Origin of the sequence: Agromyces tardus, assembly GCF_003710805.1 — a bacterium.
GTDB classification, from domain to species: Bacteria; Actinomycetota; Actinomycetes; order Actinomycetales; family Microbacteriaceae; genus Agromyces; species Agromyces tardus.
Map to the genome: position 1 here is coordinate 1 of NZ_RHHB01000012.1, position 56,376 is coordinate 56,376.

Sequence of the window (56,376 nt, forward strand, 5' to 3'; positions counted from 1 at the left end):
CCGCCCGCCCCGCACCATCCATGCGCCCCGCGGCGTCCGCCCGGCCCGCGGCATCCGCCCGGCCCGCGGCGTCCGCCCGGCCCGCGGCACCCGGCGCCTCGACCGCGAGCAGCACCGTGTTGCCCGCGTGGTCGATCGCGCGCAGCGAGGCGATGTCGACCGTGCGGCCCTCGCCCCATGTGGCGTCGAAGCGGGCGAGCACGCCGGGGAGTTCCTCGGGCCGCGCAGCGCGGGTTACGATGCCCGAGCGCGCGTCGGCGGCATCTGCCAGCGCGTGCGCCTCGGCGATGGCTGCGGCATCCGTCATGGATCGGACCCTACCGCGCTCGACCGCGCGCAGTCCCTCGGCCACCCGCTCACGCGGGAGTGAGGTTTCTGCGCCGGAGGTCGTTCGCCGGCGTGCCTCGGACGCACAAACGGCACTCCGGCGGACCCGGCGGCCCGCCCAGGCGGCCTGCCGCCCGGGGGCGGCGGGAGAGCAGGGGGCGCGGGCGCGTCAGCGGCAGAGCAGGGCGCGCGAGCGCGCGAAGGGCTCAGCGGGCGAGCCGGTCCTCCATGCCCCACGCCTGGCCGTAGCCGCCGTCGGCCTCGGCGCGGGCCATGAGCTCGAGGAACGGCTCGGCGTCGAACGCCTCGGGACCGAGCACGCCGCTGCCGTGCCAGACGCCCGTCGCGAGCAGTTCGAGCGCGATCACGGGGTTGAGCGCGGTCTGCCACACGACGCACTGGGACTCGTACTCGCGCATCGTCCACTCGTTGTCGCTCACGTGGTAGAGGTACACCTCGCGCGGCGCTCCGTCGGTGCCGGTGCCCGTGACCCACAGGCCGGCGCACGTCTTGCCGGTCATCCGCGGGCCGATCGTGGCGGGGTCGGGCAGCGCCGCCGCCACGACATCGCGGGGAGCGACCTCGACCGGGCCGTTCTCGCTGCGCACGCGCACCGGCGTGGTCGAGTCGAGGCCGAGCAGGTGCAGGGTGCGCAGCACGGTGATGAACTCCTCGCCAAGCCCGTACTTGAAGGTGACGCGCTTCGCGTCGACCCAGCGCGGCATGAGGAGCACCTCCTCGTGCTCGACGTTGACGCACTCGACGGGGCCGATGCCCTCGGGGAAGTCGAAGACCTCGGGCTCGGAGAACGGCGGGGTCGTGTACCAGCCCGCGTCCTTCTCCCAGATCACGGGCGGATTCAGGCACTCCTCGATCGTCGTCCAGATCGAGAACGACGGGGCGAAGATCTCGTTCCCGGCCTCGTCGCGCACGACGAGGTTCGCGCCGTCGCGCGTGCCGAGCTCGTCGATCTCGCTGAAGAGGTGGTCGGCCGCGTAGCGCGCGAACACGTCGCTGAGGCCCGGTTCCACACCCATGCCCACGAGCGCCAGGCGTCCTGCCTGCTCCCAGTCGGCGGCCTGCGCGAACTGGTCGTCGCCGAGCTTCACGCCGGTCTCGGCGTAGGGGTCGGTGGGATGCGGCTCCGACAGGCTCATCGCCATGTCGAGGTAGTCGGCGCCCGCGGCGAGCGCTCCCGCGAAGATCGACTGCACGAACTTCGGCTCGACCGCGTTCATGACGTGGGTGGCCCGGTGGGCACGGGCGACGGATGCCACGACCTCGGGGTCGCTCGCATCGATCTGCGCCGTGGCGAACTTCGCCGCCACCTCGGCGCCGTGGCGTGCAGCGATCCAGTCGACGGTGCGGCGGGCACGGGACTCGTCGTAGTCGCTCACGACGACGGCGTCGTGGAAGCTGCGGCGGGCGAGGATCTTGGCGATTGCATCTCCGACGCCACCGGCGCCGACAAGGAGGATACGCATGGCTCGACCGTAGCGGCCGGCAGCGTAATTGTCCAATTGGACAGTTAGGAGGACTTCGGCCCGCCGGGGAACCCTCCGCTCGGGACCTGGCCGCCCGTGACCTCACCGCCCGAGAACATCCCGCTGTGGAACTGCCCGCCGCCCGCGTGTTCGGTGAGCCGCACCTGCCGATTGACGTCCTTGTAGAGCAGGTAGCGGAACGGCCCCGGCCCACCCGCGTAGCAGGCCTGCGGGCAGAACGCCCGGAGCCACAGGAAGTCGCCCGCCTCGACCTCGACCCAGTCGCCGTTCAGCCGGTAGACGCCCTTGCCCTCGAGCACGAAGATCCCGTGCTCCATGACGTGCGTCTCGGCGAACGGGATGGAGCCGCCGGGCCGGAACGTCACGATGTTCACGTGCATGTCGTGCGCGAGGTCGTCGGGGTCGACGAACCGCGAGGTCGCCCACGCCCCGTTCGTGCCCGGCATCCCCTCGGGCTCGACCTCCGCGTCGCTCGTGACGAACGACGTGGCCGTGTGGCCGTCGAGCGGCTCGTAGGCCTTGCGCACCCACTGGAAGCTCGTGAGCTCGGTGCCCTCGTTCGCGATCGACCAGCGCTCGCCCGCCGCGAGGTAGGCGTAGCCGCCGGCCGCGAGCACGTGCCGCTCGCCCTCCCGCTCGAGCGTGAGGGTGAGCTCGCCGGAGGTCACGAAGACGACGCCCTCGACGCCGGGCTCCTGCTCGGGCCGGTCGGCGCCGCCGCCGGGCGCGATCTCGACGATGAGCTGCGAGAACGTCGTGGCGAACCCCGCGATCGGCCGCGCCACGATCCACGAGCGGGTCCTCGTGAACCCCGGCAGGTTGCTCGTGACGATGTCGCGCAGCACGCCCTTCGGGATGACCGTGTACGCCTCGGTCACGATCGCGCGGTCGGTGAGGAGCTCGGTCTGGGCGGGCAGCCCGCCCTGCGGGGTGAAGTAGCTCATGGTGCCTCCTGGCGGTGCGCGAGTCCGACGCGGCATCCGTTCATGCCGTCGCCCTCCTCGGGTGGGCGAGCGCGACGAGCTCGTGCCCGTCGAGCCCGGTGTCGGCGGTGACCTCGGCCGGTGCGATCGCGCCGCAGCGCACGCCGCGCAGCACGAACCCGGCGAGCGCGCGCACGGTCGCGGGCTCGTCGAGCACGGCCCCCGAGGCGCCGGCGCCGGAACGGTGGTCGCGCAGCCGAGCGGATGCCTCGGCGTACCCCTCGCGGTAGAACGCGTAGGTCGCGAGGAACCGCGTGGGCAGCTGGTTGGCGTGCAGGTCCCAGCCCTGCGGGAATCCCCGCTCGAGCGAGCGGCGCACGAGCCGTGCGTGCAGCCGCCACGCCTCCTCGGCGCGATCGCCGATCGGCAGGATGTTCGTCGATCCGTCCGAGAGCCGGATGCCCGTGCCCGCGACAGCGACCTGCATCACCTGCTTCGCGAAGTCCGCGGCCGGGTGATCCATCGACTGGTGCGCGGGCGCGATCCCGAGGGCGGCGCTGTAGTCGTAGGTGCCGTAGTGCAGGCCGCTGATGCGGCCGGGCGCGGCGAGGGGCAGTCGGGCGACGGGCGAGACCCCGTCGGCGCCGAGGATGAGCTGGGGCGTCTCGGCCTGCACCTCGAAGCGCAGGCGACCGGCGGGCAGGCCGTGCGCGCGCTCGAGGGCAGCCATCACGTACGCCATCGCCTGCACCTGCGCGACCGTCGACACCTTCGGCAGCGTGAGCGCGAGGCCGTCGGGCAGTCCGCCCCGCTCGACGAGGGTCGTGACGAACAGGTCGAGCGTCCGGATGCCGCGGGCCCGCGTCGCGGCCTCGAACGACTTGCAGCGGATGCCGATGAACGGCGGGCCGAACCCGGCGGCCACGGCCGCGATCGCCCGCTTGGCGGCGCGCACGGCATCGGCATCCTCGACGTCGTCGCCGCGGTCGCCGTAGCCGTCCTCGAAGTCGATGCGCAGGTCCTCGATGGGCTCGCGCTCCAGCTTCTCGCGCACGCGGGGCGCGACGGCCGCCGCGGTGCCCTCGTCGAGGCCGACGGATGCCGCGAGCGCCTCGAGTCCGCCGGCGGCATCGACCGCGGCGAGCGCGTCGCGCCCCCACACGGCGGGCAGTTCGGGCGTGAACCGGTCGGCCGGCACGTAGACCGTGTGCACGGGCTGGCGCGACCCGTCGTCGCCCGGGTACGCGGTCGCGAGCAGCTCGTCGGTCGCGGCGAGCCGGTCGTCGATGGCGGCCAGGTCCGCCGCGGCGAGGGACGTGGCCATGCTCACTCCAGCAGCTCGTAGGCCGGCAGGGTGAGGAAGTCGACGTACTCCTCGGCGAGGCAGAGGTCGGCGATGAGCCGGGCGGCAGGCTCGTAGTGGGCGGCGAACCGCACCGGGTCGACCTCTTCGCGCAACTCCTCGACCTCCTCGTCGAGGAGTCGCCGCACGAGCTCGGGCGTCACGGCGCGCCCGGTGTCGGCGAGCACGGCGCGGTGCTGCAGCTGCTGCCACACCTGCGACCGCGAGATCTCGGCCGTCGCGGCATCCTCCATGAGGTTGTGCAGCGCGACCGCCCCGTTGCCCGAGAGCCACACCGCCGTGTACGCCACGGCGATCGAGAGGTTGTTCCGCAGGCCCGCCTCGGTGACCTCGCCGCCCGCGGAGGCGACGTCGAGCAGCTCGGCCGCGGTGACCGCGACCTCGGGCCGCTGCCGGTCGATCTGGTTGGGCCGGTCGCCGAGCACCCCGTCGAACACCTCGCGGCAGATCGGCACGAGGTCGGGGTGCGCGACCCACGAGCCGTCGAACCCGTCGTTCGCCTCGCGGGTCTTGTCGGCGCGCACCTTCTCGAAGGCGGCGGCCGTGACCTCGGGGTCGGCGCGATTCGGCACGAACGCGGCCATGCCGCCCATCGCCGCAGCCCCGCGCCGATGGCACGTCTGCACGAGCAGCTCGGTGTAGGCGCGCATGAACGGCGCCGTCATCGACACCGACGCTCGGTCGGGCACGACGAACTCGGGCCCGGCGTCGCGGAACACCTTGATGATGCTGAACAGGTAGTCCCACCGGCCGGCGTTCAGGCCCGAGGCGTGCTCGCGAAGCTCGTAGAGGATCTCGTGCATCTCGAACGCGGCAGGGATCGTCTCGATGAGCACGGTGGCGCGGATGCTGCCGGCCGGCAGGCCGAGGTGCTCCTCGGCGAAGGCGAACACGTCGTTCCAGAGCCGCGCCTCGAGGTGGCCCTCGAGCTTCGGCAGGTAGTAGTACGGGCCGTGCCCGTTCGCGATGAGCTGCCGGGCGGTGTGGAAGCAGTGCAGCCCGAAGTCGACGAGCGATCCCGCCCCCCGCTCGCCGTCGACGAGCACGTGCTTCTCGGGCAGGTGCCAGCCGCGGGGGCGGGTGACCACCGTGGGGCGGCGGAGGTCGTCGCGGAGCGCGTACTCCCTGCCCTCGGGCGACGTGAACGCGAGCGTGCCGAGCGCGGCGTCGCGCAGGTTGCGGATGCTGCCGACGACGTTCGCCCACGTGGGACTGGAGGCGTCCTCGAGGTCGGCGAGCCACACGCGCGCCCCGGAGTTGAGCGCGTTGATCGCCATCTTCGCGGGATTCGCCGGGCCCGTGATCTCGACACGGCGGTCGGACAGGGCATCGGGCGGCGGCGGCACGTGCCAGTCGCCCTCGCGGATGTCGCGCGTCTCGGGCAGGAAGTCGAGTCGCTCCCCCGCGGCGATGCGAGCACGGCGCGCCCGTCGGGCGGCGAGCAGCTCGCGACGGCGCGGATCGAATCGGCGATGCAGTTCCTCGACGAACGCGAGCGCGTGCGGCGTGAGGATCTCCTCGCCGCCCGTGACGTCGGTGTCGCGGGCGATCTCGATGGTCATGCGCTGTCCTCCATTCCGGGGAAGCTGGGCCCAGACGCTGTGCCCATCATCGCGCACAAGCCCGCGCGGTGTAAGCCGCACGCCGGGCGCCGTGGAGATGCCGCAGGAGCCCCGGCGTAGACTCGCCGAGAGGGGTGGGCATGGATCACATCGACGTGACGGTCAACGGGCGACAGCGTCCGCTGACCGGAATCTCGGCGCACACGACGGCGCTCGACTGGCTGCGCGAGACGGGTCTCACGGGCGCGAAGGAGGGCTGCGCCGAAGGCGAGTGCGGGGCGTGCGCGGTGCTGCTCGCGACATCCGACGGCGCCGACGGCACGACGTGGACGGCCGTCAACGCGTGCCTCCTGCCGGCGGCCGCGCTCGACGGCCAGGAGGTCGTGACGAGCGAGGGACTCGGTTCGGCCGATGCGCTGCACCCCGTGCAGGAGCGCCTCGCCGAGGCGGGCGGCTCGCAGTGCGGGTACTGCACGCCGGGCTTCGCGTGCAGCATGGCCGCCGAGTTCTACCGGGCCGACCGCGTGCCCGCCGATGCCGACGGGCAGGAGCACGACCACGACCACGACCACGACCACGGTCCCAACGGCTTCGACCTGCACGCGCTGAGCGGCAACCTCTGCCGGTGCACCGGCTACCGACCGATCAGGGACGCCGCGTACGCGCTCGGCGAGCCGGAGCCCGCCGACCCGCTCGCGGCCCGCCGAGGCCGGCCCGCACCCGCGGCCCGGGCGACCCGGCTCGACGGCGACGGCGAGCGCTTCGTGCGCCCGGCCTCCCTGCACGAAGCGCTCCGGATGCTGCGCGACGAGCCCGAGGCCGTCGTGGTCGCCGGCTCGACGGACTGGGGGGTCGACCTGAACCTGCGCGGCCGCCGCGCTGCGCTCACGCTCGCGGTCGAACGGCTGCCCGAGCTCCGCAGCTTCGCCGTCGGCGACGACGCCGTCGAGATCGGCGCCGCACTCACGATCGCCGAGGTCGGGCGCCGGCTCGGCGGTCGCGTGCCGCTGCTCGCCGAGGCGTTCCCGCAGTTCGCGTCGCCGCTCATCCGCAACCGCGCCACGATCGGCGGCAACCTCGGCACGGCGTCGCCGATCGGCGACACCTCGCCCGCGCTCCTGGCGCTCGACGCCCGCGTGGTGCTCGTGTCGGCCGGCGGCGAGCGCGAGGTCGACCTCGCGGAGTACTTCACGGGCTACCGGCAGACGCTGCGCCGGCCCGACGAGCTCATCCGCGCGGTGCGCATCCCGCTGCCCCTCGCGCCGCTCGCCGCCTTCCACAAGATCGCGAAGCGACGCTTCGACGACATCTCGAGCGTCGCCGTGGCCTTCGCCCTCGACCTCGACGATGCGGGAGCGGTCACCGCGGCGCGCATCGGACTCGGGGGCGTCGCGGCGACGCCCATCCGCGCCCGCGCGACCGAGGACGCGCTCGTCGGGCGCACCTGGAGCATCGAGACCGTCCGCGACGCGGCATCCGTGCTGGGCGGCGAGGGCACGCCGATGTCGGATCACCGGGCGAGCGCGGAGTACCGCGCCGTCATGCTCGACCGGGCGCTGCTGAAGCTGTTCCGCTCGGCGCCCCGCGAGGAGGTGCCCGCATGAGCGAGCTCGCCGGCCGACCGGCCGACCCGGCGGTCGGCACCCCCGTCGCCCACGCCGACGCCCCGCTCCACGCGACGGGAGCCGCGGTCTACACCGACGACCTCGCCGCCCGCCGCAGCGACGTGCTCACCGCCTGGCCCGTGCAGTCGCAGCACGCCCACGCGCTCGTGACCCTCGACGTCGACGGCGCGCTCGCGGTGCCGGGCGTCGTGCGGGTGCTGACGGCCGACGACGTACCGGGCGTCAACGATGCGGGCGTGAAGGACGACGAACCGCTCTTCCCGAGCGAGGCGATGTTCCACGGGCACGCGCTCGCCTGGGTGCTCGCCGAGACGGCCGAGGCGGCCCGACTCGGCGCCGCAGCCGTGCAGGTCGCGTACGAGCCCCTGCCCGCGATCGTCACCGTGGCCGAGGCGATCGAGGCGGGTTCGTTCCAAGGGGTCCCCCGCACGATCCGTCGCGGCGACCCCGAGCGGGTGCTCGGCACCGCGCCGCACGTGTTCGAAGGGGTCTCCGAGGTGGGGGGCCAGGAGCACTTCTACCTCGAGACGCACGCCTCGCTCGCGCTCGTCGACTCCGAGGGGCAGGTGTTCGTCGAGTGCAGCACGCAGCATCCCTCGGAGACGCAGGAGATCGTCGCGCACGTGCTGGGGCTGCCGAGCAACCGGGTCACGGTGCAGACGCTCCGGATGGGCGGCGGGTTCGGCGGCAAGGAGATGCAGCCGCACGGCTTCGCCGCGATCGCCGCCCTCGGCGCCACGCTGACCGGGCGGCCCGTGCGCCTGCGCCTCAACCGCACGCAGGACCTCACGATGACGGGCAAGCGGCATCCGTTCCACATCGAATGGTCGGCGGGATTCGACGACGACGGGCGCATCCTCGCGCTCGCGACGACGCTCACCTCCGACGGCGGCTGGAGCCTCGACCTCTCCGAGCCGGTGATGGGCCGCGCGCTGTGCCACGTCGACAACGCGTACTGGATCCCGCACTTCGTGGCCCAGGGCCGCATCGCGAAGACGAACAAGGTGTCGCAGACCGCGTTCCGCGGGTTCGGCGGCCCGCAGGGGATGTTCGTGATCGAGGACATCCTGGGCCGCGTCGCGCCCGCACTCGGCATCGACGCCGCCACGCTGCGACGGCGCAACTTCTACGAGCCGGGGCAGACCACGCCGTACGGCCAGACCGTGCGCCACGCCGAACGGCTCCACGAGATCTGGGCCCGGGTCCGCGACGAGAGCGCCTTCGACGAGCGGCGCGCCCTGATCGCCGCGTTCAACGCCGAGCACCCCGACACGAAGCGCGCCCTCGCGATCACGCCCGTGAAGTTCGGCATCTCCTTCACCCTCACCGCCTACAACCAGGCCGGCGCGCTCGTGCACGTCTACAAGGACGGCTCGGTGCTCGTCAACCACGGCGGCACCGAGATGGGGCAGGGCCTGCACACCAAGATGCTGCAGGTCGCCGCCACCGCGCTCGGCGTTCCGCTGGAGTCGGTGCGCCTCGCGCCCACGCGCACCGACAAGGTGCCGAACACCTCGGCCACCGCGGCCTCGTCGGGCGCCGACCTCAACGGCGGCGCCGTGAAGCACGCCTGCGAGCAGATCCGCGACCGCATGGCCGCCGTCGCGGGCCGCCTCCTCGGCGTCGACGAGCGCGACGTGCGGTTCTCCCGTGGCCGCGTCTCGGGCCTCGGCGCCTCGGGTCCGTCGGTGACGTTCGCCGAGCTGGCGCAGGCCGCCTACGACCAGCGCGTGCAGCTCTGGGCGGCGGGCTTCTATCGCACCGAGGGACTGCACTGGGACGCCGACCGGATGCAGGGCGAGCCCTTCAAGTACTTCGCCTACGGTGCGGCGGCCACCGAGGTCGAGGTCGACGGGTTCACGGGGGCGAGCCGCATCCGCCGCGTCGACATCGTGCACGACGTCGGCGATTCGCTCTCACCGATCGTCGACCTCGGCCAGGTCGAGGGCGGCTTCGTGCAGGGCGCCGGATGGCTCACCCTCGAGGAGCTTCGCTGGGACGAGACCGACGGCCCGGGTCGCGGGCGCCTCCTCACGCAGTCGGCGAGCACCTACAAGCTCCCGAGCTTCTCGGAGATGCCCGAGGTGTTCAACGTGGGCTTCTACGAACGCGCCACGGAGGACGGCGTCGTGTACGGCTCGAAGGCCGTGGGCGAGCCGCCGCTCATGCTCGCCCTCAGCGTGCGCGAGGCGCTTCGCGAGGCGGTCGCGGCGTTCGGCGCGGCAGGCCACAGCGTCGAGCTCGCCTCGCCCGCGACGCCCGAGGCGGTGTTCTGGGCGATCGAGGACGCGCGCCGGGCCGCCGAGACCACGGGCACGACGGATGCCGCCGACGGCTCGCGCCGCGCGCAGCCGGCCCCCGCGGCGGCGGCGCCGATCGACGCCGCTCGCACGCTCACCCCGTTCGACCGCTGACCCGGGAGGCGCACGTGGACTGGTTGGCGGCCGCGCAGCGGCTCCGCGCCGAGCGCACGCCCTCGGTGATCGTCACGGTCGCGATGGTGCGCGGCCATGCACCGCGCAACGGCGGCGCGAAGATGGTCGTCTCCGGCGACGGCGTGTTCGGCACCGTCGGCGGCGGCAACCTCGAGGAGACGGCGATCCATCGGGCCCGGGCGATGCTCGCCGCGGGGGCGGCCGAGCCCGAGCTGCTCACCCTGAAGCTGAGCGACCGGTCGACGACTGCCGAGTACGGCGTGCAGTGCTGCGGAGGAGAGGTCACCATGCTGCTGGAACCCGTTCGCGTCATCCCCTCCGTCGCGATCTTCGGCGTCGGCCACGTGGGGCTCGAGCTCGCGCGCATCCTCGCCCGGCACGAGCTGGAGCTCGACCTCGTCGACTCGCGCGCGGCGATGCTCTCGCTGGAGCGGCTCGGCGTGCCCGGCGAATCCGGGCCCCTCGCCGACGCCGTCGCGACGATCCGGGTGCACCACGTGCCCGTGCCGGAGGCGGTCCTCGCAGAGTTGCCCGCCGGTGCGCACGTGCTCGTCATGACCCACGACCACGTCGAGGACCTCGCGATCGTCGAGACCGCATTGCGCACGCCCGGGCTCGGCTTCATCGGCCTCATCGGCTCGTCATCGAAGTGGGCGAGGTTCCGCACGCAGCTGCGCGAGGCGGGTCACGACGACGCCGCGCTCGACCGGGTGACGACGCCGATCGGCATCGCGGGCATCCGCTCGAAGGACCCCGCGGCGATCGCGGTGAGCGTGGCCGCCAGCGTGCTGCAGCAGCTCGAGACCGCCTCGGCCGGTGCCACGGGCGCAGCGGATGCCGCCGGCTGACGCCGGGCGACCCCCGCTCGCCCCCCGACCCGCCGCGACGGGTCGAGCCGCGCCTGCGGCGCTGTCGCGGCGGGATCAGCCGAGCGACAGCGCCGTCCACGACACCGGCGGCAGGGTGATCGTGAGCTCGCCGCCCTCGATGCGGACGGAGTCGTTCCGTCGCGGCGCGACCCGCTCGGGCTCGGCGAGCGTGTTCTTCGCGTACACGTCGTCGTCGGCGAGCGTGTGCGCCTCGAGCACCGACGCGTCGCCGAGCGCGGCGATGTCGACGGTGAGGGTCACTGCCTCGTCCTGGCTGCGGTTCACGAGGAAGACCGCGCTGCGGCCGGCGTCGGCGTCGTGCGTGGCGACCGCGTCGACGAGCGGCACCTCGCCGTACTCGGCCGTGCGGTAGGTGGGCGCGTCGAGCTTGAGCTCGAGCGCCTCGCCCTGTGCGAGTCGCGAGGTGATCGAGAACGGGAAGAACGTGGTCTGGCGCCACGCGGGGCCGCCCGGCTCGGTCATGATCGGCGCGATCACGTTCACGAGTTGCGCGAGCGACGCGCTCGTGACGCGGTCGGCGTGCCGGATGAGGGAGATCATGAGGTTGCCGAACACGACGGCGTCGGCGACCGAGTACACGTCCTCGAGCAGGCGCGGCGCGACGGGCCAGTTGTCGAGGCCCTCGATCCGGTCGACGTTCTGGAAGCGGGAGAGGTACCAGACGTTCCACTCGTCGAACGAGATGTTGATCGTCTTCTCGCTGCCGACGACGGCCTTCACGTGGTCTGCCGTGGCGACGACCGTCTCGATGAAGCCGTCCATGTCGACGGCCGAGGCGAGGAAGCTGCCGAGGTCGCCGTCCTTCTCCTCGTAGTACGCGTGGCACGAGATGTAGTCGACGTCGTCGTAGGTGTGCGTGAGCACGACGCGCTCCCACTCGCCGAACGTGGGCATGTGCGCGCTCGACGACCCGCACACCACCAGTTCGATCGACGGGTCGAGCTGGCGCATGGCCTTCGCGGCCTGCGAGGCGATCTTGCCGTAGTCGTCGGCGGAGCGGTGGCCGAGCTGCCACGGCCCGTCCATCTCGTTGCCGAGGCACCACATCTTCACGCCGAACGCGTCGGTGCGGCCGTTGTCGATGCGGCGCTGCGAGAGCGCGGTGCCGCCCGGGAGGTTCGCGTACTCGAGCAGGTCGAGCGCCTCGAGCGTGCCGCGCGTGCCGAGGTTCACCGCGAGCATGAGGTCGCTGCCGACCTTGTCGAGCCACGTGGCGAACTCGTGCAGGCCCACCTCGTTGGTCTCGGTGGAGTGCCAGGCGAGGTCGAGGCGGCGGGGCCGCTCGTCGCGCGGCCCGACGCTGTCCTCCCAGCGGAATCCCGAGACGAAGTTGCCGCCCGGGTAGCGGATGGTCGAGACGCCGAGCTCCTTCACGAGCTCGACGACGTCGGCGCGGAAGCCGTCGGCATCGGCCGTCGGGTGCGTCGGCTCGTAGATGCCGTCGTAGACGTGGCGGCCGAGGTGCTCGACGAAGCCGCCGAAGACGTTGCGGTCGACGCGCCCGACGGTGAAGTGCGGGTCGATGGTCAGGCGTGCGGTGGGCATGTGCTGCTTTCTGTGTGGGTGCGGTGGTTCGGCGGGGATGTCGCGGCTGCGGCATCCGCTGGCCTTGATCGGTTCGGCCGGGAATCGACGGGCTACTTGATGCTGCCGATCGAGAGACCGCCCTGCCAGTAGCGCTGCAGGAACAGGAACGACAGGATGAGCGGCAGCACGGAGACGAACGCGCCCGTGGTGATGAGGTTCCACACCTGCTCGCCGCCCGCGCCCGCGTTCGAGAGCGCGGTCCAGCGGTTGAGGCCGACGGTGACGGGCAGCAGGTCGGGGTCGGTGAGCACGGCGAGCGGGAGGAAGAAGTTGTTCCACGTGCCGACCACCGAGAGCAGCAGCACCGTGACGATCGCGGGCCGCAGCAGCGGCAGCGCCACCTGGAAGAACGTGCGGAGCTCGCCCGCGCCGTCGATGCGAGCCGCCTCGAGCATCTCGTCGGGCACCGCGTCCTGCGTGTAGACGCGCATGAGGTAGACGCCGAAGGGGCTCAGCAGGCTCGGCAGGATGACGGCCCACGGCGTGTTGATGATGCCGTACTGGCTCAGCAGCATGAACGTGGGGATGACGAGCGCCGTGAGCGGCACCATGACCGAGCCGAGGATCACCGTGAACACGGCGCCGCGACCCCGGAACCGGTACTTCGCGAAGCCGTAGCCGGCGAGGATCGCGAGGATCGTGGCGCCGATGCCGCCCGCGAACGCGTAGAGGAACGAGTTCGCGAGCCACCGCCAGTAGATGCCGCCCTGGTAGGTGACGAGCTGCACGAGGTTGTCGACGAACGCGAACTGGTCGGCGAACCAGAAGGCGGGGCTGCTGAACAGGCCGGAGGTGCTCTTCGTCGCGGCCACGGTGAGCCACCAGATGGGGATCACGAAGTAGATCGCGAGGATCACGAGGAAGACGTGCGAGCCGATGCGCCGGCCGCCGAGCCGCCGGCCGCGCTCGCGGACGCTGCGGTCCACGTGCGAGGGCACGCCCGTCGCGGTGGTCAGGGGTTCGTCGCGCACGTCGGTGTCGCGCGCGTCGGTGCGGGGGGCGAAGACGCTCATCACTTGAGTCCGCTCTGCTTGCGCGTCAGGAACAGGAACACGTACGAGCCGGCGAACACGAGGATGCCCAGCGAGAAGGCGATCGCCGACGCGTAGTTGAACTGGCTGTACGAGAAGGCCAGGGAGTAGGCGTACATGTTCGGCGTGTACGCGGCGTCGATGGCGCCCTGCGCGATGTTGCGCAGCACGACCGGTTCGGTGAAGAACTGCAGCGTGCCGATGAGCGCGAAGGTGATCACCATGACCATCGACGACGAGATCATGGGCACCTTGATGCGCATCGCGGTCTGCCAGCCGTTCGCGCCGTCGATGCGCGCCGCCTCGTAGACCGAGGGGTCGATCGAGCGCAGCGCCGCATAGATGACGACCATGTAGTAGCCCGACCACTGCCAGGTCACGATGTTGACGAGGCTGCCGAAGATCGAGCCCGACGCGAGGAAGTCGGGCGCGGGGAGCCCGACGAGGTCGAAGAGCGTGGCGCTCGGGCCGAAGCCCGGGCTGTAGAGGAAGCTCCACATCAGCGCGCCGATCACGACCGGGATGGCGTACGGGGCGAAGATCAGCAGCCGCGAGGCCTTCGCGAGGCGCGTGGCGAGGGTGTCGAGCACGAGGGCCGCCGCGAGCGCGACGATGAGCTGCGCGGGGATCATCACGACGGCGAAGGCGGCCACGCGCAGGAGGCCCTCGAGGAAGAGCGGGTCGGTGAACGCCTTGGCGTAGTTGTCGACGCCGGTGAACCGGGTGCCCGTGGCGAGCGTCGACGTGAACAGGCTCATGCCGAAGGCGTAGCAGAGCGGGAAGATGAGGAAGAGCGCGAAGACGACGAGGAACGGCGTCACGAACAGCCATCCCCAGCGCTGGCGCCGGGCCTCGAGCCGCGAGCCGCCCTGCCGCCGGCCTCCCCGAGCGGATGCCGCGGGCACCGCCGGTGCGGGCGCCGTCAGGGCCGTGTGCGTGGTCATGGGTATCGCTTTCTGGTGGAGGAGCGGTCGGATGCGGGTGCCGCGTCCCGGCACGGGGCCGGGACGCGGCATCCGCTCACTTCAGGGTGAAGCCCTGCTCGCCGGCGTACTGCTCGAGGGAGGTCTGCAGGTCGTCGAGCGCCGCGTCGGAGGTCTTCTCGCCCTGCACCATCGCGTACAGCTCCTCGGTCAGCTGGTCGTACGCGTAGTTCTGGAAGGGGCTGAACGTGAAGCCGGTGTAGCCGGCCGCCGCGTCGAGGAAGACGTCCTTGTTGATCTGCTGGCCGCCGAAGAACGGGTACTCGAGGTCGCGGAAGTAGTCGGAGTCGAGGATCGGCTTCCACAGCGGGAAGAGCGCCGCCTCCTCGATGCCGATCTTCCACGCCTCCTCGGTGCCGAAGACCTCCTTGGCCACGGTCGCGGCGGCCTCGGGGTCCTTGGCCTGGCTCGTCACCGCGAAGGTCGAGCCGCCCCAGTTGATCTGCACGGGGTTCGCGGGGTCCCACTGCGGAACCGGTGCGGCCTTCCACTCGGCGTCGGAGTCGGCGTCGGAGAGGCCGCCGAGGTAACCGGGACCCCACGCCGCGGCGACGTAGATCGCGTAGCTGCCGTCGACGAGCTTCGTGTTGTAGTCGGCGGTGAAGGCGTCATCGGTGGCGACGAGGCCGCGCTTGACGAGATCGTCCCAGTAGGCGAGCACCTTCTTCGAGCCGTCGTCGTTCACGTCGATGCCGATCGAGGTCGGGTCGGCGTTGTCGTACTCGAAGGGCACCGAGCCGGCCTGCGCGAAGAGCGCCTGGTTGTAGGCGCGGCCGTTCGTGGGGAAGTCGGCGAGGACGCCGGGTGCACCGGCATCCTTCAGCGCCTGCGCCGCGGCCTCGAACTCGTCCCACGTGGTGGGCACCGCGATGCCGTACTGGTCGAGGATGTCCTTGCGGTAGAGCATGCCCATGGGGCCGCCGTCGACCGGGATCGCGTAGACCGCGTCGCCGCTCGAGACGTCCTTCCAGGCGCCCTCGGTGTAGTCGGCCTTCACGTCGTTCGCGCCGAACTTCGTGAGGTCGACGAGTGCGTCCCGGATCGAGAAGCTCGAGAGCACCTCGGACTCGAGCATGATGACGTCGGGTGCGCCGGAGCCCGATTCGATGGCCGTCGAGAACTTGGTGTACTCGTCGTTGCCCTGGCCGGCGTTCGTCCAGCAGATCTGCACGTCGTCGTGGTTCTCGTTGAACAGGTCGACGACCTGCTCGAAGGCGGGGTACCAGGCCCAGACGCTCACCTGGGTCGCGTCGGGCTGGAGGATCTCGTTGGTGCAGGATGCCTCGGCCGGGCCGGACGAGCAGCCGGTCAGCGCGGCCGCCGCGACGGCGACGACGCCGGATGCGGCAAGGAGCTTCGACTTCATAGCTGTGTGTTTCCTCTCGCGGTGTTGGACACCGTTGTCTCTGGCGGGGGGCTCGAGCGACGCCGCGAGGGGGCTCCACGGCGAGTTCCGAGTTTGTACAACGTTGTAAAGTAAACGTTGTAGAGACATGGTTGCGCGGGTCGCGCGAGTTGTCAAGCGCGAGTCGGAATGCGTCTGCCGACGGGCCGCGCGAGCGGGCGCGCCGCGGCGCGCCGCACGGCTCGGCGGCTGCGGGTCGGGCGTTGTGAGCGTGCGGGCGACTCAGCGCGTCGGCACGGCGGCAGGGGCGAGCCGGTCGGCCGGCGCCGACTCGCGTTCCACGATGCGGAAGTCTGCGAGCAGCAGGCGCGGCGGCCCCGCGGCATCCGGATCGGCGATGCGCTCCATGAGCGTCGAGACGGCCGTGCGGGCGATCCACGCCTGGCCCGGATCCACGGTCGTGAGCGATGGGATGGAGTAGCCCGCCTCGTCGAGGTCGTCGAAGCCGACGACGGCGACGTCCTCGGGCACGCGTCGGCCCGATTCCTGCAGCACGCGCATCGCGCCGAGCGCGAGGGTGTCGTTGAGGCCGAAGACCGCGTCGAACTCGGCCCCGCGGTCGAGCAGCTCCCGCATGCAGCGGGCGCCGTTCGAGCGGTGCCACAGCGTCGTGTGGCCGATGATCGATTCGTCGTACGCCACCCCGGCGGCATCGAGCGCCTCACGGTATCCGCGCAGGCGCAGCCCGGCCGAGCCGATCACCTCGCCCTCGTGGGCGCCGATGATCGCGATGCGCCGGCGCCCGCTCGCGAGGAGGTACTCGGTGGCCGCCCGCGCCGCCTCGACGTTCCGCATCGTGACGTGGTCGGCCGGGCCGTCGAAGATGCGCTCGCCGAGCACGACGAGCGGGTACGGGACCTCGAGCCGATCGACGTCGTCCTGGCCCATCCCGAGGGGGCTGAAGATGAGCCCGTCGGTCATCTTGAGCCGGGGGCTTCGCAGCAGCTCGAGCTCGCGATCGCGATCGCCGCCGGTCTGCTCCACGAGCACGACGACGCCGGCCTCCTCGGCCGCCTCGATCACGGCCGCCGCGAGCTCCGCGAAGTAGCTCAGCCCGAGCTCGGGCACCGCGAGCGCGATCGCGCCCGTGCGTCCCGACCGCAGGCTGCGCGCCGTGAGGTTCGGGGTGTAGCCGAGCTCGGCGATCGCCTGCTCGACACGCGCCCGGGTGGCGGGGCGGATGTGCGGGTACTCGTGGATGACGTTCGACACGGTCTTGATGGAGACGCCCGCGAGCCTCGCCACGTCGTGCAGCGTCGCAGCCATGGGCCCTCCTCGATCGGTTGGCGCCGAGTCTACAACGTTGTACTCCTCGCGCCGGCCCCCGACGCGGTCCCGGCGCGTCACGCCGTGGGGACGCTCCCCCGCGGCACCGCCGGCGGCGTCACGTGGGCCTGCGCACGCGCGGCGTTCTCCTCCGAGATGCGCGTCGCCCTCGCGAGCCGCTCGCGCTCGAGCTTCTGTGCGAAGACCGTCCAGACGAGCAGGGCGACACCCACGCCGATCAGGGCGCCGGCGATCGTGTCGGTGATCCAGTGCGCTCCGAGGTAGGTGCGGCTCACGGCCATGAGCAGCGTGTAGACCGCGCCGAGGACCCAGACCCACAGCCTCGGCACGATGATGCCGAGCGCGACCGCGATGGTGGCCGCGTTCGCGACATGGCCCGAGGGGAACGACCCGAAGTCCGCGGTGACCAGGATGTCCAGCGGCCGGGCCCGCCCGAAGAGGTTCTTGAGCAGTTGCACCAGGCCGGCGCTCGCGATCGAGGCCACGACGAAGTAGAACGCCGCCCACGGTCGTCGGATCGCGAACAGGATGATCGTGATCGTGACCGGCACGACGAACACGCCGAGGATGCCGCCGCCCAGGGCGTCCATGCCGAATGCGAAGAAGTCGCCGATCGGGCCCCGCAGCGAGAAGACGTCCTCGGCCCACTCTTCGTCGAGCTCGAACGGGAGGCCGTTCGAGCGCAGGGCGATCACGAGTCCGAGGACCGCCGCGATGACGACGGCCGTTGCGCCCGCGACGAACGGGACGTACCTGCCGACGTGCTCGACGCGGGCCTCGCGCTCGACGGGATCCGCGATCTCGACCGGGGCGCCGGTAATGTCACCGCGCGGCGCCTCGGCCGCGTGGTCGGGCGCGGTCGCGGTGCGTGCGGCCCCGGACTCGCCGGCGCGGCCGGTCTCGACGTCGGCGGTGACCTGCTCGGGTTCGGGTTCCGATGCGCTCATGCGTCCACGCTAATCGCCGAACCCTGAGAGCGGGCGAGCGGATGCCGCGAGGCGGCGCCTTCGCGCAGGCGCGCCGCCGCGGCATCCGCTCGACCGACGCGCTAGTCGCTGAGCGCCGGCACGCTCCTCGGACGCACGAGCGTCCACAGCGCGATGATCGCGACGATCGCGGCGAGCACCATCATGAACGCCATCGGCGTCGCACTGCCGACGCCCATCAGGCCGATGAGCGGCGAGAGCGCGCCCGCGAGGCCGAAGTTGAGGGCGCCCAGCAGCGATGCCGCCGTGCCGGCCTCCGCGCCGTGCGGCGCGAGCGCGAGCACCTGCACCGCGGGGAACGTGAAGCCGCACGCCGCGATGTAGATCCACAGCGGGATCGCCGTGCCCCAGAAGCCCGCGCCCGAGCTGTCGAGCACGATGATCGCGATCGCCATGGCGAGGTGCACGACGGTCGTGATCGCGATGATCCACTGCGGCGGCACCGGTCCGCGCATGAGCCGGGAGCTCGCCTGCACGCCGATGATGATGCCGATCGAGTTGACCGCGAAGAGAAGGCCGTACTGCTGCGGCGTGAACTCGTACAGCTGCTGGAACAGGAACGACGAGGTCGAGAGGTAGGCGAACAGTCCTGTGAACGTCATGCCGCCGATGAGCGCGGTGCCGACGTAGACCCGGTCGCGGAAGAGGGCGCGGTAGCGGTCGCGCATCGACGAGTGCCCCGCCACGTGGCGCCGCGACTCCGGCAGCGTCTCGACGATGAGGAAGGCGACCGCGAGCACGACCACGAGGCCGTACACGGCGAGCACGACGAAGACCCCGCGCCAGTCCATGACCTGCAGGAGCTGCGAGCCGATCACGGGGGCGAGCACGGGCGCGAGGCCGTTGACGAGCGCGAGGCGCGAGAGCATGCGCACGAGCGGCTTGCCGCCGAAGAGGTCGCGCACCATCGCCATCGCGACGACGCCGCCCGCCGCGGCGCCGAAGCCCTGCAGGAGCCGGAACGCCACGAGCCAGGCGATGTCGGGGGCGAAGGCCGCGCCGACGGATGCCGCGATGTGCAGCACCGTCGAGAGGATGAGCGGCATCCGGCGGCCCACCTTGTCGCTCCAGGGGCCGACGACGAGCTGGCCCAGGCCGAAGCCGAGCATGGTTCCCGTGAGGGTGATCTGGATGGCGGTGGCGCTCACGCCGAACTCCGCCTCGAGGACCGGGAAGGCGGGGAGGTAGAGGTCCACCGTGAACGGGCCGAGGGCGGTGAGCGCTCCGAGCACGAGCACGTAGACGAGCCGCTGGCGGCGGCTCAGCAGGTCGCCGGGGTGTGCGGGCTCGTGGATGTCGTAGGGGCGGACGATGGGGATGGAGGCAGTGGACAAAGGCGTTCCCGTGGCGTGCTCGAGTGCGGTTCGGTGGGGTGCAGTTGTCGGCGCACGCCCTCGGGCGCCGGGCAAAAGGAAACGGCGCCCAGTGGGCGCCGCCGGGGAGCGATCTCGGCCCGCGATGGCCTCGAATCGATTCGACTGCGTCCAGTCTAGCGCGTGACCCCACCCGGAAATCAAGTCCGAACGACGTTCGGGTTTCGAATGGGGCGGGTCGGCCGGCCGGCAGGCTCGTCGGTCAGGCGGCCTCCGCGCCGAGCGGATCCGCGAGCAGCGGCGCGAACGCCGCCTCGGCCGCGCCGATGAGGAGGCGGTCCTCGCCGAGCGCCGCGACCCGGATCTCCAGGTCCTCGGTGGCCGCCGCGACCGCCTGCGACCGCACGATTGCCTCGAGGTCGGCCGGGTCGCTCTCGGCGACCGTCGCGAGGAACCCGCCGAGCACGACGAGCGACGGGTTCAGCACGTTCACGGCGTTCACGAGCGCCGTGCCGAGGATGCGACGCTGACGCGCGAGCTCCTCGGCGACCTCGGCCGACGGCGCGTCCGCGAGGGCCGCGGCGAGCGCCGGCTCGTCGCCACTGGCGAGCCCCGCGACCGCGAGGAGCCGAGCGCGGCTCACCTCGTCCTCGAGCACGCCGCCCTCGGCACGGCGATCGCCGCTCGCGCCGATGCCCGGGCGGTTCTGGCCGAACTCCCCCGCGTAGCCGGCCGTGCCGCCCACCAGGAGGCCGTGCACGACGAGCCCACCGCCGATGCCGCTCGCGCCGCCGTTGAGGTAGACGAGGTCGTCGACGCCCCGGCCCGCGCCGAAGAGGTGCTCGGCATGCGCGCCGAGGCTCGCGTCGTTGCCGACGGCCGCCTGCAGGCCGGTCGCCTCCTCGACGAGCGCGCGCAACGGCACCTCCGACCATTCGAGGTGGGGAGCCCAGCGCACGAGCCCGTCGGAGGCACGCACGAGGCCGGGCACCGCGAGCCCCACGCCGATGAACCGCGCGTCGGACAGCGACCCCGCCGCCCAGCGGTCGAGCGTCTCGGCGACGAGTCGCGCGACCTCCTCCGGGCTCGGCAGGTGGTCGACCTCGATGCGCTCGCGCACCGGGATGCGCCCGTCGATGCCGACCGCGGCGATCTCGACGGCGTCGACCTCGGGGTTCACGGCGACAGCGAGCACGCGCGGGTCGGCCGCCACGACGGGCGACGGCCGCCCGACGCGCTTGGTGGGGTCGGGCGCCTGCTCGAGGACGAGCCCGAGCTCGACGAGCTCGCCCACGAGGGTCGCGACGGTCGAGCGGTTGAGTCCCGTGAGCGCGGTGAGGCGCGCGCGGGAGAGCGGTCCTTCGAGGTGCACGAGGCGCAGCACTTTCGAGAGGTTTCGACGATGCACGCCGTCGAAGGTCCCGCCGAGGTCAGTCACGCGTCCACCTTAGGGGCGTGGCAGCGGCTGTGTCGCGGCGACGCGCCGAATATGTTGCGCTTGACGGCATATCGGATGCCACGTATATTCGACACGTCCAGATCACTTTCGACGTTGGAGTCGAAACTTTCGAGAGGTTCAACGATGAACAGACGCAGCATCACGCGGCTCGTCACGCTGGGTGCGGTGGCCGCACTGGCCGTCGGCACCGTCACCGGGTGCAGTGCCGGAGGCGGTGGCTCGGAGGACGGCTCCGTCGAGCTGAGCTTCTGGCACAACTCCACGACCGGCGCCGGCAAGGCCTACTGGGAGCAGACCGCGAAGGACTTCGAGGCCGAGCACCCCGGCGTCGACATCAAGATCCAGGCCATCCAGAACGAGGACATGGACGGCAAGCTCCAGACCGCCCTGAACTCGGGCGACGCGCCCGACATCTTCATGGCCCGCGGCGGTGGCAAGCTCGCGGCCGTCGTCGAGGCCGGACAGGTGCAGGACCTCACCGATGCGCTGTCGGACGAGACGAAGTCCGCCCTCGGTGAGGCATCGCTCGCCGCGCTTTCCGTCGACGGCAAGGTCTACGGCGTGCCCTCCTCCGTGCTGCCCGGCGGCATCTACTACAGCAAGGACCTGTTCGCCCAGGCCGGCATCACCGAGACGCCCACGACGTTCGACGAACTGGGCGAGGATGTGGACAAGCTCAAGGCCGCGGGCATCGCCCCGATCGCCCTCGGCGCCAAGGATGCCTGGCCCGCAGCGCACTGGTACTACTTCTTCGTCCTCCGCGAGTGCTCGCAGGACGTCGTGGCCGGCCTCGCGACCGACCCGAGCTTCGCCGACGAGTGCTTCCTGCGCGCCGGCGAGGACCTCGCGGACTTCGCCGCGACCGAGCCCTACAACGAGGGCTTCCTCACCACCTCGGCCCAGCAGGGCGCCGGTTCCTCCGCGGGCCTGGTCGCCAACCACAAGGCGGCCATGGAGCTCATGGGCGCGTGGGACCCGGGCGTGATCGCCTCGCTCACCCCCGACGAGAAGCCGCTCGCCGACCTCGGCTGGTTCCCCTTCCCCGCCGTCGACGGCGGTGACGGCGGTGACGGCGCGATGATGGGCGGCGTCGACGGCTACAGCTGCTACGTCGACGCGCCGAAGGAGTGCGCCGAGTTCCTCGAGTTCGCCTCGCAGAAGGCGCAGCAGGAGGCCTACGCCGACGCGTTCGTCACCCTCCCCGCCAACCAGGAGTCCCAGGGCGTCGTGACCGACCCCGCCCTGCAGGAGGTCCTCGCCTCGTACAACGACGCACCGTACGTCTCGGTCTGGCTCGACACGCTGCTCGGCCAGAACGTCGGCAACGCCCTGAACGTCGGGGTCGTCGACCTGCTCGCCGGCAAGGGCGACGCCCAGGGCATCGTCGACGCGGTCGACGACGCCATCAAGAAGGGCTGAGAGGCCCTCGCACCATGAGCGTTCGCACCAGCTCCCCCGCTGCACTGAGGCGAGCCCCGGCGGACGACGTACGGGCCGGGGACGACGTGTCGTCCCCGGCCCCGCGTCGGGCCGGCGACGCCGCGGCCTCGACCCCGCGTCCCGTCCGGCGCGACTGGCGGAAGATCGTCGAGATCGCCGTGCTCGTCGGCCCGGCCCTCGTCGTCTTCCTCGGCTTCGTCATCTTCCCGGTCGTCATGGCCGGGTACTACGGGTTCTTCCGCTGGAAGGGCTACGGCCCGCCCACCGACTTCATCGGCCTCCAGAACTACGCCACGATCTTCCAGGACCCGACCTTCCACGAGGCGCTGTGGCACAACCTCGTCATCGTCGTGATGTCGCTCGTGCTGCAGGGGCCGCTCGCACTGCTGCTGGCGCTGCTGCTGAACCGGCCGATGCGCGGGCAGTCGGCGATCCGGGTGCTCATCTTCGTGCCCTACGTCATCGCCGAGGTCGTCGTCGGCACCGGGTGGAGCCTCATGCTCCAGACGGACGGCGCGCTCAACGGACTGCTCGAGAAGATCGGCCTCGGCGCCCTCGCCCAGGACTGGCTCTCGAACCCCGATCTCGCGATCTGGACCCTGCTCGGCATCATCACCTGGAAGTACGTCGGCTTCGCCGTCATCCTCTTCCTCGCCGGCCTCCAGGGCATCCCGCAGGAGCTCACCGAGGCCGCCCAGATCGACGGCGCCTCCTACTGGCAGATCCAGCGCCGGATCACCCTGCCGCTGCTCGGCCCGACCCTGCGCATCTGGGCCTTCCTGTCGATCATCGGATCGCTGCAGCTCTTCGACCTCGTCTACATCATCTGGGGCCAGTACATCTCCTCGACCGCCGGCACCTCGACCATGGCGACGTACATGGTCGCCAACGGACGCAATGCCGGCAACTACGGCTACGGCAACGCCGTGGCGGTCGTGCTGTTCCTCATCTCACTCGTCGTCGCCCTCGTCTACCAGCGCTTCGTGCTGCGCCGGGACACGGCGGGCGCCCTCACCGAACGGAGCGAGCGATGACCGCCTCGACCATCGCGATCCCCCGGGCCAGACGGCCGCGCAACGGTGCGCTCCCGTGGGGCAGCCCCGCCATCTACTTCGGCGCGCTCGTCGTCGTCGCGCTCATGCTGGCGCCGATCCTGTACATCATCGTCGGCGGCTTCCGCACCAACGCGCAGATCACCGCCGACCCGTCGGGGATGCCCTCGCCCTGGGTGGGGAAGAACTACGCCGACGTGCTCGGCAGCACGACGTTCTGGGGCGAGGTGGCGAACTCCACGGTGGCCGCCGTCGTCACCACGATCGGGGTCGTCGCGCTCGGCCTCATGGCCAGCTACGTGCTCGCGCGCTACCAGTTCCCGGCGCGCGGGCTGCTCTACGCGGTGTTCGCCGCGGGCCTCATGTTCCCCATGACGGTGGCCATCACGCCGCTCTACATCGTGGTGCGCAACCTCGGCCTCATGAACTCCCTGACCGGCATCATCCTGCCCCAGATCGCCTTCGCGCTGCCGACGACGATCATCATCCTGGTGCCGTTCCTGCGGGCCATCCCCGACGAGATCGAGGAGGCCGCCGCGATCGACGGATGCTCGCGCCTCGCCTTCTTCTGGCGCATGGTGGTGCCGCTGGCGCTGCCCGGCGTGATCACCGTGGGCATCCTCGCGTTCATCGCGAGCTGGAACAGCTACATCCTGCCGCTGTTCATCCTGAACGACGAGGCCGCCTTCACCCTGCCCCTCGGCGTGCAGGCCTTCGCCTCGCAGTACTCGGTCGACACCGCCAAGGTGCTCGCCTTCACCTCGCTGTCGATGATTCCCGCCCTCATCTTCTTCAGCATCTTCGAGCGCCGCATCGTCGGCGGCCTCACCGGGGCGGTGAAGGGATGAGCGAGCCGATGACCACGATCCACCCCGAGGTGACGGATGCCGCGCCGCCGGCGCCATGGCACGACGCATCCGTGCCCGTGGCCGACCGAGTCGAGTCGCTCGTCGCCGCGATGACCCTCGACGAGAAGCTCGCGCAGCTCTACGGCGTGTGGGTCGGCGCGTCCGACGACGGGGGCGGCGACGTCGCCCCGCACCAGCACGACCTCAACGACGTCGTCGACCTCGACGCGCTGCTCCCCTCGGGGCTCGGGCAGCTCACGCGCCCCTTCGGCACCGCGCCCATCGACGCCGCCGTCGGCGCGGTCTCGCTCGCCCGCACGCAGCAGCGCATCGTCGCCGCGAACCGCTTCGGCATCCCCGCCCTCGCGCACGAGGAGTGCCTCGCGGGCTTCGCGGCCTGGGGCGCCACCGCCTACCCGGTGCCGCTGTCGTGGGGCGCGTCGTTCGACCCCGAGCTCGTCGAGCGGATGTCGCGCCGCATCGGCGACGACCTGCGCAGCGTGGGCGTGCACCAGGGCCTCGCGCCCGTGCTCGACGTCGTGCGCGACGCCCGATGGGGCCGCGTCGAGGAGACCATCGGCGAGGACCCGTACCTCGTCGCGACCGTGGGCACCGCGTACGTGCGCGGCCTCGAGTCCGCGGGCGTCGTGGCGACGCTCAAGCACTTCGTGGGCTACTCCGCCTCGCGGGCGGGGCGCAACCTCGCGCCCGTCTCGGTCGGCACGCGCGAGCTCGCCGACGTGCTCCTGCCGCCGTTCGAGATGGCCGTGCGCGAGGGGGGCGCGCGCAGCGTCATGAACGCGTACACCGACCTCGACGGCGTGCCCTCGGCGGGCGACCGGGCGCTGCTCACGGGGCTGCTGCGCGAGACGTGGGGCTTCGACGGCACCGTCGTGGCCGACTACTTCGCGGTCGCGTTCCTGAAGCTGCTGCACGGCGTGGCCGGCACGTGGGGCGAGGCCGCGGCCGAGGCGCTCGAGGCGGGAATCGACGTCGAACTGCCCACCGTCAAGGCGTTCGGCGCGCCATTGCGCCGCGCGGTCGAGTCGGGCGCCCTCGACGTGGCCGTCGTCGACACGGCCCTGCGCCGCGTGCTGCGGCAGAAGGCCGAGCTCGGCCTGCTCGACGCCGACTGGTCGCCCGTGCCCCCTGCCCTGCGCGGCGCCGACCTCGCCGACGCCGAGGCGCTCCGCGGCTCGATCGACCTCGACTCCCCCGGCAACCGCGCGCTCGCCGCGCAGCTCGCCGAGGAGGCGGTCGTGCTGGTCTCGAACGACGGCACCCTGCCGCTCGCGGCATCCGCAGCCCGCACCATCGCGGTCATCGGGCCCAACGCCGACGACCCGTACGCGATGCTCGGGTGCTACTCGTTCCCGGCGCACGTCGTGGTGCAGCACCCCGGCGTCGCGACGGGCATCGAGATCCCGAGCCTGCTGGACGCGCTCCGTGCCGAGTTCCCGGGCAGCGACCTCCGCTTCGCACGGGGCACGAGCGTCGACGGCGGCGAGACCGAGGGCATCGCGGATGCGGCGGCGCTCGCGGCATCCGCCGACGTCGCGATCCTCGTGCTCGGCGACCGCGCGGGCCTCTTCGGCCGGGGCACGAGCGGCGAGGGCTGCGATGTGGAGTCGCTCGCCCTGCCCGGCGCCCAGCAGCAGCTCGTCGATGCCGTGCTCGCCACGGGCACCCCGACCGTGCTCACGCTGCTCGCCGGTCGCCCGTACGCGCTCGGCCGTGCGGTGACCGACGCGGCGGCGATCGTCGAGGCGTTCTTCGCGGGCGAGGAGGGCGCCCCGGCGATCGCGGGCGTGCTGAGCGGCCGCGTGAACCCGAGCGGCCGCCTGCCCGTGAGCGTGCCGGCCACGCCCGGCACCCAGCCGACGAGCTACCTCGCCGCGCCCCTGGCACGCGCCACCGAGGTCTCGAACATCGACCCGACGGCGGCGTTCCCGTTCGGCCACGGGCTCTCCTACACCCCGTTCGAGTGGGAGTCGTTCGCGGGCGACGACGAGGAGATCGGCGTCGACGGCGAGGCCACGGTACGGCTGCGGCTGCGCAACGCCGGCGACCGCGCGGGCACCGAGGTCGTGCAGCTCTACCTGCACGACCCGGTGGCGTCGGTCGTGCGCCCGGTGCAGCGGCTCATCGGCTTCGCGCGGGTCGACCTCGCTGCCGGCGAGCGCGCCGAGGTGCGCTTCACGGTGCCCGCCGACCTCGCGTCGTTCACGTCGCGGTCGGGCGAGCGCATCGTGGAGCCCGGCGAGCTCGTGCTGGGCGCCGGGCGCTCGAGCGCCGACCTGCCGTTCGCGCACACGGTGCGGCTCACCGGTGCGCCGCGCGCGGTCGACCAGACCCGGCGGCTGCATCCGGTGGTCGAGGTCGTGGCCGTGGCATCCGCCGCCGCCCGCCTCGAGGCCTGAGGGGCGCCCCGGTGGGCCGCTTCCGCAACCCGGTGCTGCCGGGCTGCCACCCCGACCCGAGCGTGTGCCGCGTGGGCGGCGAGTTCTTCCTCGTCACCTCGACGTTCGAGGTGCTGCCGGGGCTGCCGATCCACCGGTCGCGCAACCTCGTGGACTGGGAGCTCGTCGGCCACGCCGTGCACCGGCCGGGTCAGCTCGACCTGTCGACCGTGCCTGCCTCCGGCGGCCTGTTCGCGCCGACGATCCGGCACCACGACGGCCGGTTCCACGTCGTCTGCACCGTGGTGCACGGCGAGGGCCGGCAGGGGCATTTCCTCGTCACGGCGACGGATGCCGCGGGCCCCTGGTCGGACCCGATCTGGTTCGACGGGGTGCCCGGCATCGACCCGTCGCTCACGTTCGACGAGGGGCGCGCGTGGCTCTGCGGCACGCGCCTCGCCGAGCCGGGGGCGTGGGAGGGGCAGACGGAGGTCTGGCTGCGCGAGCTCGATCCGGCCTCGTTCGCGCCGATCGGGCCCGAGCACCTGCTCTGGCGCGGCGCCCTCGTCGGCGCCCGCTGGGCGGAAGGGCCGCATCTCTTCCGCCGTGACGGACGCTGGCTGCTGCTCGCCGCGGAGGGCGGCACCGAGCGCGACCACGCGATCGTCGTCGCGTACGCCGACGAGATCACCGGACCCTACGTGGGCGACGCCGGCAACCCGCGCCTCACGCACCGCGACCTCGGCTCGCGCGCGGGGCTCGTCGACGTCGGCCACGCCGACCTCGTCGACGACGCCGACGGACGCTCGTGGGCGGTGCTGCTCGCGACGCGGCTGATCGACGGGCGGCGCAGCCTGCTCGGCCGGCAGACATGCCTCGTGCCCGTGGAGTGGGAGGCGGGCCGGCCGTTGTTCGCGCCCGGCGTCGGGCGGGTCCTCGCCGAGGTCGAGGCCGATGGGGTGCCGGATGCCGCGCCGGCTCCGCGCGACGCCGGCCCGCTCGTCGTCGACGACGGCCGCGGCGGGGTTCGGCTGGGGCTCGAGTGGAACGGCGTGCGCCGGCTGCCCTCCGAGGTCGCCGCGATCGGGCCGGACGGCGCGGTGCGCATCGCGGGGGGCGACCCGCCCGAGCGGGTCGGCCGCCCGGCGTTCCTCGGCGCTCGCCTGCCGTCGGTGCGGTCGCGCGTGCGGGTGCGGTTCGAGGTCGAGCAGGCCGCGGCCGGGTTCTCGGCCGGCCTGCTGCTGCGCCACTCCGAGGACGCGCACCTGGCGTTCGTCGTGCGCGAGGACGACGGCGCGCGACGGCTGGCGGTGTCGCTGCGCGCGGGCGGCGAGGAGCAGCGCCTCGTCGAGGCATCCGCCCCCGCTCTCGGGCCGATCGAACTCGCGCTCGAGGTCGACGGGTTCGCCGTGACGTGCTCGGTTCGGGCCGTCGGCGGCGGCCTCGAGCAGATCGGTGCGGCGGATGTCGCGGTGCTCTCGCCCGACGTCGCGGGCGGGTTCCTCGGGGTCTGGGCGGGCGTGCTCGCCGTCGGCGACGGCAGCATCCGGGTGGACGCCCTCGAGGTGTCGGCGCTCGACTGAGCGGCTCAGGCGTCGACGTCGTCGAGCCGGGCGATCACGACCTCGAGGAGCCGGGCGAGCTCACCGCGTTCGGCCTCGCCGAGGTCCTGCAGCACGTCGGACTCGACGACGTCGGAGCTGCGGATCGCGAGGCTGAACAGCTCCCACCCGTCGTCGGTGAGGCGCACGAGGATGCGCGTGCGGTTCCCGGGATCGGCCGCGCGTTCGATGAGCCCGCGCTCGGCGAGCTTGTCGAGGCGGTGCGTCATCGACGAGGGGGCGACGTTCGTGAGGTCGGCGAGCTGGCTCGGCGTGAGCGCCGTGCCCGCCTTGGCGAGCGCCGCGACGACCGCCCACTCCCCCGCGGCGACGTCGAGGTCGGCGAGCTGGCGGGCGTACCACTGGTCGAGCTTCTTCGACAGGCTCTGCACCGCGGTAATGACGCGCTGCACGGACTCGTCGCCGCCGGCGGCGACGTAGGCGGCGACGGCGCGCCGGTGCTGCTCGGCGGCGCTCGGCTTGCGTCTGGTCATGCGGGAATTCTCGCACGAGAACTTCGGTTGCTAATATTTCGTCATCGAAGTATTCGACGGCGAACGGATGCCGCCGGGCCGCCGCCCGGTCGCCCGACCCGGCCGTCCGACCCGCCACTGCCCGGAAAGGGGTGTTCACCCATGCGCGCGATGCTGCTCGTCATCGCCTCCGGCATCGGCTCGCTCGGATGGGGTGGCGTCCTGCCGTACCAGTACGCCTACGCCGCGGACACGCGCGACTGGGGCGCGTTCGTTGCGGCCGCGGCATCCTCGCTGTTCTCGATCGGCGCGCTCGTGGCTGCGCCGATCGCGGGTCGGCTGAGCGACCGGTTCCCACCCGTGCGCGTCGCCGTGGCGACCCAGCTCATCGGCGCGGCCGGCGCGGCGTCGCTGATGTTCGCCGACGCACCGGCTGCGTTCCTCGCGGGGATGCTCGTCTTCGGGCTCGGCCTCTCGGCGGCCGCGCCGGCCAAGCAGGTGCTCGCGCTGCAGTGGTCGTCGAGCGGCGACCGCCGCAGGGTGTTCGCCTACAAGTTCACCGGCGAGTCGCTCGGCATGGCCGCGGGCGCGTTCCTCGCCGGGCACTTCGTCGACCTCGACCGGCCCGACGGCCTCGACGTGGGGTTCCTCATGGCCGCGGCGGGGTTCGTCATGTCGTCCGCGATCATCGCGGTCGCCGGCCGCGGCGCGCCCGCGCCGTCGGACTTCGCGGGCGGCGCCACCGGCAGCCTCGCCGCGGTGGAGGACCACGACCGCGGCATCCTGCGCATCATCGTGACGAACCCCGCGCTGCGCTGGACGGCCGTGGTCACGATCGCCCTCGCGCTCGGCTTCTACGCGCAGTTCGAGTCGGGACTGCCCGCGTACGGCATCACGGTGCTCGGCGTCGACCCCATCACGATCGGCACGGCGGCGGCCGTCAACTGCCTCGTGATCGTCGCCATCCAGGTGGTCGTCGTGCGGCTCACCGCGAAGCGCAGCGCACCCGTGCTGCTCATGGCGGTCGGCGCCATCTGGGTGCTCGCGTGGCTCGGGCTCTCGGCCGCGCAGCTCGCCCCCGGCGTCGCGTCGGCGATCCTCGTCATGACGTACGGCATCTTCGCGGTCGGCGAGACCATCTACAGCCCGGTGCTCAACCCCCTCACCGCGTCGCTCGCCCCGAAGGGCATGGTCGGCCGCACGCTCGGGGCGATGGCGGCGCTGCAGACCGCCTTCACGGCGGCCGGGCCGCTCGTCGCCGGCGTGCTGCTCGGAGCCGGGCTCGTCGACGGGTTCCTCGTCATGCACCTCGCGATCAGCGCGCTCGCGGTCGTCGCCGCGTGGCGCGTGCACCGAGCGCTCGCCGCGGCGCGGGTCACGCCCGAGCCGCCGTTCACGCGACCGGTGCCCGTGGCGGGCCTGGGCGGGGCGTGACCGGCACGCACGGCGGAACGGACGGCTGACGCGGGCACGCCTCGACTGGTAGCCTGACCCCGCTATGGTCAGCTTCATCGTCGCCTGAGTCTTCCCCGACCCGTCCCTCGTGGCCCCCGTCTGCGGCCCCGGGCGGGACCGATGGCGCGTCCTTCGGCGTGCCGACCTGACAGCGCGACCCTCCGCCGGCCCATGGGCCGGTGTCGAAGGTCGTCCCAGATGGGACTCCGATGTCCACCGAACCACTGTCCTACCGCGCCGTGCTGCGCACGCCGCACGTCACGCGGTCCTTCCTCTCCAGCATCGTCGGCCGCCTGTCGCTCGCGACATCCGGACTGGCGCTCGTACTGCTGCTGCAACGGGCCACCGGATCGTTCGCGATCGCCGGAGGGGTCACGGCCGCGCTCGGAATCGCGAACGTCGTGGCGACGCCGTGGCGCGCGCGGCTCATCGATCGCCGCGGGCAGGCCGTGGTGCTGTCGGCGCTCAGCCTCGCGCACGCCGCGTCGCTCGTCGCGATCGGGCTCACCCCAACGCGGGGCTGCCGATCCTGCTGTGCCTGGGCGTGATCGCCGGGGCATCCTCGCCGCCGTTCGCGGCCACCATGCGGGTGCTGTGGTCGGTCTCGCTGCCACCGGGTGGCCTGCGAACCCGCGGCCTCAGCCTCGATGCCGTCGCCGGCGAGGTGACGTTCGCGGTCGGGCCGCTGGTCGCCGCACTGCTGGCGGTGGTCGTCGATCCGCTCGCGTCCCTGCTCTTCTCCGCGGGGTGCGCCGCCGTCGGGGCCGCACTGTTCGTGACCAGCCCGCTCTCCCGCCGGCAGCGCGGCTCACGCACGACCGGGCACGCCAGGGCCGCCGTCCCCTCGCCGCTGCGCACCCGGGGCTTCACGCCCGTCGTCGTCGCGATGCTGGCTCCCGGAATGGTCCTCGGCTGCATGGAGATCGCCGCGCCGGCCCTGGCCGCCGCGGCGTCGAACACCGTGCTGGCCGGCATGCTGCTCGCACTCTTCGCGGGCGCGAGCGCCGTCGGCGGCCTGCTCTACGGCTCCGTGCGGCTGCGATCGACGATGGAACGGCAGCTGGTCGTGCTGACCCTCGCGCTGCTCCTGGTCACCGTCGCCACGGGACTCGTCGGCGGCACGATCGCGGCGCTCATCGGGTTCGCGGTGAGCGGCCTCTGCCTCGCACCCGTCTTCATCGTCGGTTACCTCACCGCCAACCTGCGCAGCGATCCCCGCGTGCGCACCGAGGCGAACGCCTGGATCGACACCGCGGTGACGCTCGGAGCGGCACTCGGCGCGGCAGTGGTCGGCGCGCTCACCGACACGGCCGATCCCGGGCATGCGCTCGCACTGGGCATCGTCGCGCCCGCCGTCATCCTCGCGATGTGCACGCCGTTCCTGCTGCGGATGCGGCGCGCCGATCACGCCGTGAGGAGCGGGCACACCGAGCAGGGAGAGCGACCCGAGCCGCACTGATGGGCTCCGGCGACCTCGCGCATGAGCCGCTGTGCTAGCGTCTCGGTCATCGTGACCCGTCGACAGGAGGTGAGACCCGTGAACGAAGTATCCGCACCGGGTGCTCCCCCGCAGTCCACGATCGCGCGACTGGGTTAGTCGCCACCGGGAGCGCCCGCCAGGCGAATCGCGAAAGGCGACTCCCATGAACACCACATCTTCTTCACCGCACTTCGGCCCGACGGCGGCCTCCGACGTCTCCCGGTCCGACCGGAATCAGCCGCAGGTCGACGCCACTGGGCGCTTGCACGCCACGGGTGAGCGAGCACTGGTCCTCGGTGGCGGCGGATCGACCGGCAACGCGTGGCTGATCGGCGTCCTCGCCAGCCTGTTCGATGCCGGGCTCGACGTGACCGCAGCCGAGCTGACCGTCGGGACGTCGGCCGGCTCGACGGCCGCAGCCCAATTGGCCGGCGCCACCCCGACCGAGTTGCTCGGCGCCATCCTCGCCGCTGCCCCCCGCGAACGGACCCGTGCGGTCGGGCCGGGGCCCGACCGAGGGCGCGCTGCGATCGGGGCGGTCGCCGACCACCTGGAGCGGAGACGCAGGATCATCGCCTCCGCTGCAGATGCGGCCGACATGCGCCGCAGGATGGGCGCGGCGGCACTCGACCTGGATGCTGCGTCGGACGGCTCCTGGCAGACGCAGTGGCGAGCCACCGTCGCCTCGCGGCTGCCCGGTCAGCGATGGCCGGACCGAACGGTGCTCGTCACGGCGGTCGATGCCCGGACCGGGGAGCCGGTCGTGTTCGACCGCCACAGCGGAGTCGACCTCGTGGACGCCGTCGCCGCGAGCTGCGCGAGCGGCCGACCGTACCGGATCGGGGACCGCCCGTACATCGACGGCGGCTACCGCTCCAACGCCGACAACGCCGACCTGGCGGTCGGATACCGGCGGGTGCTGGTGCTGTCACCGCTCGGCGGCAGGTCGCTGACGCCCGTGGACTGGGGGGTGCACCTCGCAACCCAGGTCGACGGACTCCGCGCAGGCGGCAGCAGCGTCGAGACGGTCTTCCCCGACGGCGACTCCGAGCACCTGTTCGGCGCCGCTGCGATGGATCCGACGCTGCGTCCGCCCGCTGCCCGAGCCGGCTACGAGCAAGGCAGAGCCCGTGCCGAGCAGCTCACCGGATTCTGGCGCTGAGGCGGAGCGCGTCGGCATCCGTCGACCCGAGTCGGGAACCGAAGGCGAGCATGCTCATCGCTGCGCGAGGCGTCGCACCTGCCCGGCGTGCAGGTCGGCCACCCATTCCCAGCCGGGCTCGGCCGACGCACCCACCCGCGGGTCGCTCGGCTCCCGGCCGTCGCGCACGGCGTGCAGGTACGCCCGATCCCGGTCGATGCGTGCGTGCAGCTCGTCGGCGCCGCCGACGGATCCGTGGCCGGGATCACCACGTCGACGCCGCCCGCCACGCCCTCGAGCAACCGCAACGCCGTGAGGTAGTCCCCGATCGGGTCGGCGGCGCCGTTCAGGTCGAGCATCGGAATGAGGACATCCGAGAGCATGTCGCCGGCGACGAGCGCTCCGCGGTCCTCGATCAGCAGCGCCGCATGCCCCGGGGCATGGGCCTGATGCTCGATGATCCGGATCTCAGGGCCGCTCCACGGAATCCGCGCCGCTTGGGCGGGCAGGCCGGTGATGCGGCCGAACAGGTCGTCCAGCGGCACCTCGTCGGCGATCTCCGGCGGGAGCATCCCGCCGACCATGGCGTTCCAGTTCTCGTCCGACAGGCGTGCTTCAATGGCGGCCGCACAGCGAGCCGTGCCGTACCGGGGCGCGGCGCCGAGCCCGGCGTGCCAGAGCAGGTGATCCCAGTGCGGATGCGTCGAGAAGCCTGCCGCAACGGCATGGCCCGACGCGCGAAGGTCGTTCGCGATGCCGGCCAGCTCGTCGCCGCGTATCCCGGCGTCGACGACCAGGACGCCCGCCTCGCCGTGGACGATCACGGCGTTGCTCCGCATGAAGTCGCTCTCGTGGACCAGCACGCCCTCCGCGACCTGCCGCAGCATCAGCGCGCCTCGCTCGCGTCGAGGATGGCGTAGCGATGCATGGTGACGCCCGATCCGAAGGATCGCTGCTCGAGCAGGTCGAGATCGAGCGGCACGTCGACGTCGTCGAACAGCGACCTGCCGAAGCCGAGGATGGCGGGATGCGTGAAGAGGAGCAGCTCGTCGAGCAGCCCCGCGCGCAGCAGCTGGGTCGCAAGGGAAGCGCCGCCCACACCGATGGCGCCGTCCGTTCGGGCCCGGTAGGCGGCGAGCTGCTCGATCGCGTCGTCCCCGCCGATGACCTGCGTGTTGTGATCTGCACGGGTGCGGGTACGGGAGACGAGCACCTTGGGCTTGGCGGTCCAGAGCTCGCCGTACTCGCGCAGGAAGTCCGGCAGTGACGCATCATCGCGCGATCCCGGCCAGAACTCCTCCATGACCTCGTAGAAGACCCGACCGTGCACGATGGCCGCGACGTCGCGGGTGCGCGCATTGGCCTCGCGGTGGAACTCCTCGTCGATGTGCAGCCACTCGCCCGCGCCGTTGTCGCCGGGGACCTGCTCGATGCGCAGGTCGACGGACACGTTCATCGAGTACACGAAGCGACCCATCAGCTCCCCCTCGGAATAGTGATTGCGATTTGCAACCACTATAGTGAGGGAGCATCACCTGTCAAGGAGGGATCGTGGAACCACGTTCCGGGTGTCCGATCAACGCCGCCGTCGAGGTCCTCGGAGATCGCTGGTCGCTGCTCGTGCTGCGCGACGTCATCTTCGCCGACCGCCGCTACTTCCGGGCGCTGCTCACGGGGTCGGTCGAGGGCATCGCCTCGAACATCCTCGCCGACCGCCTCAAGCGGCTCATCGACGCGGGGATCCTCACCCGCGGCACCGCCGCGCGGGGGCAGCGCGCGCGCTTCAGCCTGACGGAAGCCGGGATCCGGACCGTGCCGATCCTCTCCGCCCTGGGCGATTGGGGCCTCGACTGGCGTTCGGGCAGCGACGAGCTCCGGGCCCGGCAGCAGCTCATGCGCGAGGAGGGACCGGCGTTCATCGAGGAGCTCATGGAGGAGCTGCGCGTCCGGCACCTCGACGCCACGCCGACACGGCACGGCGGCTCGAACCCGTTCGAGCGTCTCGACGCCGCCGCGGCCGCGGCATCCGACCCGACATCGCCCTGACCGAGGTGGATGCCGGCATGCCGCCGCCCACTCGAACGGCCCTGCCGATCGTGCCCAGTGACCGGCCTACGCCCTGCCGGCTGTCACCAGGTGAGCTCGACCTCCAACTCGTTCTCGCCTTCGTCGCCGAGCTCCACCTCCACCTTGAGGTTGACCTGGTCGGGGATGCGCACGGTGATTCGCCGTCCCTTGCGGTCGAACTCGACCGAGTTGTTCCTGGCGAGGGCGTCGGCGAGTGCGTGGAGCCTCGCGGCCGCCGCCTCGCGGCTCATGCGCTGGGTGTCGTCGATGTCGAACAGGTCCATGGTGGCTCTCCCTGGTGTCGTGCTCTCGACCGTAGCGACCTCCAGCCACCGCGCACCAGCATCCCCGCATTGCATCAACGATCTTCCGGCCCGGCGCTCACCGCGATACCGTGAGTCGGCCTGTCGCTGCAGCCGCTCGCCGCGCAGCTGCTCGGCTTCCGCCAGGTGCGCACGGAAGGGAGTGCACGATGAGACTGCCGGTCGCAGAGCTGCACCTCCACCTCGAGGGCACCCTCGAGCCCGAGTTCATCATGGATGCCGCCGCACGGAACGGCGTCGTGCTGCCATGGAGGTCGCTGGAGGAACTGAGATCGAAGTACCGCTTCACCGACCTGCAGTCGTTCCTCGACCTGCTGTACGTCAACCTCGAGGTCCTCCACACCCGCGACGACTTCGAGCAGATGACCCGCAGCTACCTCCGTCGCGCTGCGGCGGCCGGCGTTCGCCACGCCGAGGCGTCCACCGACATCCAGGCGCACACCCGGCGCGGCATCCCCATCGAGGTCGTCGTCGACGGTGTCAGGGCCGCGCTCGACACCAGCGAGGACGACTACGGCATCACCACCAAGCTGATCATCTCGTTCCTGCGAGACCGCTCACCGGACGAAGCGGTCGACGTGCTGACCCGGCTGCTCGCGAGCGGAGCACGATTCGACGGGATCGGTCTCGACTCGGCCGAGGTCGGCTTTCCGCCATCGCTGTTCGTCGGACTCTACGACCTCGCCCGCGCGAACGGGCTGCACGTCGTCGCGCACGCAGGGGAGGAAGGCCCGCCGCAGTACGTCGCCGACTCCCTCGACCTGCTCCAGGTCGAACGCATCGACCATGGCAACCGGAGCCTCGAGGACGCACACCTCGTCGCGCGGCTCGTCGCAGAGCAGATACCGCTCACCGTGTGCCCGCTCTCGAATGTCCGGCTTCGCGTCGTCGACGATCTCGAACAGCATCCCATCCGACGGATGCTCGCCCACGGACTCAACGTCTCGGTGCACTCGGACGACCCGGCCTACTTCGGCGGCTACATCGACGACAACATCGACGCGATCGTCGACCGCTGCGGCGTCACGAACGATGAGCTCGCCCGCCTTGCGCGCAATTCCATCGACGCTTCCTTCCTCGATGCTGAAGGGAAGGCCCGCCTCCACTCGGAGGTCGATGTGTGGAGCGAAGCGCACTCACCCGCTCGGTGATCGAAGCGGGTTCACTGACGAGCAGACCTGACGATCACCGACCATTCCGCCGAGCTGCAGCGGTTGCGGCCTGTCTGTACTCGATTCTTCGGGTCACCAGTCGATCGTGCGTTCGCAGCCTCCCGCTCGCGGGGCGTCACGCGATCGGGTGAAGGTGAGACGGCTGCGCACAAGCCGATCCCTCAGCTCGACGATGCGCTCGAGGCCCTCAGGGGCTCGAGGGCGGCGAGGACGAGGTCGAGGCCGAAGGTGAACTCCTCCGCCGGGTCGTAACCGGCAGCGACGAGCGCCGCGGCGGACTCGTTGAGGTAGGGGAACGCGTCAGGAGGAAGCTGGGGCAGGTAGACGTCCTCGGTCATCTCCGCGAGCTCGTCGGCGGTGTCGAACGGCAGGCTGGCTGCCTGCAGGGCATACCCGTAGACGTAGCTGTTGAGCAACCAGTTGGCGTGCGTCGCCGTGAGAGCCGAGAAGCCGGCCTTTCGCAGGCAGGCGGTGAAGGCTTCGCGGTGACGGAGGTTCGCGGGGCCCGGCGTTGTCCGCGACTCCATCAGGCCGATCGCCCACGGGTGGCGTGCGAGCACCTGTCGGGTGGATGTCGCCACCCGTCGCATCGCCGACTGCCAGTCGGTCTCTTCGGGCGGGAGTTCGATCTCCTCGAACACGATGTCGATCATGGCGTCCAGCAGCTCGTCCTTGCTCGCCACGTAGTGGTAGAGCGACATCGCGCCCGCGCCGAGCGCGCCGGCGAGCCGGCGCATGCTCAGCCCGTCGACCCCCTCGCGGTCGGCGAGCCGGACGGCCTCGACCACCACCCGCTGCTTGCTCAGCCCCGCGTCCGACGCGACCTGGCGTTCTTCCTTCGCAGACACAGGTCCCCCCTCGATCGCTCGAACCGCTTGACAATCGTACAGCGTACGTGCATAGTACAGCGTACGACGTACGGTGTACGAGCCAACGAATCGCAGCTCGGACGTGAGGAGGATCCAATGGGAATCGGACAGCGAGCGAACGGTGCACGCCTGGTACGGGGGACGAGTCCGGCCGGGGCGGCGACGATGCTGGAACGCTCCGGCCCGTCATCGACCGCACCCACCCACTCGACCACGCAGCCGACGCCCTCCGCTACGTCGGGGCGGGCCACACCCCGGGGAAGGTCGTGATCACCCTCTGACGACCGGACCGACGAGAACGACCCGACCGGTGCACACGCACGCCCAGACCTGCCGCCAGTCCGGCGGAGGAATCACTCCTATCGAAGGAAGAACCGATGACCGTCCGAACCACGACCCCGACCCCGGTCGACAACCCGCCCGTCTCCGTGCAGGCCAAGCTCGCGGCAGCCTGGACCAGCTTCATGTTCCTCTACATCTACGTCGACATCCTGAATTTCTACAAGCCGGGCGTCGTCGACGGCATCCTGAACGGCCTCATCTGGAGATTCGACATCAGCTCGACGCTGTTGACGATCTTCCTGGTGTCCGTGTCGATCCCGGCCCTGATGGTGGTGCTCTCCATCTCGCTGCCCGCCCGGGTGAACCGCACCACGAACCTCGTCGTCGCCTCGCTCCTCATCCCCTACTCGATCTTCAACGCGGCAGGGGCGACCTGGGAGTGGGCCGCCTTCTACGGCATCTCCATCGGAATCGAGGTCCTGCTCCTGGTCTTCATCCTGCGCTCCGCCTGGTCATGGCCTCGAACCCCCGCCGTCCCCGCCGGTTCCGCGACGACCGACCTGCGGCAAGGCGTTCGACAGTAGGCCTCCGTTCGAAGTCCCACGGCGTGAAGACCGCCGCCGCGCACACGGGCCGACCGGGACCAGCTCGGACGCGGTCTGCGCAGAGAACCTGCTCACGTCCGTCCGTTGTCAGCGCGCGGGCTCACTGGCCGGTTGCCGCCCTCGTCGAACGACCGCACACCGTGATGCGTCGGCGCGAGGGCGGCATCGGCACGCGGTCGAGTCCGCGATCCGGGGTCGGCTGCCGTCAACTCGCTTCGAGGAGCAGGTGCGTCAGGTCGCGGCTCGCGCCCCCCGAGGCGAGCATCGCGGCACGAGCGGCGAGCGCTACACCGCGGGCGGCGGCGCCGTGCTGTCGCGCACGACGAGGCTCGTCGCGAGGTCCATGCGGGGCGTCATGGTCGTCTCCTCGTCGGCGAGGCGGATCGCGAGGCGGGCCGCCTCCTCGCCCATCCGGCGCAGCGGCTGGTGCACCGTGGTGAGGCGCGGGCTGACCCAGCGGGCGAGGGGGATGTCGTCGTAGCCGACGATCGAGAGGTCCTCGGGCACGCGCAGGCCCGCCTCTCGAGCCGCGTCGAGCACGCCGAGGGCCTGCAGGTCGCTTCCCGCGAAGATCGCCGTGGGCCGGTTCTCGAGGGCCAGGATGTCGCGGGCGCGATCGCGCCCGCCGTCGACGTGGAAGTCGCCGAACCGGATCCAGGCGGGGTCGACGGGGAAGCCCGCCGAGTTCATCGCCGAGCGGAAGCCGTCGAGGCGGGCGAGCGAGCACATCATGTCGTCGGGTCCGGTGATCGCGGCGATGCGGCGGTGGCCGAGCTCGATGAGGTGCCGCGTCGCCGCGAGCCCGCCCGACCAGTTCGCCGAGCCGACCGACGGCACGTCGGGCGACGGGTCGCCCGCGGGGTCGACGATGACGAACGGGATCGCGCGGGAGCGCAGCCGCTCGCGGTACTCGGGCGCGAGCTCGGAGAAGACCAGCACGACGCCGACGGGGCGGCGGCGCATGACGCCCTCGATCCAGTCGGGGTCGGGCGCGTGCCGGCTGCCGCTCACCGTGAGCACGACGCTCAGGCCATGCTCCTTCGCGACGGTCTCCACGCCCTCGATGAGCTCCATCGACCAGATCTCGTCGAGCTCGTGGAAGACGAGCTCGATGAGGTCGGCCTTCGCCTCCGCGCGGCCGATGCGCCGCACGTAGCCGCGTTCGGCGAGCAGCGCCTCGACCTTCGTGCGCGTCGCCGCCGCGACATCCGCCCGGCCGTTGAGCACCTTCGAGATGGTCGACAGGGAGACGCCGGCCTCCTCCGCGACGGCGGCGAGGGTCACGCGTTCGGCTGCGGCATCCGTCTGCATGTTTCGAAGCCTAGCGGCGAAAGTTGCGATCGTCGCGTCAGGCGCGGAACTCGGTCGGCTGGCCGTCATCGCCCGCGAGCGGGATGACGGCCCCCTCGCGCACCCAGAGCGGCAGCGTGTCGAACCCGTGCACCTCGCGGCGCCAGCCCCCGCCCTCGACGACCTCGCGCGTGAACCAGTTCGTCCAACGGCCGTGGGGCAGGTAGTACTCCACGTCTCCGGCGGCGCTGAACACCGGCGCCACGAGCAGGCTCGGCCCGAGCAGGTACTGCCGATCGAGATGCGCGACCGCCGGGTCGCCGGGGAACTCGAGCTGCATCGGCCGCATGATCGGCCGTCCGGTGCGGTGCGCCTCCTCGCCGGCCGCCACGAGGTACGGGGTCAGCGAGCGCTTCAGCTTCGCGAAGGCGCGGGTCACCTCGACCGCCGACTGCCCCGGCGCCTCGGTGCCGTCGTCGAACGCCCACGGCACGCGGTAGCTCGTCGAGCCGTGCAGCCGGGAGTGGCTCGAGAGCAGCCCGAACGCGAGCCAGCGCTTGAACACCGAGGGGTCGGGGTCGCCCTCGAAACCGCCGATGTCGTGGCTCCAGTAGCCGAAGCCGCTCATCGCGAGCGACAGCCCGCCGCGCAGGCTCTCGGCCATCGACGTGAACGACGACGAGTTGTCGCCACCCCAGTGCACGGGCATGCTCTGGCCGCCGGCCGTCGCGGAGCGGGCGAAGAGCACCGCCTCCCCCGGTCCGCGCACCTCCTCGAGCACGTCGAAGACGGCACGGTTGTAGAGCTCGGTGTAGCGGTGGTGCATCGCCTCGGGGTCGCTGCCGTCGTGCCAGGCGAGCCCCACCGGGACCCGCTCGCCGAAGTCCGTCTTGATCGCATCCACGCCCTGCGCGAGCAGACGCCGCAGGTGCCCCTGGAACCAGCGCGTGGCATCCGGGTTGGTGAAGTCGACGAGCGCCATGCCGGCCTGCCACAGGTCCCACTGCCACACCGTGCCGTCGGGGCGCCGCACGAGATAGCCGCCCTCGACGCCCTCGCGGAAGAGCTTCGAACGCTGCGCGATGTACGGGTTGAGCCACGCGCTCACCCGCAGCCCGCGATCGTGCAGGCGGGCGAGCATGCCCTCGGGGTCGGGGAAGACGGCCGGGTCCCACTCGAAGTCGGTCCAGTGGAACTCGCGCATCCAGAAGCAGTCGAAGTGGAAGACGCCGAGCGGGATGTCGCGCTCGGCCATGCCGTCGATGAACGCGTTGACGGTGGCCTCGTCGTAGTCGGTCGTGAAGCTCGTCGAGAGCCACAGGCCGTACGACCACTCGGGCACGAGCGCCGGGCGCCCCGTCAGGCGCGTGTAGCGATCGAGTACCTCCGCCGGCGTGGGACCGGCGATCACGAAGTACTCGAGCGACTCGCCCGCGACCGAGAACTGCACCTGCTCGACCGCCTCGGAGCCCACCTCGAACGAGACGTGCCCGGCGTGGTTCACGAGCACGCCGTAGCCGCGGTTCGTGAGGTAGAACGGCACGTTCTTGTACGACTGCTCGCTCGAGGTGCCGCCGTCGGCGTTCCAGATGTCGATCGTCTGGCCGTTCTTCACGAGCGGCCCGAACCGCTCGCCGAGGCCGTAGACGAGTTCGCCCACGCCGAGCGCCAGCTGGGTGTGCACGTACGTGGGCGACGGCGCGAGGCCCGTCGTCGTGATGCCCGCGATGCCCGCGGGCTCGGCCGCGACCGGTGCCCCGGGGGCGAGACGCACGTACCCGACCGACTTCCGGCCGCTCGACGTGTAGGCGGCGCCGTCGTCGCTCCCGCGCTCGAACGTCAGCTCCCACGGGGCGCCGCGGCGGATGCGAGCTCGCAGCGAGCCGGCGTCGAGCACGCCCTCGGCGTCGTCGATCGCGAGCACCGGCGCGTGCGTGGCATCCGCTTCGATGCCGAACCCCGGGTCTCGCGGGGCGCCGCGGTGGTGCTCGACGCGCACCCGGATGACGCCCTCGGCGGGGCTCGCGAGCGAGACCGTGAGCATCGGCCGGTTGAGCGTGTCGCCGCGGCCCGCGATGACGCGCGTCGGCGCCCACGCCACGAGCTCGTCGCCCTCGATCGCGAGGTCGCGGGCCTCCTGCGCGTAGAGCGCCTCGACCCCCGGACGCGTGTGCCAGAACCCATCGGTGAACTTCATGACTACTTGACTGCTCCTGCGGTGATGCCCCGGGTGAGGGTGCGTTGGAAGATGAGGAAGAACACGAGCGTGGGGATGAGGCCGAGCAGCGCCGACGCGCTCGTGGTCGTGACGTCCATGAGCCGGTCGCCCTGCAGCACGGTGATCGCCACCGGCACGGTCTGCGTGTCGTTCGACACCAGGAACGTGAGCGGGATCAGGAACTCGTTCCACGTCCAGATGAAGAAGAAGATGAGCAGCACCGACAGGGTGGGCCGGGAGATCGGGTAGACGACCCGCCACAGGATCTGCCAGCGGCTCGCGCCGTCGAGCGACGCCGCCTCGAGCAGCTCCTTGGGGAAGGTGCCGTACACCGACGCGAGCAGGTAGGTGCCGAACGCCGACTGGATGACCGTGAAGATGATGATGACCGCCCACTGGCTGTCGTAGAGCCCCACCTCCTTGAACATGAAGTAGAGCGGGTAGAGCAGCACCTCCTGCGGCAGCATGTTGGCGAGCAGGATGATGACGACGATCCACAACCGGCCCTTCACGCGGCCGATGCCGAGCGCGAACGCGTTGAACATCGAGAGCGCCACCGCGAACACGGCGACGAGCCCCGAGATGAAGATGCTGTTGCCCAGCTTCTGAGGGAAGTCGACGCGTTCCCAGAAGGCGACGATGCCGTCGAAGTACAGCGAGGTCGGCAGGGTCAGCGGACCCGAGGTGCTGTAGTCGGCGGGCGACTTGAACGAGTTGATGAGGATCATGAGGAACGGCACGGCGATGAGGAAGCCGAGCACGATCGCCACGAGGAGCACGACCCAGTCGCCCGTGGTGCGGCGCGTGGGCCCGCCGCCGCGGCTGCGGCCGCGCCGGCCCCGCTGACGGCCCTCCCGGTCCTTCGGCGGTTCGAGCACGGATGCCTCGAGGGTCGCGGTGGTCTCGTCGAGCACGGCGCTCATCGGCCCTCCTCCTTCTTCTCTGCGCGGTTCTGCGCGAGGATGAACACGACGCTGACCGCGGCGATGACGATCGTGAGCGCCGTCGCGATGGTGGCGCCGTAGCCGACCTGCTGCGACTGGAAGAACTCGCTGTACGCGTAGTAGGCGGGCACCATCGTCGAGGTGCCGGGGCCGCCGCGGGTCAGCGCGTAGACCGGCCCGAACACCTTGAGCGCGGCGATCGTGCAGGTGAGGGTCACGACGAAGATCTCGGGGCGGATGATGCCCACCGTGATCGCCTGGAACCGCTGGAACCAGTTCGCCCCGTCGAGCTCGGCGGCCTCGTACAGCTCGGGGTCGACGCGCTGCAGCGCGGCCATGAAGATCACGATCGGGTAGCCGAGCTGCACCCAGACCATGATCACCATGATGCTCGGCAGTGCGGTGGCGGGGTCGCCCAGCCAGTTGTGCTGCAGCTCGCCGAGCCCGATCGTCTCGAGCACCTGGTTCAGGGCGCCGTTCTGCGGCCGCAGGATCCAGCCGATGACGATCGCGGCGATGACCGCGGGGAGGATCTGCGGCAGGTAGTACGTGGCGCGCAGGAAGCTCGCGAGCCGCCCGCCGAACTTCTTGCCGATGAGGTCGAAGAGCATCGCCGCGAGCACGAGCCCGAGCAGCGTGGGCACCAGCACCATCGCGACGATCATCGCGATCGAGTTGCCGAACGACGTCCAGAACACCTCGTCGCCGAGCAGCTTCGTCCAGTTCTCGAGCCCGATCCACTCCGGCGGGCGGATGCCGCGGTAGTCCGTGAACGTCAGGTAGACGTTCCAGACCAGCGGGATGACGATGATCACGGTGAGCAGCGCGAGGCCCGGAACGAGGTAGAGCCAGTAGGCGTTGCGGCTCGAGCCGGGGATGAGGCTCGACGGGGCGCGGCGCGCGGCGCGCGGCGCCTCCGCGGTGGTGACCGCCCGGGTGTCGGGGGCGATGGTCATGATGGGTCCTTCCGATCGGAGGACGGATGCCACGGGCGCGGCGCACACTCCGGCCCGCGGCATCCGCTCGGGTCAGCCGACGATGTCGTCGACGCCCGCCTGGTACTGCTCGCCGAGCTGCTGCTGCACCTCGGCGGGCGACTTGGTGCCGTTGACGAGCTCCTGCAGGCCGGCGTTCAGCTGGTCGTAGAAGGTGGGCGTGGGCCAGTCGGGGTAGAACGCGATGCCGTCGCGCTCGGTGAGCGCGTTGAAGTTCGCGATGAGCTCGGCGCTCTTCTCGTCGGTGATGTCGGCGGGGTCGGCCGCCACGGGCACGCCGCCGTTGTTGCCGATGAGGGCCTGGATCTCGGGACGCATCGTGATGTCGATGAACTCGTAGGCGAGCTCCTTGTTCTTCGCGTTCTCGGGAACGACCCACATGTTGCCCGCGGAGCCCGGGGACATCTCGGCGCCGGGGAACAGGAAGGTGCCCCACTCGAAGCCGTCGATCTCGGTGGCGAACCGGTTGTGCCACCAGCTGCCGGAGAAGAAGATCGGGTAGTCGCCGTTGATGAACTCGACGCCCGCGTCCTCGGCCTTGATGCCGCTCGCGTCGGTCGAGATGTAGCCCTTGTCGGTCCAGTCCTTGATGGTCTCCGTGGCGTACGAGATCTCGGGGCCCTGCCAGTCGACGTCGCCCGTGTAGAGCTGGTAGTCGTCGACGAAGGAGCGGTCGGCCTTGCTCAGTGCGAGCTGGTACCAGAGCTGGCCGAGCGGGTACTCCGCCGCCGACTCGGCGAGCGGGGTGACGCCCTGGGCCGTGAAGGCCTGCAGCACCGACTCGAACTCGTCGATCGTGGTGGGGATCTCGAGGCCGGCGGCGTCGAACGCGTCCTTGTTGTAGTAGACCTCGACGAACTCGCCGTAGTTCGGCACGCCGTACCAGCTGCCGGAGCCCATGATGCCCCGCTCGTCGTACCGCGCGGTCGTCTGCAGGCTCGGGCTCAGCCGGTCGTCCCAGCCGTGCTCGGCGACGACGTCGTCGAGGTTCGTGAGCAGCCCCTGGCTCGAGAGGAGGCCCGCGGTGGCGTTGCCCTTGTTGTACTCGAGGATGTCGGGCGCCTCGTCGGAGTTCAGCACCTGGCTCGCCGTCGAGCGGATCTGCTCGAAGCTCTTCTCCTCGAACTCGACCGTGGCTCCGGTCTCCTTCTCGAAGGTCGTGATGGCCTGGTCCCAGGCGATGCCCATGGCGCTGTCGGCGCCCTCGTAGTGCCAGAGGCGGAGGACGTTGTCGTCTCCCGAGTCGCCGGAGCCGGAGCATCCGGTGAGGACGAGTGCCGCGGCGGCGATCGCCGCCGCGGCGCCCACGAGTCTGGTGTGCTTCATTGCGTTCTCCTTGGTGGGGTGGTGCTGGGTGGGGATGGTGGGTGGATGCGGCCGGGCGTCGATATAGTCGAAGCGCTTCGACGACGAGCCGCGAGGAACGCCGGCTCGATGGGGGCGGAGAGCCGGCGAGGTCTCAGTCGGGCGGATGCGCCGCCACGGAGCCGTCGGCCGCCTCGCCCACGGAGCCGTGCTCGTGGTACTCGGGGGCGATGAGGCGCACGCCCGGCGCGGGCGGCGCAGGGGTCATCGACTGCATCGCCAGGTCGACGGCGAGATCGCACGAGGCCTGGGGAATGAGCGGGATGACGTCGAGGGGCGGCTGGAACGAGGTGGTGTCGAAGGTCGCGCCGACCGAGACGACGGCGACGTCGCCGGGCACCGAGAGCCCTCGGGCGGCGAGCGCGTCGAGCACCGCGAGGTGGGTCGCGTCGTCGCAGTGCAGCACGAGGCCGGTGACCCCGCGCTCGAGCAGGGCCTCGACGGCGGCGCGCACGGCGGCACCGCGCGTCCCGCCCGCCTCGGGGCGCTCGACGGAGGAGTCGAGCCCGAGCTCGGCGGCACGCCGCTCGAATCCGGCGCGGACGCGCGGCGGGAAGTTGGACCGGAGGTACGCGCCCGGCGGGTGTCCGACGAGGCCGATCGAGCGGTGGCCGGCTGCGGCGAGGTGGTCGACGGCGAGCGCCGCAGCCGCCTCGAAGTCGAGGTCGACGCAGACGAGGCCCTCATGATCGTTCGGCACCCCGATGAACACCGAGGGGATGTCGAGCCGTCGGGCGAGGCCCACCCGCTCGTCGTCGGGGGCGACGTCGAGCACGAGCACCGCGTCGGCCAGCCCGCTGGATGCGACGCGGCGCATGCCCGCCGTCGCCTCCTCGTCGGTGAGCAGCAGCACGTCGTAGTCGTACCGGCGGGCCGCGATCGAGGTGGCGAGCACGAACGACATGTGGGCGGGCGCATGGGTGTCGGCGCGGAACGGCTCGGTCAGCGCGAAGATGTTGGTGCGCCGGCCGGCGAGCATGCGGGCGCCCGCGTTGGGCCGGTAGTCGAGCTCGCGCACGGCCTGCTCGATGCGGCGGCGGGTCTCGGCCGAGATCGTGCGCTTGCCGCTGAGCGCATACGACACGGTGCTGATCGAGACGCCGGCGGCCTTGGCCACCTCGTCGATCTTCGCCATGTCGGACTCCCTCGTCTGGGTGCTGCACGCCTCGACGGGGGATCGTCTAAGCGCTTCGATTGCTACGTCGGGCACTGTACGCACATCGATTCGGCGTGCGCAAGTGTTTTGTGGAATTTGAGAACAAATGGCTCTCCGGCGTGCGCGACGACTTGCGCGGCGAGCCCGCCACGGCTTATGTTGTATATGCCAACAAATCAACGTCGATGCCCGAAAGGCCCGCCCATGGCTCCCACACCCACTCGCGACGACAAGTTCTCCTTCGGCCTCTGGACGATCGGCTACAACGGCACCGATCCCTTCGGCGGCCCGACGCGCAACGCCCTCGACGTCGTGCACGTCGTCGAGAAGCTCTCCGAGCTCGGCGCCTACGGCCTCACGTTCCACGACGACGACCTCTTCGCGTTCGGCTCGACCGACGCCGAGCGCCAGAAGCAGATCGACCGTCTGAAGCAGGTGCTCGCCGACACCGGCGTGATCATCCCGATGGTCACCACCAACCTCTTCAGCGCCCCGGTCTTCAAGGACGGCGGCTTCACCTCGAACGACCGCCAGGTGCGCCGCTTCGCCCTGCGCAAGGTGCTGCGCAACCTCGACCTCGCCGCTGAGCTCGGCGCGAAGACGTTCGTGATGTGGGGCGGCCGCGAGGGCGCCGAGTACGACGCCGCGAAGGACGTCCGCCAGGCGCTCGAGCGCTACCGCGAGGCCGTCAACCTGCTCGGCGACTACGTGACCGACAAGGGCTACGACCTCCGCTTCGCGATCGAGCCCAAGCCCAACGAGCCGCGCGGCGACATCCTGCTGCCGACGGTGGGCCACGCGCTCGCGTTCATCGACTCGCTCGAGCGCCCCGAGCTCGTGGGCCTCAACCCCGAGGTCGGCCACGAGCAGATGGCGGGCCTCAACTTCGCCGCGGGCATCGCACAGGCGCTGTACCACGACAAGCTCTTCCACATCGACCTCAACGGCCAGCGCGGCATCAAGTACGACCAGGACCTCGTGTTCGGCCACGGCGACCTGCACAACGCGTTCGCGCTCGTCGACCTGCTCGAGAACGGCGGCCCCGACGGCGGCCAGGCCTACACGGGCCCCCGCCACTTCGACTACAAGCCGAGCCGCACCGAGGACGAGACCGGCGTCTGGGACTCGGCCGCCGCGAACATGCGCACCTACCTGCTGCTGAAGGAGCGCGCCGCGGCCTTCCGCGCCGACCCCGAGGTGCAGGCGGCGCTCGAGGCCGCCAAGGTCTTCGAGCTCGCCCAGCCCACGCTCGGCGCGGGCGAGTCCTACGACGACCTGCTCGCCGACCGCTCGGCCTACGAGGACTTCGACACGAGCGCCTACCTCGGCGGCAAGGGCTTCGGCTTCGTGCGCCTGCAGCAGCTGGCCACCGAGCACCTCATGGGCGCTCGCGGCTGACCGTCCGTCTCGCCGTTTCAGGAACGGCGACGCCTCGATCGGCGTGTCGGCATCCGACACGCCGGCGGGCGGCACAGGGTTCCTGAGCGGCGCCCCAGGGTCCGCACGCCACGTCCACTCACCCGCACCGGGAGGAAGCAATGCCGCTCGTCGCCGGCGTCGACTCGTCGACGCAGTCCTGCAAGGTCGTCATCCGGGACGCCGCGACCGGAGCGCTCGTGCGCTCCGGTCGTGCTCCGCATCCCGCCGGCACCGAGGTCGACCCCGCCGCGTGGTGGGGCGCCCTGCTCACGGCGTTGGCGGATGCCGGTGGGCTCGACGGCGTCGCGGCGATCTCGATCGGCGGGCAGCAGCACGGCATGGTCGTGCTCGACGCCGAGGGCCGCGTCATCCGCGATGCCCTGCTCTGGAACGACACCCGTTCGGCGCAGGCGGCGCGCGAGCTGATCGGCGAGGTCGGCGCCGACGAGTACGCGCGCCGGACGGGTGTCGTGCCCGTCGCGTCGTTCACGGCGACGAAGCTGCGGTGGCTGCGCGACGCCGAGCCCGACAACGCGGCGCGCGTCGCGGCGGTCGCCCTCCCCCACGACTGGCTCACCTGGCGCCTGCGCGGCTACGGGCCGGTCGGGGAGTCGCCGCTCGGGCCCGTGCTCGACGAGCTCACCACCGACCGGTCCGACGCGAGCGGCACGGCGTACTGGGGCGCGGCCGGCTACGACCGCGAGCTGCTCGTGCGCGCGCTCGGGCACGACGCGATCCTGCCGCGCGTGCTCGGTCCGGCGGATGCCGCGGGCCGCACGCCCGACGGCATCCTCGTGGGCCCCGGCGCGGGCGACAACGCCGCCGCGGCACTCGGGCTCGACGCGGCATCCGGCGACGTCGTCGTCTCGATCGGCACGAGCGGCACGGTGTTCGCCGTCACGGACTCCCCCGTCGCCGACGTCTCGGGCACGGTCGCGGGCTTCGCGGATGCCACGGGCCGGTTCCTGCCGCTCATCGCCACGCTCAACGCGGCGCGCGTGCTCGACGCGACCGCGGGCCTGCTCGGCGTCGACCACGCCGAGCTCGGGCGCCTCGCCCTGCAGGCGGAGCCCGGGGCATCCGGCGCCGTGCTCGTGCCGTACTTCGAGGGCGAGCGCACGCCGAACCTGCCCGACGCGACCGCGTCGTTCACGGGCCTCACGCTCGCGAACACGACGCGCCCGTCGATCGCGCGCGCCGCCGTGGAGGGGCTGCTCTGCGGGCTGGCGGACGGACTCGACGCCGTGCGCGTCCAGGGCGTCCAGGCACGCCGGCTGCTGCTCATCGGCGGCGCCGCCCAGAACCCCGCCGTGCAGGCGGTGGCGGCGCAGGTGTTCGACCTGCCGGTCACGGTGCCCGCGCCCGGCGAGTACGTCGCCGACGGCGCGGCTCGCCAGGCCGCCTGGGTGCTCACGGGCGAGCGGCCCGCGTGGCCGGTGGCGTCGGGCGATCCGCTGCCCGTCGACACGCGTGCGGTGATCCGACGGCAGTACGCCGAGCGCGCCGCGGTGTGACACGCCGCGGGCGCCCAGGCAACCCCGGTGGCGCATCCGGCCGCGGCGCGTAGCATGCAAGGTGAGACGTCGCCTGGATGACGGCGCCCCGCAACGCTGGAGTGAGGGAGCGAAGATGTCCGAACCGAACGAGCCCGCAGAGCAGGATCGCCTCGAGGGCAGCTACACGGAAGTCGACGGAGAAGCGCCCCACGAACGCACCGTGGCGGGCGTGTACACGCGCGAAGAGGGCGAACCCGACGACGAGTCCACCGTCGGCGACTACACCTCCACCGAGGAGCACCCCGACGAGCACGACGCGTCGGAGCGGCACGGCAAGTTCATCCGCGGCGCCGACGCCAAGCCGCACCCGGGGCCGCACAAGGTCTGAGCCCGCGCCGCCCGCGCTCGCGCGCCGGTCGGTCGCCTGTCGCACAGGTGGCCGACGGTGCGTGAGCGCAATTCCGGAGGCGCCGCGCGACACGCCGCACCGGCGGGGCGCGACACGCCGAGCTTCGGCGCGCCGCTCCGGAGTTGCGGGCGCGCCCGTCGGCACGCGGCGGGCCGAGGGGGACCGTCAGCCGGTCGCGCGGGCGAGCTCGGCGCCGGCGGCCTCGAGCCAGTGCCGCGTCTGGGCCATGGCCGCGTCGCTGCCCCCGGCGAGCCCGGCGAGCGAGACGGATGCCACGAAGCCCGCGGCTGCGGCATCCGCCGCGATGACCCCCGCGACGAGCAACGGTCGCGCGCCCGTCTTCGCGGCGCGTGCGAGCACCTCCGACGGCACCTTGCCCGCGGCGGACTGCCCGTCGAACCGCCCCTCCCCCGTGATCACGAGGTCGGCGTCGTCGAGCGCCGCGTCGAGTCCGATGGCGTCCGCGACGGCCGCAGAGCCGCCGGCCATGCGGGCGCCCCAGGCGAGCAGTCCGAAGCCCGTGCCGCCCGCCGCTCCGGCGCCCGGCGCCCGCGCGAGCGAGTGACCGCCGGGAACGAGCCGGACGAGCCGGGCGAGGTTCGCGTCGAGCACCTCGACCGTCGCGGCATCCGCCCCCTTCTGCGGCCCGAACACCGCAGCGGCGCCGAGCTCGCCGAGCAGCGGGTTCGTGACGTCGCTGAGGACGAGGGCGCCGCCGGCGGGCAGGGGACGCAGCCCTGAGAGATCGACTCTCGCGACCGTGCCGAGCCCGCGGTTGCCGAGCTTGACGGGCCGGTTCGCGGCGTCGAGGAACGACCCGCCGAGCGCCGCGAGCGCCCCGACCCCGCCGTCGGTCGACGCGCTGCCGCCGAGGGCGAGCAGGAGGCGGGTCGCCCCGCCGTCGAGGGCCGCCGCGATCGCCTCGCCGAAGCCGAGCGTGTGCGCATCGAGGGGCCGCAGCGGGTCGAGCATCGTGATGCCGCTCGTGAGGGCGAGCTCGACCACGGCCGTCCCGTCGGGCAGGCGGAGCCACGCGGCGTCCGCCGGCCGGCCGTCGGGTCCGTGCACCGTGACGGGCACGCGCTCGGAGCCCGGCACGGCGGCGGCGAACGCGTCGAGCGTGCCCTCGCCGCCGTCGGCCATCGGTCGCAGCAGGAGTTCGTCGCCCGGATGCACGGTGCGCCAGCCGCGTGCGAGGGCGGCCGCGGCATCCGCTGCGCTCGCCGTGCCCTTGAAGGAGTCGGGCGCGATCACCACCCGGCGCGGGACCGCGACCGGACCGCCGGCCGAGCTCGCGGCCGCGCCCGTGTTCATCTCCGGGCCGCCGCCCGGACCCACCCCGCCGCTCACGACGCGTCGAAGGTGGGCGCCGGAACCCGCGAGAGCCACACGAGCGCGCGGTCGAGCAGGGCGCGGTGCGCCGCGGAGTCGTACGACCGCGCGTCGTGGCCGAGCGCGTCGTAGACGAGCCGGGAGTGGCCGAGCTCGCGCGCCCAGATCAGCGGGTGGCGGATGCCGCCCTCCTCGTGCTCGGCGATGGGCTCGATGACGTCGAGCAGCCGCAGCCCCGAGTAGCGCTCGTCGAAGACCGTGAAGTCGCTGAGGCCCTCGCCGATGGGGTGCGCGCCGACGAGGTGCACGAGCGCGCTGCCGATGGGCGGATGCCACGACGCGCCCTCGATCCACCGGGCGCCGATCGCTCGGCCGAACGCCGGCACCTCGGGCAGGGTGGCCGCTGCGGAGTGGACCGCGAGCACGCCGATGCCGCGCGCGAGCGCGGCGTCGAAGCCGGCGGTCGCCGCGGCCACGTCGGCCTCGCGGGCGGGGCCGGGGTCGTCGACGCCCTCGGGCCGGCCCACCTCGGGGTTCCCCGCGTTCACGACGAGCAGGTCGAAGCCGTCGAGCCGGGCGAGTCCGCCGAGCAGGTCGTCGCTCACCTCGACGCGATAGCCCGCGCCCGTGACGATGCCCGCGAGCGCGGCACTCGTCTCGTCGAAGTGGTGCCACGGGTCGGCATAGCGCCCGGAGCCGCTGAGGATCACCGCCCGCATCTCGCCTCCTCCGCTCTCGCGTGCATCGTAGCCCCGCGCACCGCCGATCCTCATGACCGGCACACCATCGCCCAGCCGAACGTGTCGAGCCGCACCCGCTCCACCCGCTGACCCGAGATCGCGTCGACGCCCTCGACGGGCACCTCGACTGGGTCGCCGCCGTGGTCGACGAGGGTGAGCAGCGCGCCGCGCCGCATGGCCTCCACGCGCTCGGGCAGGCCGGCGAGCACGGGCTCGTCGCCCGCCCCGGCGAGCACGAGGTCGACGACGGCGAGGGCGCCCGCCCGTCAGCCCGTCAGCCCGCCAGCACGCGACGGACCCACGCCTCCCGGGTCTGCACGGCCCGTTGCGACACGGCGGCGGACGGCACGATGCCCTGGAACCCGTGGAATCCGCCCGCCCAGACGTGCAGCTCGGCGCTGCCGCCCGCCGCCCAGATCCGGCTCGCGAAGGCGACCGTCTCGTCGCGGAACACCTCGGCGCTGCCCGCCTCGAGGTACGCGGGCGGCAGGCCCGAGAGGTCGTCGGCGCTGGCGCGCCCGGGCGCCGCGAAGATCGACACGTCGGCGGTGCCGCGCCGGTCGCCGAGCAGCGCGGTCCAGCCGGTGTCGTTGCTCGTGCGGTCCCAGATGCCCACGCCGTCGATCTGGCGCGCCGAGCGGGTGTCGTTGCGGTCGTCGAGCATCGGCCACATGAGCAGCAGCGCGGCCGGCATCGAGCCGCCGCGGTCGCGCGCGAGCAACGTGGTGCCCGCGGCGAGCCCGCCGCCGGCGCTCTGGCCGCCGAGCAGCACGCGGTGCGGGTCGAAGTGCAGCTCGCCGGCATGCGCCACGAACCACTCGAACGCCGCGGCGCAGTCCTCGACCGGTACCGGGTCGGGGAAGTCCGGAGCGAGGCGGTACTCCACCGTGGCCGCGACGGCGTCGTGCTCGAGCACCCACTCGACGAGCATCGGGGCGATCGACCAGCGGTTGCCGCCGATCATGCCGCCGCCGTGGATCAGGAAGACGCCCGGCGCCGCGGCATCCGCGTGGTCGCTGCGCCGCAGGACCGACACGACGATCTCGCCGCCCTCGAACCCCGCGACGGCGTGGTCGGTCACCTCGACCGGGCGGCCCGCGATCAGGTCCGCCATCGCCGGCGGATGCCCGGTCGCCGCCCGGAAGTCGGCGATCGTGGCGGGTTCCACCGTGGTGAAGAACGCGGGCAGGCCCTCGAGCGCCGGCGCGAGCTCGGCGTCGAACGGCGGGCGGGCGGGTGCGGCCATCTCGGTTCCTCCGATCCCGGCCACTGCCTCATGCCCGGTGCACCCCATCATCGACGGGTTCCGGCCGGGCCGGAAGGCGGCGCGACCGTGGCGAGCGAGGCGAGCACGCGGGGATACTGATTGGAAGCACACGGAGGCGCTCCATGCAGACCCGCTCGTTTCCTTCCGCTCCGGACGGTCGCTCGCCGGCCGGGGCCGAGATCCGGCACCTGATCGACGGCGAGACCGGCAACATGATCCACTCCACCGTCCCGCCGGGGCAGGTCAATCGGGCGACCGTGCACGCCACCGTGAGCGAGTTCTGGCACGTGCTCTCGGGCGAGGGGCAGATCTGGCGACGAGACGGCACTGGTGAGCAGACGACCGTCCTGGAGCGAGGCGTCTCCATCGACATCCCCGTCGGGACCGCGTTCCAGTACCGGTGCACCGGTGTCGAGCCGCTCGAGTTCCTCTGCATCTCGATGCCGCGCTGGCCCGGAGACACGGAAGCGACGGCCATCGACGGGCCGTGGGAGCCGACCGCCCCCGAAGGTTGACGAACGGAGTGTCGGCGGTCGGCGGGACACTCGGTTGGACCTGAACGAAGGGACACCACCATGACCCCGCAACCGACCCCGGTCGACCCTCCGCAGTTGCCGCGCAGCCCCGCCTTCGCGCAGGGCATGATCGTCGCCGCCGGGCCGACGCTCTACGTCGGCGGGCAGAACGGGATCGACGAGACCGGCGCTCTGCTCGACGGGCTGCGGGCGCAGACCGAGCAGGCCCTGCGAAACGTGCTCGCTGTGCTCGCAGAGGCCGGCAGCGGCCCCGAATACGTGGCCAAGCTCACGATCCACCTCGATCCGAACGTCGATCCCGGCGCGGCCTACGCCGCCACCGGCGCGGTCTGGGGCGATCATCGCACGGCCGTGACGGTGCTCGCGGTGGCCCCCGCGAAGCCCGGCGCGCTCGTCGAGATCGAGGCGATCGCCGCACTCCCCTGAGCGCCACGGCGCCAGGAGCGTCGCGACCGATGCGCTCGGGGCGTCGCGACCGAATGGTCACGCCCCGAACGTGCGCCCGTCCAGCTCGGCCGCAGCGCTGAGCACGTGGTCTTCGGCGTTCTGCCCGACGGCCACCTCGTGCCGGCCGCCGAGCATGCGCCACGCCCCCGCATCCGCGTCGTACCGTGCGAGCACTCTCGGCTCGGCCACGATCGTGACCCTGCGCGACTCACCGGGCTCGAGGTGGAGCCGCTCGAACCCGAGCAGGCGCAGCCTCGGCCCGTCGGGCGCGTCGGTCAGGTAGACCTGGGGCACGTCGGCGCCGGGCCGCCCACCGGTGTTGACGACGGTGAACGACGCGGTGATCGTCGTGCCGCCGTCGACCTCGAGATCCTCGTAGTCGAAGCTCGTGTACGAGAGCCCGTGCCCGAACGGGAAGAGCGCACGTTGCCCGGTCTTCGCGAACCAGCGGTGCCCGACCTCCGCGCCCTCGTCGTAGCGGATCGTCGTCGGGGTGCCCCACGGCGTGCCGAGTCCCGGCAGCTCCGGCCGGGGCGTCTGGTCGAGGCTCGCGGGGAACGTGATCGGGAGCCGGCCCGAGGGCTCGACCGCTCCGGTGAGCACCTCGGCGATCGCCCGGCCGCCGGCCTGACCGGGGTACCACGCCTCCACGATCGCCCGCACCCGGTCCCGCCACGGCATGTCCACGGCGTTGCCGGTCTCGAGCACCACGATCGTGTTCGCATTCGCGGCGGCCACCCGCTCGATGAGCTCGCCCTGGCCCCACGGAAGCGACAGGTCGGCGAGATCGTAGCTCTCGCCCTCGGGGCGGATCGCGAAGACGATCGCGACGTCGGCCCGTGCGGCGAGGAGCGCGGCCTCGGCGGCGTTCATCCCCGGATCGAAGTCGACGGATGCCTCGGGCAGGAGTCGCTTCAGCTCCGTGAGTGGCGAGCTCGGGTGCAGGTAGAGGTTGCGCGACGGCCCCATCACCCCCGCTCCGCCGATCGGCACGACCGCGGCGAACCCGCCCGCGGGCGTGACGGCGCTCGATCCGGTGCCGGCGGGAACCCCGAGCTGTGCGTACCCGCCGATGACCGCCACGAGCGCACCGGGCTCGGTCGCGAGGGGAAGGATCCCGTCGTTCGCGAGCACGACGATCCCGCGGCGCGCCGTCTCGAGGGCGATCGCGTCGTGCTCCGCGGCGTCGGGTGCTCCGGCCGCGCCCGAGTGCACCGCGGCATCCGCCGTACCCGTCCGGTCGGCCTCGTCCCACGCGTCGACGCCCACGGCGAACATCGACCGCAGGATGCGCCGGACCATCTCGGAGAGCCGTTCCGGCGTGAGCCGTCCATCGGCATGGGCCGCGCGCAGCTTGTCGGTGAACGCCTCGGACTTCCACATCAGCACGTCCATCTGCGCACCCGACTCCTGGTCGAGCCCGGCGTTCGCGAACTCCCAGTCGAGCGTCGCGCCCCAGTCCGACATGACCCAGCCCGGATACCGCCACGCGCCCTTCAGCACGTCCTCGATGAGGATGCGGTTTCCGCCCGCGTACTCGCCGTTGACCTTGTTGTAGCCCGTCATGACCGAGCCGGGCTGCGCCCGCTCGATCGCGATCTCGAAGGCGAGCAGGTCGGACTCGCGGTGCGCGACGGGATCGATGATCGCGTCGAGCCAATGGCGGTTCGTCTCGTTGCAGTTGAGCGAGTAGTGCTTGATCGTCGAGATCACGCCCTCGCCCTGGATGGCGCGGATCGATTCGGCCGCGAGGGTCGCGGTGAGCAGGGGGTCCTCCGACAGGTACTCGAAGTTCCGCCCGTTCCGCGGGTCGCGGGCGAGGTTGACGCCGCCCGCGAGCTGCACGTTGAACCCGCGACTGCGCGCCTCGCGACCGACGAGCGCTCCGGATGCCGCGGCCATCGCGGGATCGAACGTGGCGCCGAGCGCGATGCCCGACGGCAGGGCGGTCGCGGTGTCGCCGCGCCGGTACCCGGGATTGGTGACCCCGAGGCTCGCATCGCTCATGAGGAGCGACGGCACGCCGAGCCGCGGGATCCCGGGCGTGTACCCGGCGCTCATGGGCACGCCCTCCGGGATCCGGGGATCGCGCACCGGATTCACGGTGTTGACGCCCATGACGCTGACGATGAGCGAGAACCGCTCGTCGTCGGTCATCTGCGCTTCGACGTCGCGGGCCCGCCGGTCGACGTCTGATTCGGCATCCGGCTTCCGCTCCATCGCGCCAGCGTCCATCCTGTGCCCCCGATCGCCCCGCCCACCTGGATGACGAAACCGAGTCAACCTCCTCGCGGTTCGCGGCACAAGGTTCCGACCCCGTGAGGTCGCCGAGTGCAGTCCGGCGCCGCGGCGCAGGAGCGGATCAGCCCGAGGGCTCCTCGATGAGCGTCAGCAGGGTTCCGTCGGGGTCGACCAGATGGCCGGCCCGCAGCCCCCAGTCCTGCGCGGCGACCTCATGGAGGCGCGGGAAGCCGGTCGCACGGACCGGAACGCCGGCGGCGGCGATGGCCTCCGCCAGTTCGTCGACGTCGGCGACGCGGAGCGTGCAGCGGAACGAACTCGCCGCGGGATCGAGATCGGCGAAGGGGAAGAACTCGAGTTCCAGGTCACCCCGCCGGAGGATCATCCAGCCGTCGTCGCGGAAGACACTCGCGAAGCCGAAGCCGCGATAGAACGCCTCGGTCACGTCGAAGTCCCGGGACGGGAGGTTGGGCACCGCGCGATCGCGAGTCATGCAGTCCATCATGGTTCGCATCGTGCCCGTCCGCACGGCGCGAGACCACTCTCGAGCCCGTCAGTGTCAGAGCACAACCATCGGCGCGGGCGCGACCGCCTCGCCGAGGCAGACCGACCGACCCCTCGTCCCCAGTCATC

51 protein-coding genes and 1 pseudogene (1 of these 52 only partly in view) are annotated in these 56,376 nt (G+C 72.0%); 21 read left to right on the forward strand and 31 right to left on the reverse strand.

Going from position 1 to position 56,376, the window contains the following annotated elements; all coding sequences use genetic code 11:
- From EDM22_RS19520 to aceB, 5 genes are all read right to left on the reverse strand, one after another.
- A partial coding sequence (locus EDM22_RS19520) for a hypothetical protein (RefSeq protein ID WP_212591916.1) occupies positions 1–307 on the reverse strand: 307 nt, incomplete at its 3' end.
- Positions 308–533: 226 nt separating this feature from the next.
- The gene (locus EDM22_RS08530) at positions 534–1,811 is read right to left on the reverse strand and encodes a saccharopine dehydrogenase family protein (RefSeq protein WP_122936642.1); all 1,278 of its coding nucleotides are present in this window, start codon (positions 1,809–1,811) and stop codon (positions 534–536) included.
- Between the two features lie 44 nt (positions 1,812–1,855).
- Complete coding sequence (locus EDM22_RS08535; protein WP_122936643.1) at positions 1,856–2,776, reverse strand: bifunctional allantoicase/(S)-ureidoglycine aminohydrolase; 921 nt, start codon at positions 2,774–2,776, stop codon at positions 1,856–1,858.
- Positions 2,777–2,816: 40 nt separating this feature from the next.
- Positions 2,817–4,079: a DUF6986 family protein gene (locus tag EDM22_RS08540; protein WP_122936644.1), complete on the reverse strand. Its 1,263-nt coding sequence runs from the start codon at positions 4,077–4,079 to the stop codon at positions 2,817–2,819.
- Between the two features lie 2 nt (positions 4,080–4,081).
- On the reverse strand, positions 4,082–5,680 hold the full coding sequence (aceB, locus tag EDM22_RS08545) for a malate synthase A (protein ID WP_122936645.1): 1,599 nt from the start codon (positions 5,678–5,680) through the stop codon (positions 4,082–4,084).
- 140 nt (positions 5,681–5,820) lie between these two features.
- On the opposite strand from aceB, the gene EDM22_RS08550 reads away from it, so the two are divergent.
- From EDM22_RS08550 to xdhC, 3 genes are read left to right on the forward strand one after another with little or no spacing between them, the layout of a single operon-like run.
- The gene (locus tag EDM22_RS08550) at positions 5,821–7,284 is read left to right on the forward strand and encodes a xanthine dehydrogenase small subunit (protein ID WP_122936646.1); all 1,464 of its coding nucleotides are present in this window, start codon (positions 5,821–5,823) and stop codon (positions 7,282–7,284) included.
- Positions 7,281–9,719 carry a xanthine dehydrogenase molybdopterin binding subunit gene (xdhB, locus tag EDM22_RS08555; RefSeq protein ID WP_122936647.1) on the forward strand — a complete coding sequence of 813 codons (2,439 nt, stop codon included), beginning with the start codon at positions 7,281–7,283 and terminating at the stop codon, positions 9,717–9,719. The genes EDM22_RS08550 and xdhB overlap by 4 nt, the downstream gene beginning before the upstream one ends.
- A gap of 14 nt (positions 9,720–9,733) precedes the next feature.
- On the forward strand, positions 9,734–10,588 hold the full coding sequence (gene xdhC, locus EDM22_RS08560) for a xanthine dehydrogenase accessory protein XdhC (RefSeq protein ID WP_122936648.1): 855 nt from the start codon (positions 9,734–9,736) through the stop codon (positions 10,586–10,588).
- Positions 10,589–10,663: 75 nt separating this feature from the next.
- Here the strand turns inward: xdhC and arfA are convergent, their stop codons facing one another.
- The 8 genes from arfA to EDM22_RS08600 all read right to left on the reverse strand — a co-directional run bounded on the left by arfA (position 10,664) and on the right by EDM22_RS08600 (position 20,660).
- Positions 10,664–12,175, reverse strand: a complete 1,512-nt coding sequence (gene arfA / locus EDM22_RS08565; RefSeq protein WP_122936649.1) for an arabinosylfuranosidase ArfA — start codon at positions 12,173–12,175, stop codon at positions 10,664–10,666.
- Between the two features lie 92 nt (positions 12,176–12,267).
- Positions 12,268–13,230: a carbohydrate ABC transporter permease gene (locus EDM22_RS08570; protein ID WP_122936650.1), complete on the reverse strand. Its 963-nt coding sequence runs from the start codon at positions 13,228–13,230 to the stop codon at positions 12,268–12,270.
- The gene (locus EDM22_RS08575) at positions 13,230–14,192 is read right to left on the reverse strand and encodes a carbohydrate ABC transporter permease (RefSeq protein WP_122936651.1); all 963 of its coding nucleotides are present in this window, start codon (positions 14,190–14,192) and stop codon (positions 13,230–13,232) included. Before EDM22_RS08575 ends, EDM22_RS08570 begins: the two co-directional genes overlap by 1 nt.
- Positions 14,193–14,268: 76 nt before the next feature.
- On the reverse strand, positions 14,269–15,597 hold the full coding sequence (locus EDM22_RS08580) for an ABC transporter substrate-binding protein (RefSeq protein WP_122936652.1): 1,329 nt from the start codon (positions 15,595–15,597) through the stop codon (positions 14,269–14,271).
- 261 nt (positions 15,598–15,858) lie between these two features.
- Entirely contained in the window at positions 15,859–16,902 is a 1,044-nt protein-coding gene (locus tag EDM22_RS08585; RefSeq protein ID WP_122936653.1) for a LacI family DNA-binding transcriptional regulator, read from the reverse strand.
- Between the two features lie 77 nt (positions 16,903–16,979).
- Positions 16,980–17,870, reverse strand: a complete 891-nt coding sequence (locus EDM22_RS08590) for a phosphatase PAP2 family protein (RefSeq protein ID WP_122936654.1) — start codon at positions 17,868–17,870, stop codon at positions 16,980–16,982.
- Positions 17,871–17,971: 101 nt separating this feature from the next.
- Positions 17,972–19,243 carry a multidrug effflux MFS transporter gene (locus EDM22_RS08595; RefSeq protein ID WP_245989282.1) on the reverse strand — a complete coding sequence of 424 codons (1,272 nt, stop codon included), beginning with the start codon at positions 19,241–19,243 and terminating at the stop codon, positions 17,972–17,974.
- Between the two features lie 241 nt (positions 19,244–19,484).
- Entirely contained in the window at positions 19,485–20,660 is a 1,176-nt protein-coding gene (locus EDM22_RS08600; RefSeq protein WP_122936655.1) for an ROK family transcriptional regulator, read from the reverse strand.
- A 144-nt stretch (positions 20,661–20,804) separates the two neighbouring features.
- Here EDM22_RS08600 and EDM22_RS08605 point away from each other — a divergent pair, with 144 nt between their 5' ends.
- Genes EDM22_RS08605 through EDM22_RS08625 form a run of 5 tightly spaced genes read left to right on the forward strand, consistent with a single transcriptional unit; the run spans position 20,805 to position 28,003 of the window.
- Positions 20,805–22,100, forward strand: a complete 1,296-nt coding sequence (locus EDM22_RS08605) for an ABC transporter substrate-binding protein (RefSeq protein WP_122936656.1) — start codon at positions 20,805–20,807, stop codon at positions 22,098–22,100.
- Between the two features lie 14 nt (positions 22,101–22,114).
- A complete protein-coding gene (locus EDM22_RS08610; protein WP_122936657.1) occupies positions 22,115–23,155 on the forward strand; it encodes a carbohydrate ABC transporter permease in 1,041 nt (346 codons plus the stop codon).
- Entirely contained in the window at positions 23,152–24,021 is an 870-nt protein-coding gene (locus EDM22_RS08615; protein ID WP_122936658.1) for a carbohydrate ABC transporter permease, read from the forward strand. Before EDM22_RS08610 ends, EDM22_RS08615 begins: the two co-directional genes overlap by 4 nt.
- 8 nt (positions 24,022–24,029) lie before the next feature.
- Complete coding sequence (locus EDM22_RS08620) at positions 24,030–26,441, forward strand: beta-xylosidase/alpha-l-arabinosidase (protein WP_122936659.1); 2,412 nt, start codon at positions 24,030–24,032, stop codon at positions 26,439–26,441.
- 11 nt (positions 26,442–26,452) lie between these two features.
- Positions 26,453–28,003 (forward strand): glycoside hydrolase family 43 protein, encoded by a 1,551-nt coding sequence (locus EDM22_RS08625; RefSeq protein WP_122936660.1) that lies wholly within the window; start codon positions 26,453–26,455, stop codon positions 28,001–28,003.
- Positions 28,004–28,008: 5 nt separating this feature from the next.
- Here EDM22_RS08625 and EDM22_RS08630 read toward each other — a convergent pair whose 3' ends face one another.
- A complete protein-coding gene (locus EDM22_RS08630) occupies positions 28,009–28,515 on the reverse strand; it encodes a MarR family winged helix-turn-helix transcriptional regulator (protein ID WP_122936661.1) in 507 nt (168 codons plus the stop codon).
- A 141-nt stretch (positions 28,516–28,656) separates the two neighbouring features.
- Between EDM22_RS08630 and EDM22_RS08635 the strand changes: the two genes are divergently transcribed.
- The 4 genes from EDM22_RS08635 (at position 28,657) to EDM22_RS08650 (ending at position 32,591) form a co-directional block, all read left to right on the forward strand.
- Positions 28,657–29,928, forward strand: coding sequence for an MFS transporter (locus EDM22_RS08635; RefSeq protein ID WP_122936662.1), 1,272 nt, complete (start codon positions 28,657–28,659; stop codon positions 29,926–29,928).
- Positions 29,929–30,158: 230 nt separating this feature from the next.
- Positions 30,159–30,497 (forward strand): hypothetical protein, encoded by a 339-nt coding sequence (locus EDM22_RS08640; protein WP_122936663.1) that lies wholly within the window; start codon positions 30,159–30,161, stop codon positions 30,495–30,497.
- A complete protein-coding gene (locus EDM22_RS19330) occupies positions 30,494–31,408 on the forward strand; it encodes an MFS transporter (protein WP_138708052.1) in 915 nt (304 codons plus the stop codon). The genes EDM22_RS08640 and EDM22_RS19330 overlap by 4 nt, the downstream gene beginning before the upstream one ends.
- Before the next feature lie 184 nt (positions 31,409–31,592).
- Positions 31,593–32,591: a patatin-like phospholipase family protein gene (locus EDM22_RS08650; protein ID WP_245989283.1), complete on the forward strand. Its 999-nt coding sequence runs from the start codon at positions 31,593–31,595 to the stop codon at positions 32,589–32,591.
- Here the strand turns inward: EDM22_RS08650 and EDM22_RS08655 are convergent.
- Positions 32,540–33,457 (reverse strand): MBL fold metallo-hydrolase, encoded by a 918-nt coding sequence (locus EDM22_RS08655; RefSeq protein ID WP_245989284.1) that lies wholly within the window; start codon positions 33,455–33,457, stop codon positions 32,540–32,542. The genes EDM22_RS08650 and EDM22_RS08655 overlap by 52 nt on opposite strands.
- Positions 33,457–34,047, reverse strand: a complete 591-nt coding sequence (locus tag EDM22_RS08660; RefSeq protein WP_122936666.1) for a dihydrofolate reductase family protein — start codon at positions 34,045–34,047, stop codon at positions 33,457–33,459. The genes EDM22_RS08655 and EDM22_RS08660 overlap by 1 nt, the downstream gene beginning before the upstream one ends.
- Positions 34,048–34,121: 74 nt before the next feature.
- Here EDM22_RS08660 and EDM22_RS08665 point away from each other — a divergent pair, with 74 nt between their 5' ends.
- The gene (locus EDM22_RS08665) at positions 34,122–34,616 is read left to right on the forward strand and encodes a winged helix-turn-helix transcriptional regulator (RefSeq protein WP_122936667.1); all 495 of its coding nucleotides are present in this window, start codon (positions 34,122–34,124) and stop codon (positions 34,614–34,616) included.
- Positions 34,617–34,699: 83 nt separating this feature from the next.
- Here the strand turns inward: EDM22_RS08665 and EDM22_RS08670 are convergent, their stop codons facing one another.
- Positions 34,700–34,921, reverse strand: a complete 222-nt coding sequence (locus tag EDM22_RS08670) for an amphi-Trp domain-containing protein (protein ID WP_122936668.1) — start codon at positions 34,919–34,921, stop codon at positions 34,700–34,702.
- A 188-nt stretch (positions 34,922–35,109) separates the two neighbouring features.
- Here EDM22_RS08670 and EDM22_RS08675 point away from each other — a divergent pair, with 188 nt between their 5' ends.
- Positions 35,110–36,111 (forward strand): adenosine deaminase, encoded by a 1,002-nt coding sequence (locus EDM22_RS08675; RefSeq protein WP_122936669.1) that lies wholly within the window; start codon positions 35,110–35,112, stop codon positions 36,109–36,111.
- A 182-nt stretch (positions 36,112–36,293) separates the two neighbouring features.
- Here EDM22_RS08675 and EDM22_RS08680 read toward each other — a convergent pair whose 3' ends face one another.
- Positions 36,294–36,980, reverse strand: coding sequence for a TetR/AcrR family transcriptional regulator (locus EDM22_RS08680; protein ID WP_122936670.1), 687 nt, complete (start codon positions 36,978–36,980; stop codon positions 36,294–36,296).
- A gap of 197 nt (positions 36,981–37,177) precedes the next feature.
- Between EDM22_RS08680 and EDM22_RS08685 the strand changes: the two are divergent.
- Positions 37,178–37,282 (forward strand): annotated as a pseudogene (locus EDM22_RS08685) (zinc-binding dehydrogenase); the annotation flags it as partial.
- A 96-nt stretch (positions 37,283–37,378) separates the two neighbouring features.
- Positions 37,379–37,867, forward strand: coding sequence for a DUF6326 family protein (locus tag EDM22_RS08690; protein ID WP_122936671.1), 489 nt, complete (start codon positions 37,379–37,381; stop codon positions 37,865–37,867).
- Between the two features lie 306 nt (positions 37,868–38,173).
- Here EDM22_RS08690 and EDM22_RS08695 read toward each other — a convergent pair whose 3' ends face one another.
- The 6 genes from EDM22_RS08695 to EDM22_RS08720 all read right to left on the reverse strand — a co-directional run bounded on the left by EDM22_RS08695 (position 38,174) and on the right by EDM22_RS08720 (position 45,835).
- The gene (locus EDM22_RS08695) at positions 38,174–39,268 is read right to left on the reverse strand and encodes a LacI family DNA-binding transcriptional regulator (RefSeq protein ID WP_122936672.1); all 1,095 of its coding nucleotides are present in this window, start codon (positions 39,266–39,268) and stop codon (positions 38,174–38,176) included.
- A complete protein-coding gene (yicI, locus tag EDM22_RS08700; RefSeq protein ID WP_122936673.1) occupies positions 39,237–41,375 on the reverse strand; it encodes an alpha-xylosidase in 2,139 nt (712 codons plus the stop codon). The genes EDM22_RS08695 and yicI overlap by 32 nt, the downstream gene beginning before the upstream one ends.
- Before the next feature lie 2 nt (positions 41,376–41,377).
- Positions 41,378–42,319, reverse strand: coding sequence for a carbohydrate ABC transporter permease (locus tag EDM22_RS08705; protein ID WP_122936674.1), 942 nt, complete (start codon positions 42,317–42,319; stop codon positions 41,378–41,380).
- A complete protein-coding gene (locus EDM22_RS08710) occupies positions 42,316–43,296 on the reverse strand; it encodes a carbohydrate ABC transporter permease (RefSeq protein ID WP_122936675.1) in 981 nt (326 codons plus the stop codon). Before EDM22_RS08710 ends, EDM22_RS08705 begins: the two co-directional genes overlap by 4 nt.
- 72 nt (positions 43,297–43,368) lie before the next feature.
- Positions 43,369–44,661 carry an ABC transporter substrate-binding protein gene (locus EDM22_RS08715; RefSeq protein ID WP_122936676.1) on the reverse strand — a complete coding sequence of 431 codons (1,293 nt, stop codon included), beginning with the start codon at positions 44,659–44,661 and terminating at the stop codon, positions 43,369–43,371.
- A 133-nt stretch (positions 44,662–44,794) separates the two neighbouring features.
- Positions 44,795–45,835, reverse strand: coding sequence for a LacI family DNA-binding transcriptional regulator (locus EDM22_RS08720; protein ID WP_122936677.1), 1,041 nt, complete (start codon positions 45,833–45,835; stop codon positions 44,795–44,797).
- Positions 45,836–46,060: 225 nt separating this feature from the next.
- On the opposite strand from EDM22_RS08720, the gene xylA reads away from it, so the two are divergent.
- From xylA to EDM22_RS08735, 3 genes are all read left to right on the forward strand, one after another.
- Positions 46,061–47,254, forward strand: coding sequence for a xylose isomerase (gene xylA / locus EDM22_RS08725; RefSeq protein ID WP_122936678.1), 1,194 nt, complete (start codon positions 46,061–46,063; stop codon positions 47,252–47,254).
- A gap of 140 nt (positions 47,255–47,394) precedes the next feature.
- Positions 47,395–48,789, forward strand: coding sequence for a xylulokinase (gene xylB / locus EDM22_RS08730; RefSeq protein WP_122936679.1), 1,395 nt, complete (start codon positions 47,395–47,397; stop codon positions 48,787–48,789).
- 115 nt (positions 48,790–48,904) lie between these two features.
- Entirely contained in the window at positions 48,905–49,159 is a 255-nt protein-coding gene (locus EDM22_RS08735; protein WP_122936680.1) for a hypothetical protein, read from the forward strand.
- A 186-nt stretch (positions 49,160–49,345) separates the two neighbouring features.
- Here EDM22_RS08735 and EDM22_RS08740 read toward each other — a convergent pair whose 3' ends face one another.
- Genes EDM22_RS08740 through EDM22_RS08755 form a run of 4 tightly spaced genes read right to left on the reverse strand, consistent with a single transcriptional unit; the run spans position 49,346 to position 52,498 of the window.
- A complete protein-coding gene (locus EDM22_RS08740; RefSeq protein ID WP_122936705.1) occupies positions 49,346–50,494 on the reverse strand; it encodes a glycerate kinase in 1,149 nt (382 codons plus the stop codon).
- A 32-nt stretch (positions 50,495–50,526) separates the two neighbouring features.
- Positions 50,527–51,231: a ThuA domain-containing protein gene (locus tag EDM22_RS08745; protein ID WP_122936681.1), complete on the reverse strand. Its 705-nt coding sequence runs from the start codon at positions 51,229–51,231 to the stop codon at positions 50,527–50,529.
- A gap of 50 nt (positions 51,232–51,281) precedes the next feature.
- Positions 51,282–51,488 carry a hypothetical protein gene (locus EDM22_RS08750; protein ID WP_122936682.1) on the reverse strand — a complete coding sequence of 69 codons (207 nt, stop codon included), beginning with the start codon at positions 51,486–51,488 and terminating at the stop codon, positions 51,282–51,284.
- Positions 51,489–51,526: 38 nt separating this feature from the next.
- A complete protein-coding gene (locus EDM22_RS08755) occupies positions 51,527–52,498 on the reverse strand; it encodes an alpha/beta hydrolase (RefSeq protein ID WP_122936683.1) in 972 nt (323 codons plus the stop codon).
- Positions 52,499–52,641: 143 nt separating this feature from the next.
- Between EDM22_RS08755 and EDM22_RS08760 the strand changes: the two genes are divergently transcribed.
- Complete coding sequence (locus EDM22_RS08760) at positions 52,642–53,034, forward strand: cupin domain-containing protein (RefSeq protein ID WP_122936684.1); 393 nt, start codon at positions 52,642–52,644, stop codon at positions 53,032–53,034.
- A 60-nt stretch (positions 53,035–53,094) separates the two neighbouring features.
- Positions 53,095–53,481, forward strand: coding sequence for a RidA family protein (locus EDM22_RS08765; RefSeq protein ID WP_122936685.1), 387 nt, complete (start codon positions 53,095–53,097; stop codon positions 53,479–53,481).
- A gap of 57 nt (positions 53,482–53,538) precedes the next feature.
- Here EDM22_RS08765 and EDM22_RS08770 read toward each other — a convergent pair whose 3' ends face one another.
- From EDM22_RS08770 to EDM22_RS08780, 3 genes are all read right to left on the reverse strand, one after another.
- Positions 53,539–55,722, reverse strand: a complete 2,184-nt coding sequence (locus EDM22_RS08770; RefSeq protein ID WP_212591917.1) for a beta-glucosidase family protein — start codon at positions 55,720–55,722, stop codon at positions 53,539–53,541.
- A gap of 142 nt (positions 55,723–55,864) precedes the next feature.
- Positions 55,865–56,236: a bleomycin resistance protein gene (locus EDM22_RS08775; protein ID WP_122936707.1), complete on the reverse strand. Its 372-nt coding sequence runs from the start codon at positions 56,234–56,236 to the stop codon at positions 55,865–55,867.
- A 135-nt stretch (positions 56,237–56,371) separates the two neighbouring features.
- Positions 56,372–56,376, reverse strand: partial view of a serine hydrolase domain-containing protein gene (locus EDM22_RS08780; protein ID WP_138708053.1) — the 3' end only. It continues 1,351 nt past the right edge of the window; only the last 5 of its 1,356 coding nucleotides appear in the window; the start codon falls outside the window, past its right edge; its stop codon occupies positions 56,372–56,374.

Excerpts from the sequence above, each read along its gene's own strand:
- EDM22_RS08765 (WP_122936685.1), top strand. The coding sequence starts at position 53,095 with ATGACCCCGCAACCGACCCCGGTCGACCCTCCGCAGTTGCCGCGCAGC.
- yicI (WP_122936673.1), bottom strand. The coding sequence starts at position 41,375 with ATGAAGTTCACCGATGGGTTCTGGCACACGCGTCCGGGGGTCGAGGCG.
- EDM22_RS08550 (WP_122936646.1), top strand. The coding sequence starts at position 5,821 with ATGGATCACATCGACGTGACGGTCAACGGGCGACAGCGTCCGCTGACC.
- EDM22_RS08580 (WP_122936652.1), bottom strand. The coding sequence starts at position 15,597 with ATGAAGTCGAAGCTCCTTGCCGCATCCGGCGTCGTCGCCGTCGCGGCG.
- EDM22_RS08585 (WP_122936653.1), bottom strand. The coding sequence starts at position 16,902 with ATGGCTGCGACGCTGCACGACGTGGCGAGGCTCGCGGGCGTCTCCATC.
- EDM22_RS08655 (WP_245989284.1), bottom strand. The coding sequence starts at position 33,457 with ATGCTGCGGCAGGTCGCGGAGGGCGTGCTGGTCCACGAGAGCGACTTC.
- EDM22_RS08705 (WP_122936674.1), bottom strand. The coding sequence starts at position 42,319 with ATGAGCGCCGTGCTCGACGAGACCACCGCGACCCTCGAGGCATCCGTG.
- EDM22_RS08615 (WP_122936658.1), top strand. The coding sequence starts at position 23,152 with ATGACCGCCTCGACCATCGCGATCCCCCGGGCCAGACGGCCGCGCAAC.
- EDM22_RS08740 (WP_122936705.1), bottom strand. The coding sequence starts at position 50,494 with ATGAACACGGGCGCGGCCGCGAGCTCGGCCGGCGGTCCGGTCGCGGTC.
- EDM22_RS08630 (WP_122936661.1), bottom strand. The coding sequence starts at position 28,515 with ATGACCAGACGCAAGCCGAGCGCCGCCGAGCAGCACCGGCGCGCCGTC.
- EDM22_RS08570 (WP_122936650.1), bottom strand. The coding sequence starts at position 13,230 with ATGAGCGTCTTCGCCCCCCGCACCGACGCGCGCGACACCGACGTGCGC.
- EDM22_RS08675 (WP_122936669.1), top strand. The coding sequence starts at position 35,110 with ATGAGACTGCCGGTCGCAGAGCTGCACCTCCACCTCGAGGGCACCCTC.
- EDM22_RS08735 (WP_122936680.1), top strand. The coding sequence starts at position 48,905 with ATGTCCGAACCGAACGAGCCCGCAGAGCAGGATCGCCTCGAGGGCAGC.
- EDM22_RS08670 (WP_122936668.1), bottom strand. The coding sequence starts at position 34,921 with ATGGACCTGTTCGACATCGACGACACCCAGCGCATGAGCCGCGAGGCG.
- EDM22_RS08695 (WP_122936672.1), bottom strand. The coding sequence starts at position 39,268 with ATGACGGCCAGCCGACCGAGTTCCGCGCCTGACGCGACGATCGCAACT.
- EDM22_RS08610 (WP_122936657.1), top strand. The coding sequence starts at position 22,115 with ATGAGCGTTCGCACCAGCTCCCCCGCTGCACTGAGGCGAGCCCCGGCG.
- EDM22_RS08775 (WP_122936707.1), bottom strand. The coding sequence starts at position 56,236 with ATGACTCGCGATCGCGCGGTGCCCAACCTCCCGTCCCGGGACTTCGAC.
- aceB (WP_122936645.1), bottom strand. The coding sequence starts at position 5,680 with ATGACCATCGAGATCGCCCGCGACACCGACGTCACGGGCGGCGAGGAG.
- EDM22_RS08690 (WP_122936671.1), top strand. The coding sequence starts at position 37,379 with ATGACCGTCCGAACCACGACCCCGACCCCGGTCGACAACCCGCCCGTC.
- EDM22_RS08745 (WP_122936681.1), bottom strand. The coding sequence starts at position 51,231 with ATGCGGGCGGTGATCCTCAGCGGCTCCGGGCGCTATGCCGACCCGTGG.
- EDM22_RS08640 (WP_122936663.1), top strand. The coding sequence starts at position 30,159 with ATGTCCACCGAACCACTGTCCTACCGCGCCGTGCTGCGCACGCCGCAC.
- EDM22_RS08530 (WP_122936642.1), bottom strand. The coding sequence starts at position 1,811 with ATGCGTATCCTCCTTGTCGGCGCCGGTGGCGTCGGAGATGCAATCGCC.
- EDM22_RS08540 (WP_122936644.1), bottom strand. The coding sequence starts at position 4,079 with ATGGCCACGTCCCTCGCCGCGGCGGACCTGGCCGCCATCGACGACCGG.
- EDM22_RS08770 (WP_212591917.1), bottom strand. The coding sequence starts at position 55,722 with ATGGAGCGGAAGCCGGATGCCGAATCAGACGTCGACCGGCGGGCCCGC.
- EDM22_RS08715 (WP_122936676.1), bottom strand. The coding sequence starts at position 44,661 with ATGAAGCACACCAGACTCGTGGGCGCCGCGGCGGCGATCGCCGCCGCG.
- xdhB (WP_122936647.1), top strand. The coding sequence starts at position 7,281 with ATGAGCGAGCTCGCCGGCCGACCGGCCGACCCGGCGGTCGGCACCCCC.
- EDM22_RS08635 (WP_122936662.1), top strand. The coding sequence starts at position 28,657 with ATGCGCGCGATGCTGCTCGTCATCGCCTCCGGCATCGGCTCGCTCGGA.
- xylB (WP_122936679.1), top strand. The coding sequence starts at position 47,395 with ATGCCGCTCGTCGCCGGCGTCGACTCGTCGACGCAGTCCTGCAAGGTC.
- EDM22_RS08760 (WP_122936684.1), top strand. The coding sequence starts at position 52,642 with ATGCAGACCCGCTCGTTTCCTTCCGCTCCGGACGGTCGCTCGCCGGCC.
- EDM22_RS08650 (WP_245989283.1), top strand. The coding sequence starts at position 31,593 with ATGAACACCACATCTTCTTCACCGCACTTCGGCCCGACGGCGGCCTCC.
- EDM22_RS08575 (WP_122936651.1), bottom strand. The coding sequence starts at position 14,192 with ATGACCACGCACACGGCCCTGACGGCGCCCGCACCGGCGGTGCCCGCG.
- EDM22_RS08535 (WP_122936643.1), bottom strand. The coding sequence starts at position 2,776 with ATGAGCTACTTCACCCCGCAGGGCGGGCTGCCCGCCCAGACCGAGCTC.
- EDM22_RS08720 (WP_122936677.1), bottom strand. The coding sequence starts at position 45,835 with ATGGCGAAGATCGACGAGGTGGCCAAGGCCGCCGGCGTCTCGATCAGC.
- arfA (WP_122936649.1), bottom strand. The coding sequence starts at position 12,175 with ATGCCCACCGCACGCCTGACCATCGACCCGCACTTCACCGTCGGGCGC.
- xylA (WP_122936678.1), top strand. The coding sequence starts at position 46,061 with ATGGCTCCCACACCCACTCGCGACGACAAGTTCTCCTTCGGCCTCTGG.
- EDM22_RS08590 (WP_122936654.1), bottom strand. The coding sequence starts at position 17,870 with ATGAGCGCATCGGAACCCGAACCCGAGCAGGTCACCGCCGACGTCGAG.
- EDM22_RS08710 (WP_122936675.1), bottom strand. The coding sequence starts at position 43,296 with ATGACCATCGCCCCCGACACCCGGGCGGTCACCACCGCGGAGGCGCCG.
- EDM22_RS08620 (WP_122936659.1), top strand. The coding sequence starts at position 24,030 with ATGACCACGATCCACCCCGAGGTGACGGATGCCGCGCCGCCGGCGCCA.
- EDM22_RS08605 (WP_122936656.1), top strand. The coding sequence starts at position 20,805 with ATGAACAGACGCAGCATCACGCGGCTCGTCACGCTGGGTGCGGTGGCC.
- EDM22_RS08755 (WP_122936683.1), bottom strand. The coding sequence starts at position 52,498 with ATGGCCGCACCCGCCCGCCCGCCGTTCGACGCCGAGCTCGCGCCGGCG.
- EDM22_RS08660 (WP_122936666.1), bottom strand. The coding sequence starts at position 34,047 with ATGGGTCGCTTCGTGTACTCGATGAACGTGTCCGTCGACCTGCGCATC.